Below are 54,878 nucleotides of genomic sequence, written 5' to 3'. Positions count from 1 at the left end.
ACGAGGAAGAAGGGGGTGCCGAGCAGCAGCGCCGTGATCGCGAGCGTGTTGGCGGTCAGCCCATCGACCTTGAGCATCTTTTCGAGGAAATAGAGCGCGTAGAGCTGGCCGGTATACCAGATCACCGCCTGGCCGGCGATCGCGCCGAAAAAGGCGATGAACACGATCTTGAGGTTCGCCCACTGGCCGAATGCATCGGTGATCGGCGCTTTCGATGCGGTGCCCTCTGCCTTCATCTTGTTGAACACGGGTGATTCGTGGAGCTTCAGCCGCAGCCACAGCCCGATGACGAGGAACAGACCGGAGAGCAGATAGGGGATGCGCCAGCCCCAGTCGCGAAACGCAGCCTCGCCGACGCCGGTGACGGGCGAGCGCACCGCGATGACGATCAGCAGCGCCATCGCCAGCCCGCCCGTCGCGGTGATCTGGATCCAGCTGGTGTAGAAACCGCGCTTGTTGTTCGGCGCATGCTCGGCGACATAGGTCGCCGCGCCGCCATATTCGCCGCCGAGCGCGAGCCCCTGGAACATGCGCAGCACCACCAGCATGATCGGCGCCGCGACGCCCACGCTCTCATAGGTCGGCAGACACCCGACGAGGAAGGTCGACAGGCCCATGACAATCAACGTGATGATAAAGGTGTATCGCCGCCCGAACAGATCCCCGATCCGGCCGAACACCAGCGCGCCGAACGGCCGCACGATGAAGCCGGCCGCGAAGACCAGCAGCGCCATGATGAACGAGGTGGTGGCATTGAGCCCGGTGAGGAATTTCGCCGCGATGATCGAGGTCAACAGGCCGTAGAGATAGAAATCATACCATTCGAACACGGTGCCCAGCGAACTGGCGGTGATGACCAGTTTCTCGCTGCGGCTCGGCTCGTGGTGCCTCGGCTCTGCCTGGGGCGCGGTTGCCGTCAAATTCTCTCTCCCTTTGCCGCGCACCGGTTTTGCGTGCGCCGTCTTCTTTGGGCGATAGTGGCAAGCCCGGACGCGCTTGCCTAGCCGCGTTCGGCACGAGCGAGGACGATCGTTCCCCCTCGTCCTCGCGCGCGGAAGCGATTAGAGGCGCGGGCATGTATAGTTTCGATATCAACGCCGAATCGAAGGCCGACGCCTATCGCGATCTGGCCGCCGCGCTCGATGCACTCACCGCCGGCGAGCCCGACGTGATCGCCAACATGGCGAACGCCGCCGCATTGCTCGGCCAGTATCTGCCCGATCTCAACTGGGCAGGCTTCTATCGCAATGTCGCGGGCGAACTGGTGCTCGGGCCGTTCCAGGGCAAGGCAGCGTGCATCCGCATCCCGTTCGGCAAGGGCGTGTGCGGCACGGCGGCGGAAACGCGCACCACGCAGCTGGTGGCCGACGTCCATGCCTTTCCCGGCCATATCGCCTGCGATGCCGACAGCCGATCGGAACTGGTCGTCCCGATCGTCCACCAGGGCGAATTGCTGGGCGTGCTCGATCTCGACAGCCCGCTGCCCGCCCGGTTCGATGCCGGCGACGCCGCCGGTTGCGAAGCGCTGATGCGCATTCTGGCGCCGCGCATCGCCGGATAAGGCCGCCCGGGGGACGGGGCAGTCGCCGTCAGTCGCTGCCCTCGGCCGGGTGCTCCGCGCGCCTTGCCTGCGCCTCGGCCTGCCTTTTCTTCTTGCCCTGATCGTAATGCCATTTGATGGCGAAGAACATGCCGGTGCCGAACACGACGACCTTGAACGTTCCAAAGATGATCGGCACCCAGATCATTGCTTTTCCCTGATATCGTTCGTCTCGCGAGGCGTGCGGCTCAATCGAGCTGCACCTTGCCGCGCCCGGCCTTGATGACAGATCGGCCCTTTTTGGCATCGACGCGGCGCGCCTTTGCCGCCTTGCCCGGCTTGGTCTTGATGCGTTTCGCCTGCCGGACATTTGCCTGCGCCACCAGTTCGGCCAGCCGTTCGCGCGCGTCGGTGCGGTTCGCCTCCTGCGTGCGAAAGCGGCGCGCGGTGATGAGCAGTTCGCCGCCGGCGGTGAGGCGGGTGCCGGCAAGTTCCTTCAGCCGCGCATAGGCATAGGGCGGCAGGCCGAGCGCGAAGACGTTGACCCGCAACTGGACTGCGGTCGCCACCTTGTTGACGTTCTGCCCGCCCGGCCCGGTCGCCGCGAGGAAGCGTTCCTCGACGATCGCCGCGTCGGGAATCTCAGTCACGCGGACGCCCGAAGCCGATATGATGGAAGCGCGGCGGCAGCGGCGCCTCCGCCTCGATGTGGGGCTTGCCCTCGCGTCCGATCGTCAGACCGAGCGCGTGGAGCATCATCGCCGGGCCGCCGGCGCCATAGACCGGATCGCCGACGATCGGGATACCCAGCCCCTCCGCGGCATGGATGCGAATCTGATGCGTGCGCCCGGTTTCGGGATAGAAGCCGATCAGCGCGCGCTGGCCGATAACCTCGATCCGTTCCCATCGCGTACGCGCAGCCTTGCCAGCGGGATCGCCGCGCATTCGCCAGCCATGTTCGCGCGACGAAATCTTGCCGAGCGGCAGATCGATCATGCCGCCTTCCGCCTCGGGCACGCCTTCGACCACGGCGAGATAGCGTTTGGTCACTTGGCCCGCCTCGAACGCCTGGCCGAACCGCTTCAATGCCTTGGGATTGCGCGCGAGCAGCAGGCAGCCGCTGGTATCGCGATCGAGCCGGTGCGCCGGCTTGGGCAGGCGCTGGAACCCGAAGGTCAGCGTGCCCAGCAGATCCTCCAGGCTCTCGGCGCTGTCGCGTGGTCGGTCTACCGGCAGGCCTGCCGGCTTGTCGATCACGATCGCTTCGCCGTCGATGAAGAGTACCCGATCCTTGAGCATGCCCGCCGCTATACAGCGTGGCGCGCCGCGCGCGAGTCCCGATGATGCAACGGCCAGTGCCGCGTGGCACCGGCCGTCGGGCGGGCGGCATCGTCGGGGGAAGCGAGCCGCGCGCCTGGGGGCAGGGGATCAGCCCTTCAGCTTGGCCGCGGTCTGGGCGACGCGGCGGCCCTGGTAGCGCGCGCCTTCGAGCTCGACCGCGCTCGGCTGGCGGCTGCCGTCGCCATCGGCGATGGTCGACGCGCCATAGGGGGTGCCGCCCTTGACTTCATCGACGCCCGCCTGGCCCTGGAAACCATAGTCGAGCCCGACGATCGTCATGCCGAAATGCAGCAGGTTGGTGAGGATCGAGAACAGCGTCGTTTCCTGGCCGCCATGCTGCGACGCGGTGGAGGTGAAGGCGGCGCCGACCTTGCCGTTAAGCTGGCCCTGGAACCACACGCCGCCGGCCTTGTCCCAGAACGCGGCCATCTGGCTGGCCATCCGGCCGAAGCGCGTGGGCGAGCCGACGATGATGCCGTCATACTGGGCGAGCTGGGTGACGTCGTCGAGCACCGGGTGGCTTTCGTCGACGACGAAGCCCGCCGCCTTGGCGACCTCGAACGGCGCCGTTTCGGCGACGCGGCGGACGTCGACGGTCGCGCCGGCCTCGCGCGCACCTTCGGCGACGGCATCGGCCATCTTCGCGAGATGGCCATAGGAGGAATAATAGAGAACGAGGATCTTGGTCATGGCGATGGTCCTTGTGGCGAGAAGGAGGGGCGGGCCTGCCGCCCCTCCCGGAGAATGAGTCAGTCGGCGTCGACGAGGACGATTTCGGCGTCTTCGATCGCGGCGATCGTCACGGTCTGGCCGCCCGACAAGGCTGCCCCGTCACGGGCGTCGATGCGATCACCATTGAGGGTGATCGAGCCAGACGCGGGTACAAGATAGGCGTGCCGCCCCTCACCGATGCTATGGGTCAGCTGTTCGCCGGCCTTGATCGTTGCGCCGAGCACGCGGGCATCGGCGCGTATCGGCAGCGCGTCGCTATCCTCCGCGAAACCCGAAGCGAGCGTGACGAAGCGGCCGGAACGATCGCCCTTGGGAAAGGGCTTGGCGCCCCAGCTGGGCTGGCCGCCGCGTTCCCGCGGGCTGATCCAGATCTGGAAGATCCGCGTCGTTTCCGGCTCCAGATTATATTCGGCGTGGCGCACGCCGCTGCCGGCGCTCATCACCTGGACGTCGCCGGCCTCGGTACGGCCGGTGTTGCCCATCGAATCCTGATGGGTGATCGCGCCCGAGCGGACATAGGTGATGATCTCCATGTCCTGGTGCGGATGCGGCGGGAACCCCGAGTTCGAGGCGATTTCGTCGTCATTCCACACGCGCAGCGCGCCCCAGCCCATCCGGGCCGGATCATAGTAATTGGCGAAGCTGAAATGGTGCCGCGCCTTCAGCCAGCCATGATCGGCATGGCCAAGGCTTTCGAAACTGCGTTTGTCGATCATTGCTGACCTCCTGTTTGTCTGCAGCACAGATAGGCGATCGGATCATCGCGTAAATGGAAACGTTGGAAACTGATCGTTTCGTGATAAGTTGTGGCGTCGCAGTAGGGAGGCGCGCGTGAAGCTACCGGATTTCGAGGCCTGGGCGGTGTTCGCCAGCGTCGTCGAGCATCGCTCGTTCAGCGCCGCCGCCGCTGCGCTCGGCGTGTCCAAGGCGACGGTGTCAAAGGCGATCACGCGGCTGGAGGAGCGGCTGGGCACCAGCCTGTTCCACCGCACGTCGCGGCGGCTGACGCTTACCGAAAGCGGCCGGACGCTCGCGGATCATGCCCAGCGCATCCTGGGTGAGGGGCAGGCCGCCGAAGAGGCGGCATTCGAATCGGCCACCGCCCCGGCCGGGCTGGTCCGACTCGCTGCGCCGCTCACGTTCGGGACGCACCACCTCGCGCCGCTTCTGGCCGATTTCATGGCGCTGCATCCAGGCATCTTGGTCGATTTGACACTTTCCGACGCGATGATCGACATCGTGGGCGAGGGGATCGACATCGCCCTGCGCATCGCCGAACTGCCCGATAGTTCGCTTCGCGCCCGGCGGCTCGGCCCGGTGGGCATCCATGTCGTCGGCGCGCCGGCCTATTTCGATCGCGCGGGCAGGCCAAAGCATCCGGCCGATCTCTCGCGCCATGCCTGCTTTATCTACACCAACATGGCGATGCCGGGCGTGTGGCGCTTTCGCAAGGCGGGTGGGGAGGAGGCGGCGGTTCGGATCGACGGACCGCTGCGCACCGACAATGGCGAGGCGATGCTCCCGGCGCTAAGGGCGGGCATCGGGATCGCGCGCCTGCCCGGGTTCATCGTCGAGGAGGATATTGCCGCCGGGCGTCTGGAAGTGGTGCTCGACGACTGGTTCGGCGGCGCGACGGCGCTGCACCTGCTGACGCCGCCCAGCACGCGGCGCCCGGCGCGCGTCGAAACCCTGATCGAGTTCCTGACGGAGCGGTTGCGCAGTCTCTGCGTTCGGGAGGGGTGAAGCGCCTCGATCCCGATCCCGCCGACGCCCGCTTCGTGCGGCGCGTGCTGATCCTGCTGGTGGTCGGCGCCGTCGTCGTGGCGCTGTACCGGGCATCGGACCTGTTGATCCTCGTTTTCGGATCGGTGCTCGGCGCGATCGCGATCCGATCGGTGGTCGATCGTTATCGCGAATGGGGGCTGGCGAACCGGTTGAGCATTCCGGCGGCGATGCTGTCGGTGCTCGCGGGAATCGCGTTCCTGATCTGGCTGTTCGCCGTCCAGTTCGGCCCGCAGATCGAAGCGCTGCTCGAATCGCTGCCGGGCCTGATCACGCGGCTGCAACGCTGGGCGGCGGGCAGCCCGGTGACCGCCAAGCTGTACGACGCGGCGGAGGCGGCCTTTGCCGGTTCGCGCGTGGCGCAGGATGCGAGCGGCCTCGCGCTCGGATCGGGCGAACTGCTGCTCAACGCGATCCTGCTGCTGGTCGGCGCGCTGTTCATCGCGGCCGATCCCGGCGTCTATCGACGGGGATTGTTGTCGCTTGTGCCGCCGCTCAAGCGCGACATGGCGGCGGATGCGCTCGACGATGTCGGCCATACGCTGCGGCTCTGGCTGCGCGCTCAGATCCTGCTGATGACCAGCATGGGCGTTCTGGTGGCGCTCGGCCTGTGGATCGCGGGCGTGCCGTCGCCCGCCGCGCTGGGGCTGCTCGCGGGGCTCAGCGAGTTCATCCCCTATGTCGGGCCGACGGCGGCGATGCTGCCGGCGCTGGGCCTGGCGGCGACGGCGGGGCCGGGCACGCTGGTCGGCTGCCTGGTCACCTTCGCCGCCGTCCGGCTGTTCCAGACCAACTTCATCACGCCGTTCGTGCAGAGTCGCGTGATCGCGATTCCGCCTGCCGTCACGCTGTTTGCGATCATCGGAATCGGATTCGTGTTCGGCTTGTTCGGACTTTTCTTCTCGGCGGCGCTGCTCGTCGTGATATTTACGCTGATCCGCAGCCTTTATCTGCGTGAGGTTCTGGGTGAGCCGATCCCGCGCAGTTCCGCCGATCCGGCCGAAGATCGCGACCGTTTCGGCCCCGACCCCTTGTAGATTCCCTACGACTCGTGGATTCCTGGGGCTTAGCGGGAAATTAACCTTTTGCCTTCAGACACGCTTAGGTTAATGAATCGTCCAGCGCGGCGGGCACCGGGGCCCCTTCGCGTGGTGCCGACAGGGGAAACCAGCGATGCGTGTGCTGCTGATCGAAGATGAACCTAGCACAGCGAAGGCGATAGAATTGATGCTCTCTACCGAGGGCTTCAACGTCTATACGACGGACCTGGGCGAAGAGGGCTTGGACCTCGCCAAGCTGTATGACTACGACATCATCCTGCTCGACCTGAACCTGCCGGACATGCACGGCTATGACGTGCTGAAGAAGGTGCGGACCGCGCGGGTGCAGACCCCGGTGCTGATCCTCTCCGGCATCAACGAGATGGATTCGAAGGTGCGCTCGTTCGGCTTCGGCGCCGACGATTACGTTACCAAGCCGTTCCACCGCGAGGAGCTGATCGCGCGCATCCACGCCGTGGTGCGCCGCTCCAAGGGCCATTCGCAGTCGGTGATCCGCACCGGCAAGCTGGCGGTGAACCTGGACGCCAAGACCGTCGAGGTCGACGGCGCCCGCGTGCATCTGACCGGCAAGGAATATGCGATGCTGGAGCTGCTCTCGCTCCGCAAGGGCACGACGCTGACCAAGGAGATGTTCCTCAACCATCTCTATGGCGGGATGGACGAGCCGGAACTCAAGATCATCGACGTGTTCATCTGCAAGCTGCGCAAGAAGCTGAGCATGGCCTGCGAGGGCGAAAACTACATCGAGACCGTCTGGGGCCGCGGCTATGTGCTGCGCGAACCGGACGAAGCCGGCCAGGTGGATACCCAGGTCGCCTGATTCTTTCCTGACATCACGCAGGGGCAAGGCCGCTGTCGCCACCGCGCGACCGCGGCCTTTTTGTTTGCCGGGCGGGTGCCGTCGAGCCGCCCAGCGTGTGTGTCAGCCGCCGAGCTTGCTGAGCACGAAGGCGATGAGGAAGCCGGTGACGGCGATCAGCCCGGAAAATTCGTGCGTCGTCTCGGTCGCCTCGGGGATCATGGTGTCGACTAGCATCGCAAGGATCGCGCCGGCCGCGACCGCCGTCGTTGCCGCGACCACGTCCGGCCCGGCATCGGCCAGGGCGATATAGCCCAGGGCGGCGGCGATGGCCGAGGCGATGGCGATGGCGCCCCAGACGCGGAAGATATAGGGGGCGCTGCGCCCCGCCTTCTTCATGCCGGCGACGCTCGACAGCCCCTCCGGAACGTTCGAGAGGAACACCGCCGCCACCGTCACCAGGCTGACGCCCGGGCCGTGCAGCAGGCTCACGCCGATGACCACCGATTCGGGAACCCCGTCGAGCAGGGCGCCCACGGCAATCGCCGATCCTGAATCCTCATCGGCCGATGACTGGCGCTCCTTCGGGTTCGATCCCGATCGCTTGCGATGACGCCCCCCCGGCGCGGGACACGGCGACATTGGCGATCGTGTAGATCACGGCCCCGCCCAAAAACCCCAGCGCGGTCGAATCGAAGCCGCCGCGCGCATAGGCTTCGTCCATCAGCTCGAACGCGACCGCCGAGATCAAGACGCCGGCGCCGATCGCCATCACCGCCGCCACCACGCGCTGCGGCAGATGGACGGTGTAGGCGATGATCGCGCCGACGAGCAGCGCCGACCCGCCCAGCAATCCCCATAGGCCGGCTTCAATGGCACGTGGCATTTCGAACCTCCCTGTCTGGTAACTGGACAGGGCGACGATCGATCCAGCCTAGCCGCGCCGGGCTGCCCCGTGCTGGGCCGCGCGGGCGAACAGAGCCACCAGGTCGTCGCGGCTGATGTCGAAGCTGTCGCCAGCCTCGGCCAGCGCAGCGTCGATGTCTTCGGGCATCAGGTACGGCGCCGGTGGTGCGGCCGTGATGCGGTGGGGATAGCTGTGCCCGTTCAGGCGATGCACGGCCCATCCGCACGCCGTCAGCAGCACGGCGTTGAGGCCGACGGGAAACAGCGCATAGCCATAGCCCTGGGCAAGAACCGCCGGCGCCAGCACCGGCAACAGCGCACTCCCGCCACCGGGCGGATGCAGGCTGCCCGTGAGCGACATCGCCGCGATCGCCAGCCCGACGGCGACACCCGCCGCCAGCGCATCATGCCCCAGCCACTGTGCCACCAGCGTGCCGACCAGGGCGGAAACGACATTGCCGCCGATCACCCGCCACGGCTGGGCGAGCGGACTGGATGGCACTGCGAACACCAGCACCGCCGACGCGCCGATCGGCGCGACGAGCAGGATGGTCGACGCGCCATCGGGCCCGATCTTCGCGGAAAGCCACCCGGTCAGGGCGATGCCGATCGCACCGCCCAGCGCGGCGACGATCCGGTCGCGCCATTGCGCGCCGGCCATTCGCAGTCGGAACATGCCCGCTACTTCTTCGCCATCCAGGCCCGTTGCCCGCCGACCCAGGTCTCGATCACCTTCGCGCCGCGCAATTCGGCGGGGGAAGCGGTCAGCGGGTCGCGGTCGAGGATCAGGAAATCGGCCCAGAGACCCGGTGCCAGCCGCCCGAACTTGTCCTCCGCAAAGCCCGCATAGGCGGCGCCGATGGTGAAGCCGGCCCATGCCTGTTCGCGCGTCAGCGTCTCTTCCGGTCGCCAGCCGCCGGGCGGGTTGCCCTGCGCGTCCTGACGCGTCACTGCGGCGGCCCAGCCCGCCCAGGGATCGGGGCTCTCGACCGGATAGTCGGAACCGAAGGCGATGTGGGCGCCGTCCTTCAGCATCGTGCGCCAGGCATAGGCGCCGGCCAGCCGATCCGACCCCAGCCGCGCCTGGGCCATCGTCCGGTCGCTCGTCTGGTGCACCGGCTGCATCGACGCGATCGTGCCGAACTTGCCGAAGCGCGGCAGATCCTTCGGATCGATGATCTGGGCATGCTCGATCCGCCAGCGGCGATCGCCCTTGTAGGTGTCCGACAGGATTTCGATCGCGTCGAGCACCTGCTGGTTGGCACGGTCGCCGATCGCGTGGACGGCGAGCTGGAAATCGTCCATCGCGCCGCGCGCCATCAGGTTGAGCAACTGGTCGTCGGAGAGGAAGCCGAGCCCCTTGTTGCCGGGCGCATCGGCATAATCCGCCTTCAGCCACGCCCCGCGCGATCCGAGTGCGCCATCGGCATAGAGCTTGATGCCGCCCATGCGCAGCCGATCATTGTAGAGCCACGGCGTGGGTCCGGCGCCGGCGACGCGCAGCGCGGTCTCGACCCCGTGGGCGTAGCTCATGATCCGCACGCGCAACTGGCCGATATCGGCCATGCCGCGCATCGTTTCCCAATCGTCGATCGTCGTGCCCATATCGGCGGTGGCGGTGATGCCGAACGACAGCAGCTTTTCCTGTGCCGCCAGGAACGCCGCGTTGCGCTCGCGCGGGGTGGGCTGCGGCACTACCTTTGCCACCAGTTCGGTGGCGGAATCGACGAGCACGCCGGTCGGGCGGCCGCTCGCATCGCGTTCGATCCGGCCGCCGGCGGGGTCCTTGGTCGCGGCGGTGATGCCGGCCAATTCGAGCGCGCGGCTGTTGGCCCAGCCGGCATGGCCGTCGACCCGTTCCAGCCACACCGGCCGGTCGTTCACCGCGCGATCGAGGTCTGCGGCGGTGGGGAATCGGCCGAGCTGCCAAGCCTCTTGGTTCCAGCCGCGGCCCAGGATCCACTTGGCGGGGCTGCCTGCGGCATAGTCGCGGATGCGGGCCAGCGCGCCGTCGAGGCTGGTGGTCGCCGAAAGGTCGAGCTGAAGCTGCTGGAAGCCCAGGCCCATGAAATGGCCGTGCGCGTCGATCATGCCGGGGACGAGGGTCGCGCCCTTCATGTCGATCCGCCACACCGGCCGTTTCGGCCGCTTCTTTCCCTTGCCGATCAGCGCGACGACCTTGCCGTACGGATCGATCTGCAACGCCTCGAAACGCACCACCACGCCGCTGGCGTCGAGCGTGATGCCATTGACATTATCAATGATTCCATCGGCCTGCGCGGCCGGAGCGAGCAGCAGGGCTGTGGCGGCGAAAAGCCGCTTGAGGCGCGTGAACATGGTGGCAGGGCATAGGGCCTGTTCCCCCCGCGCGCCAGATGGTCTAGGCCGGCGACATCATGGCTACCAAAGCAGCATCCGCACCCGCTTCGCTCCCCGTTTCCATCGCCGATGTCCGCGCGGCGGCGGAGCGAATTTCGGGCGCGGTGGTGCGCACGCCGACGCTGCACAGTCGCACGCTTTCGCAGCTGACCGGCGCGAACGTGTACCTGAAGTTCGAGAATCTCCAGTTCACGGCCGCTTATAAGGAACGCGGCGCGCTCAACACGCTGCTGCAACTCGATGCGGCGGCGCGCGCCAAGGGCGTCATCGCCGCCTCCGCCGGCAATCACGCGCAGGGCCTGGCCTATCATGCGACGCGGCTGGGCATCCCCAGCACGATCGTGATGCCGAAGAACACGCCCATCGTGAAGGTGACGCAGACCGAAGGGCATGGCGCCACCGTGGTGCTGCACGGCGAGACGTTCGACGCCGCCTATGCCCATTCGCGCGAGCTGGAGGCGGAGAAGGGCTATACCTTCATCCATCCGTTCGACGATCCGCGCGTGATCGCGGGACAGGGCACCGCGACGCTCGAAATGCTGGAGGACGTGCCGGCGATCGACACGCTGGTGGTGCCGATCGGCGGCGGTGGGTTGATCTCGGGCGCCGCGGTGGTGGCGCGTGCGCAGGCGCGGCCGGTGGACGTGATCGGCGTGCAGGCGGAGCTGTATCCGTCGATGTACAATCGCGTCCATCACACCGAGATGCCGTGCGCGGGCGATACGCTGGCCGAGGGAATCGCCGTCAAATATCCGGGCGAGGTGACCGGCCGGATCGTGGAATCGCTGGTCGACGATATCGTGCTGGTCGGCGAACGGCGGCTGGAGGAAGCGGTCAGCCTGTTGCTCCAGATCGAGAAGACCGTGGTCGAAGGCGCTGGTGCGGCGGGGCTTGCGGCGCTGCTGTCCGAGCCCGAACGGTTCAAGGGCAAGACCGTGGGCACGATCCTGTGCGGCGGCAATATCGACACGCGGCTGCTGGCCAACGTGCTGCTGCGCGACCTTGCCCGCTCGGGGCGGCTCGCGCGGCTGCGGATCCGGCTTCAGGATCGCCCCGGCGCGCTGTTCCATGTCGCGCGGATCTTCCACGAGCAGGGCGTCAACATCATAGAGGTGTATCACCAGCGCGTGTTCACCTCGCTGCCCGCCAAGGGCCTGATCACCGACATCGAGTGCGAGACGCGCGACCGCAACCATCTCGATCGGCTGATGACCGCGCTGCGCCGCGCCCAATATGAAGTGAGCATGGTCGAACTCGCCTGACCGGGCGAGTCGATCAAGCGAATCGCCCGTGCGACGAGCCGAGTCGCGCGGGGATTACCCTGCGGATTCGCGCCCGATAGAATAAGCGAACGATGGCGTCCGCCCCTGGAAGCGGGGCGGCGCCGCGCGGCACCACGCAACCGGCATAAAAGGTGTCCCGCGCGTTAACGCTCTTTCATGGTAAAGCGGCTTTTCATCATCCTTTTCCCGCTTCATACTTGTCCGCACAAGGCCGGTAAGGGATCGGCTTCGAGGGTGCAGAAGGACGGCTGAGCGGTGACCGCACTATCACGTTTTCCGCGTTTCTTCGTGACGAGTCCGTCCCCTTGCCCCTATCTGCCGGGCCGACAGGAACGGAAGATCTTTACCGAGCTTTCGGGGCCGCAGGCGGGCGAGCTGAACGATGCGCTGGGCCGCATCGGTTTCCGCCGCAGCCAGTCGGTCGCCTATCGCCCGAGCTGTGCCGGGTGCACCGCCTGCGTCTCGGTTCGCGTCGTCGCCGACGAATTCAAACCCAACGCCACCCAGCGCAAACTGCTCAAGCGGCACGCCGATCTGGAAGTCACCGCGTGCAAGCCCTGGGCGACCGAGGAGCAGTTCGCGCTGCTCAAGCGCTATCTCGGCAGCCGCCATCCCGGCGGCGGCATGGCGCAGATGGACGATAGCGACTATGCCGACATGGTCGAACAGTCGCCGGTCAGCTCCTATGTGATCGAATATCGCGAGCCGGCGGCCAATGGCGGTCGTGGGCGGCTGGTGGGCGCGTGCATCACCGATCGTCAGGCGGACGGCCTTTCGATGATCTACAGCTTCTTCGCCGCCGATGACGAAACCCGTCCGGGCCTCGGCACCTTCATCATCCTCGATCACATCCTGCGCAGCCGTGAGGCTGGCCTGCCCTATGTCTATCTCGGCTATTGGGTGAAGGGCAGCGAGCGCATGGCATATAAGACGCGCTATCGCCCGATCGAGGCGCTGGGACCGAATGGCTGGGCGCGGCTGGAGGAAGAAACGCCGATGTTCGCGGCGGCGGTCCCCGAACTCGCCTGAGCTGCGGCGTCGACCCGGCCGCTATTCCTCGCGGCCGAGTTGATCCACCTGCACATCGACCGCCAGATCCTCGTCGCCGGGGCCGGTACGCCGCCCGGCGATCGCGGCCGCGCCATCCGCATCGAGCCCGACCGCGACCCGGACATAGCGGTCGTCGGGGCACTCCCCGGCAACCGGATCGAAGCCGACCCAGCCCAGCCCGTCGACCCACGCCTCCGCCCAGCCGTGCGGTGCGCATTGCGATCCCTCGAACCGCCGATAGCCTGATACGTAACGGGCCGGCGCGCCGAGCGTGCGTGCCCCGGCCACGAACATCTGGGCGACATCGCGCGAGGTATGCGACTGGCCGGCAAAGGCCTCGCTGGCCGTCAGTCCCGTGTCGGGCCGATCGGGGACACAGGGGAAACGCCCATGCAGCGCCAGGTTCAGCCGATGCAGGCGCTCGATCGGATCGTCGCTGCTGGCGGTCGCGTCGTGCGCGAACCGTGCAAGGGCCTCGCCGGCGCGGGTCCGCGTCGTCTCGCGTAAGAACAGCGGCGCGGGGAGTGGCTCGGGCGCGCCGCGCAGCACCCCGCTATTGTCCCCTGTCAGCACCTCGCCCGTTACACTTATCTCGATCGCCTCGATCTTCCCTTCGGCGTAGAGCATCGTCACCGCATTGCCGTAGCCGTCGACCGCGTCGCGCATGCGAGCATCGCAGTCCACACCGATCATCCAGCTGACGACGGTCTGGTGCTGGGTGTCGCACGGCGTCAGCCGCAGCATCTGCACCAGCCGCGACTGCGGCTGGCTGAAGCGATAGACCGACCGGTGCTCGATCGCGATCCGCATTAGAGGAACCGGAACTGGCGGGCGATGGCGCCGGCAAGCATCGCATTCTCCCGGATGAAGGCCTCCAGATACTCGTGCAGGCCGCCGACGATGATCTCGGCGGTCCGCGTTTTCTGGAGCCTGGCCAGCCTTGCGCGCGCCAGCCGGTCGGCCTCGCCTTGCAGGCCGGTGCGCTTGGCCAGCTGGCTGAGCAGGCCGACCGTCTCCTCGACGCAGGCGGCCAGGCTGCGCGGCAGTTCCGCACGGCTCACCAGCAGATCGATGACATGATCGGGCCGCAGTCCGTCCGAATAGAGCCAGCGATAGGCGGTGACCGCCGATACCGTCTGCAGGATCGTCGTCCATTGATCGCGGTCGACTGCGCCGCCGACGCTCTCGCCCACCGGCAGCAGCAGGTGATATTTGACGTCGATCAGCCGGGCGGTGTTGTCCGCCCGCTCGATCGCGGCGCCGAGCTGGATGAGCAGGGTCGCCTCGGCGCGCATCATCCGGTGGACCGCCCCCTCAAACCCGCGCGTCTCACCCTTCACCTGTTCGACCAGGTTGAGCGTCGCGGTCGCGCCACCGGTCGATTCGCGGTGCTCGAACAGCCACCAGGCGCGGTTGATCGCGGTCCAGGCATCGCGGGTCAGCGCGGTGCGGACCGCGCGGGCATTGTTGCGCGCGCGCTCCAGGCAATAGGCGATCGAGCCGCCATGACTGGTGTCGAGCGTCAGGAAATGCGCGACGGTCGCCTGCGAGACCGGCTGGCCGGTGGCCGCGAAGGTCTCGTCGGTATAGCTGACCGCCAGCGCGCTCTGCCATGCGGCCTCGCCCGCCGGGCGCGCCGACAGTGCGTCTAGCCGGATCGTCGCCTCCACCAGCCGGGCGAGGAAATCGGCGCGCTCGACATAACGGCCCAGCCAGTAAAGCGCGGCGGCGGTGCGCGAGAGCATCAGCATGCAAGCCGCTCCCGGACCAAAGACTTCAGATCCTTCCCTTGCCGGGGAGGGGGACCATGCGAAGCATGGTGGAGGGGGATTGCAGCGAGGGATGCCTGTGTGGAGGCCCCCCTCCACCACCGCCTGCGGCGGCGGTCCCCCTCCCCGTGCCGGGGAGGATCGAAGACGAAGGCGCCCCTCATGCCGCGCCTCCCGTCAGCACGAAGCTGTCCTTGGTGCCGCCACCCTGGCTGGAATTGACGATCAGCGATCCCTCGCGCAGCGCGACACGCGTCAGCCCGCCGGGAACGACGCGCACTCCGTCGCTCCCCGTCAGGACGAACGGGCGAAAGTCGACATGGCGGGGGGCCAGGCCCTTGTCGCACATCGTCGGCACCGTCGACAGCGCGAGCGTCGGCTGCGCGATGTAGCGATGCGGCTCCGCAATCAGCGCCGCGCGGAACGCCTCGATCTGCGCCTTGGTCGCCGTCGGACCGACCAGCATGCCGTACCCGCCCGATCCGTCGACCAGCTTCACCACCAGCTCGGGCAGGTGATCGAGCACATATTTGAGCGCGTCCGGTTCGCGGCACCGCCAGGTCTGGACGTTCGGCAGCTTGGCCTCGCCGCCCGAATAGAAGCGGACGATCTCCGGCATGTAGCTGTAGATCGCCTTGTCGTCGGCGATGCCGTTGCCCGGCGCGTTGAGCAGCGCGACATTGCCCGCGCGATAGGCGGCAATCAGCCCCGGCACGCCCAGCATCGAATCGGGGCGGAACACCAGCGGATCGAGAAAATCATCGTCGATCCGCCGGTAGATCACGTCGACGCGAACCCGGCCGGCGATGGTTTCCATGTAGACAATGTCGTCGTCGACGACGAGGTCCGCCGCCTCGACCAGTTCGATGCCCATCGAATCGGCAAGGAAGCTGTGTTCGTAATAGGCCGAGTTGAAATGGCCGGGGGTCAGCACGACGCAAACCGGCTTGTTCCGCCCGAGCGGCGCCACCGAATGCATCGTCTCCAGCAGCATGTCCGGATAGCTGTCGACCGGCGCTACGCGGAGGTCGCGGAACAGCTCGGGGCACAGCCGGATCATCGCCTCGCGGTTCTCCAGCATGTACGACACGCCAGAGGGTGTTCGCGCATTGTCCTCGAGCACGTAGAATTCGTCCGGTCCGGTGCGGACCAGGTCGATGCCGCAGATATGCGCCCAGACGCCATGCGGCGGGCGGATGCCGGCGACTTCGGGGCGGAACTGATCGTTGCGCAGGATCAGCTCGGGCGGGATCAGGCCGGCATCGATGATGCGGCGCGCGCCATAAATGTCCTCGAGAAAGGCGTTGATCGCCTCGACCCGCTGGACCAGGCCTTCGCTGAGCCGGGCCCATTCGCTGGCCAGAAAGACCCGCGGCACGATGTCGAACGGGATGATGCGCTCGGCGGCGTCGCTGTCGCCATAGACCGCAAAGGTGATGCCGAGCTGGCGGAACGCGGCCTCGGCGGATTGCTGTCGTCTTTGCAGTTCGGCGGGCGGCGTATCGGCGATCCACTGCGAAAGCGACGCCAATTCTGCACGAGGCGTTTCAGGACCGCCATGCCCCCAGATTTCATCGAACGGCCGCTTTATTCCCATCAAAGCTCCCAAACGCCCAAGTGACGGCTTGGTCGCATGCTGCAACGCATCGATGCGTTGCACAAGAGCCGATCAGCGTCTTCCTGCAAGATCGATCAGCAGCGATTGTCGCAATAGTTGCGGCAGCACTTCGGGTTCGGCCGCGTTCGGCGCGTACCATAGATAAAGCGGCACGCCGGCGCGGTTATGCGCTTCGATGAAGCGGCCGAGCACGGGATCGCCGTTGGTCCAGTCCCCCACCAGCACCGTTACGCCGCCGTCTTTCAGCGCGCGCTCGACCGCGGCGGTTTCGATCACGCTCTTCTCGTTGACCTTGCACGTCAGGCACCAGTCGGCGGTGAAATAGGCGAAGACGGGCCGGCCCTGCTTGCGCAGTTCGGCCAGACGGGCCTCGCTGAACGGTTCGATCCCGTTGCGCGTGACAGCCGCCGGGCCGGCGGGTGCCGGGCCGACCAGCGCCACCGATGCCAGCGCCAGGGCGATCAGCGGCAGCGCCGGTAGCAAAGCCCGCGTCCGCCCGCGCGCCTGCCGGCGCCCCGCCCACCAGAACCCGAGCGTCGCGAGCAGCGCGGCGCCCAGGCCGATCGCCATCCCGTTCACCCCGGCTTCCTTGCCGAGCACCCAGCACAGCGCGAGCGCGGTGAGGAACATCGGTACCGAAAGGATGCTGCGCAGCGTCGCCATCCATGGCCCTGGGCGTGGTAGGCGGCGGCGCAGCGCCGGCACGAAGCCGAGCAGCAGGAAGGGCAGGGCGATGCCGAGGCCAAGTCCCGCGAAGATCGCGAGCCCGGTGTACCAGGGAAGGATAAGCGTCGCGCCCAGCGCGGTCGCCATGAACGGGCCGGTGCACGGCGTCGCGACGAACGCGGCAAGCGCGCCGGTCGCGAAGGCGCTGCCGTGACTGCGCCCCGCCGTGCGGTTGACGAATGCCGGTGCCGTGATCTCGAACAGGCCGGCCAGGTTGAAGGCGATCGCCGAAACCAACAGCAGCAGCACGAGGATCACGCGCGGATCCTGAAGCTGGAAGGCCCAGCCGGCGCTCGTCCCGGCCGCGCGCAGGCCGAGCAGGATGCCGCCCAGCGCAAGGCAGACCAGCACGACGCCGGCGGTATAGGCGAGCGCCTCCGCACGCGGGCTCGAGTCCTGGTCATTCGCCTTGGCGAGGCTGAGCGCCTTGAGGCTGAGGATCGGGAAGACGCACGGCATCACGTTGAGGATCAGCCCGCCGACCACAGCCGCCGCAAAGGCGCTGAGCGCGGCCAGCCACGTCGCACCGCCGCTGCCGCCACCCCGGGCCGGGGGCACGCTACCGGGCGTTGCGCGCAGTTCGAGTCCCTTCCCGTCGATCGCCAGCACGCCCTCGAGCGCGGCGGGGCTGCCCTTGGCGCGCGTTTCGATCACCAGCCGGTCGCCGTCGCGCGCCACCCGCTGCGGTGCGGCATAGTCGATCGCGTCGGCGGTCAGCGGATAGAAGTAGGGGTCGTTTGCCGGCGCCCCCGCCGGGTAGGGGACGGCCAGCCGCAGCGCCTCGCCCTGCACCTCGAACCGCGCGGTGGCGTCGAGCGGGCGGGGAAGCTGCCGCCGCCAGCCGTCGAACCTCGCCCGCGTCGCCTGATTGATCGTGCCGTCGCCGATGGTCAGGCTGGTCTGAAGCTCGGTCTTTTCCGGCACGCACAGCGTGTCGGTGCACACGAGATAGTCGAGCTTGAGCGTCACCGGCAGCACGCCGCGGGCATCGGCGGGGATATGCAGCGTGGTCAGCCGGGCGAAGGTGTCTTCGAAGACATAGTTCATCAGCCCGGAGATCAGCAGCCGCTGCGGCACCGGATAGCGAAAGGCGTCGGCGCGAACGCCTCCGGGCAGCGTCCAGTCCGCCTCGGCAGGCAGGCCGGCGTCGCCGGGGTTGCGCCAATAGGCGTGCCAGCCGGGATCGGGCGTGGAAACCAGCGCCAGCGTCACCTTGCTGCCGGGCGCCGGACGCGCCGTTTCCGCCACCAGCTGGTTGCGGACATGCGGCCCCTTGGCAAAGCCCTGCGCCGCCGCGGGCGAGACCGCGGCGGCGATCAGGAACAGGAGCGACATCAAAGCGAAACGAAGCTGGGCCATGTGCCCGTCCTTGCCCAGTTCGCTCGGATCGACAATAGCTGGGTTCGTTCCCTGTCATTCCGTGCCCGGAGCCGGTCCCGATGAAATTGATTGCCCCCGTTGCCGCCGCCCTTGCCTTGGCGAGCGCCGTTCCTGCCGCCGCCCAGCAAACGCCGCGGGCCCCCGCACCCGTTTCGATGGCGAAGGCGCCGAAGCTGGTGGTGGTGATCTCGGTCGATCAATTCTCCGCCGATCTGTTCGCCGAATATCGTGCTCAGTTCACCCAGGGGCTTGCCCGGCTGATGACCGGCGCGGTGTTCCCGGCCGGCTATCAGAGCCATGCCGCGACCGAAACCTGCCCCGGCCATTCGACGATCCTGACCGGCGATCACCCCTCCCGCACCGGCATCATCGCCAATGACTGGATCGATTTCGCGGCACCGCGGGCCGATAAGACGGTCTATTGCGCCGAGGACGAGACGGTGCCCGGCACCGATTCCGATCACTACACCGTGTCCGACAAGCATCTGAAGGTGCCGACGCTGGGCGAGTGGATGAAGGCCGCCGATCCGCAATCGCGGGTCGTCTCCGTCGCGGGCAAGGACCGCGCGGCGGTGATGATGGGCGGCCACAAGGTCGACGAGCTCTGGTGGTGGGACGGCAAGGCGTTCGTCTCCTACGCCGGCCGGCCGCAGCCGACGGCGGTGGGGCGGATCAACGCCGCCACCAAGGTTCGCATCGCCGAGGCGCAGCCGCCGCTCAACCTGCCCGGCTTCTGCCAGGCCCGCAGCCGTGCCATTTCGGTGGGCGGCGGCAAGACGGTGGGCGACGGCCGGTTCCAGCGGACGGCGGGCGACGCCAAGGCGTTCCGTGCCTCGCCCGATTTCGACGATGCCGTCCTCGCGCTGGGCGCCCGGCTGGCGACCGACATGAAGCTGGGGCAGGGACCGCACACCGACCTGCTGATCCTGGGCGCCTCGGCGACCGACTATGTCGGCCATACCTATGGCACCGAGGGCAGCGAGATGTGCCTCCAACTGCTGTCGCTCGACCAGACGCTCGGCCAGCTGTTCGCGGCGCTCGATCGCACCGGCGTCGACTATGCCGTTGCGCTGACGGCGGATCATGGCGGGCACGACCTGCCCGAACGGCACCGCGAACATGCCGCGCCGACCGAGCAGCGAATCGAGCCGGCCGTCACCAGCGGCGCGATGGGCGCCGCCATCGCCGCCAAGCTGGGCCTTGCCGGGCCGGTGCTGGCCGGCGGGCCGGGCGGCGACGTCTATATCACGCCGCAGGTGCCGGCCGACAAGCGGGCGGCGGTGCTGGCGGAAGCGGTGAAGCTCTATACCGCCAACCCGCAGGTGCAGGCGGTGTTCACCCGCGCCCAGATCGAAGCGACGCCGATCGTCCATACCCCGCCGGAGACGTGGAGCCTGATCGAGCGGGCCCGTGCCTCCTATGATCCGCAGCGTTCGGGCGACCTGATCGTCGCGCTGAAGCCGCGCGTCACGCCGATTCTCGATCCGGTTCACGGCTCGGTCGCGACGCATGGCAGCTTCTGGGACTATGACCGCCGCGTCCCGATCCTGTTCTGGCGCAAGGGCATGACCGGGTTCGAGCAGCCCTTGTCCGTCGAGACGGTGGACATCGCGCCGACGCTCGCCGCGCTGATCCATGTGCCGGTGCCGGTCGAAATCGACGGCCGCTGCCTCGATCTCGACGCCGGCGCCGGCGACACCTGCAAGTAACCGGTCAGGCGTCGCGCAGCATTCGGATGATCCCCGAGAAATCGAGTGCTGCGCCGTCGCCGGCGACGAACTGTTCGTAGAGTGCCCGCGCGCGCTCGCCCATCGGCACCTGCGCGCCGACGCTGCCCGCCGCTTCGACCGCGAGCTTGAGATCCTTGAGCATCAGCGGGGCGGCGAACCCGCCCTGATAGTCGCGGTCAGCCGGGGTTTCGGGGCCGACGCCGGGGACCGGGCAATAGCTCGTCATCGACCAGCTCTGGCCCGAGGAGACCGAGGCGATGTCGAAGAAGCGCTGCTGGTCGAGCCCCAGCTTCTCGGCGAGCGCGAACGCCTCGCAGGTGGCGATCATCGTCGCGCCGAGGATCATGTTGTTGCAGATCTTCGCCGCCTGGCCCGCGCCGCTGGCGCCGGCATGGATCACCGCCTTGCCCATCTCCTCGAGGAAGGGCTTGGCGCGCTCGAATGCGGCGACCGTGCCGCCGACCATGAAGGTGAGCGTGCCGGCATTGGCAGCGGCGATCCCGCCCGACACGGGCGCGTCGACCGCGAGCAGCCCGCGCTGGGTGGCGGCTTCGGCGACGCGGCGCGCGGTGGCGACATCGATCGTCGAACAGTCGATCAGCACCGCGCCCGCCTCGGCCTTGTCGAGCAATGTCTCGGTGTAGAGCGTCTCGACATGGCTGCCGGCGGGCAGCATCGTCAGGATCGCTTCCGCGCCCGCAACGGCGTCCGCCGCGTCCTTGGCGGGGAGGCAGCCGGCCTTTTTCGCGCGCTCCAGCGCTTCCGGGGACAGGTCGAAGGCGCGGACGTCGTGCCCGGCCTTGGCGAGGTTCGCCGCCATGCCGCCGCCCATATTGCCCAGGCCGATGAATGCGATGCGTGCCATGTGCTTCCTTTCTACGTTTCCGCCCCGCTTGCGGGAGGCGCGTCGTCGCTCGCTCTGCCCATCGTCATTCCCGCGAAGGCGGGAATCCATTGCCCTGTGCGCTTGGGGAAGGAACCGGGGCATCAGCGCCAATGGATCCCCGCCTTCGCGGGGATGACGGCTGGTGGGGTTCGAGCGCGGTCACCGTTCCTAGTCCAGCGGGAGCAATGGATTACTTGCCCGTCCAGTTCCCCGGACGCTTCTCGACGAATGCCGTCATGCCTTCCTTCTGGTCCTCGGTGCCGAACAGCGCGTGGAACAGGCGGCGTTCGAACTGGACGCCCTGGGCCAGCGTCGTCTCGAACGCGACGTTGACCATTTCCTTGTTCGCCTTGACCGCGAGCGGCGGCATCGACGCGATGGTCGCGGCGGTCTTCACCGTCTCTTCCACCAGTTCGGCGGCGGGGACGATGCGGCTGACGAGGCCGGCGCGCTCGGCCTCTTCGGCGTCCATCATACGGCCGGTGAGGCACATTTCCATCGCCTTGGCCTTGCCGACCGCGCGGGTCAGCCGCTGCGAGCCGCCCATGCCGGGGGAGACGCCCAGCTTGATCTCGGGCTGGCCGAACTTGGCGGTGTCCGCCGCGAGGATGAAGTCGCACATCATCGCCACTTCGCAGCCGCCGCCCAGCGCATAGCCGGCCACCGCCGCTATGATCGGCTTGCGGGTGCGGGTGAAGGCGTCCCAGCCGGCGAAGAAGTCATGGCCGTACATGTCGGCAAAGCCCTGTGCCTGCATCTCCTTGATGTCGGCGCCGGCGGCGAAGGCCTTCTCGCTGCCGGTGAGCACCGCGCAGCCCTGCGACGCGTCGGCATCGAAGGCACGCATCACGTCGAGCAGCTCGCTGAGCACCTGGCTGTTGAGCGCGTTCAGTGCCTTGGGCCGGTTGAGCGTGATCAGCGTCACCGCGCCGCGCTGCTCGACGAGGAGGGTTTCGTAGGAAGACATGCTGTTCTCCGTTCAGGGCGCCCAGGCCTGCGCGGGCGGCAGGGGGGCGAAGATGGCATCGATCGCGGCGCTGTCCACCGCTTCCGGGGTGGAGGGAGACCAACGCGGGCTATTGTCCTTGTCGACGATCACGGCGCGCACGCCCTCGGCGAAATCGGGCAGGCGGCAGACGCGGGTGGCGACGGCATATTCCTGGGCCATCTCGGCGGCGAAGTCGGGCATCGCGCGGCCCTCCCGCACGATCCGCAGCGAGACCTTGCAGGCCTGGGGCGACTTGGTGCGCAGCGTGGCGAGGGTGGCGGCGGCCCATTCGCTGTCCTCGGCGTCCAGCGCGGCGAAGATGTCTTCCACGCTGTCGCTGGCGAACAGCCGGTCGATATCGGCATAGTGCGCGAGGATCCTGGCGATCGGCGGTTCGATCGACAGATCGTCGAGGATCGCCAGCGCCTTGTCCGGCGCGGTGGTGATCTGCGCCTTGGCGGAGGCCAGCGCCTCAGCTGGCAGGTAATGGGTGGCGAGGCCGAGCGCGAGGCATTCGGCGCCGTCGAGCCGGTGGCCGGTCAGCGCCAGATACTCGCCCATCCGCCCGGGCAGGCGTGACAGATACCAGCCGCCGCCCACGTCCGGGAACAGGCCGATACCGGTCTCGGGCATGGCGAACTTGGTGTTCCCGGTGGCGATGCGCAAGCGCGCGGGCTGTGAGATGCCGACGCCGCCGCCCATCACGATGCCGTCGGCAAAGGCGACGATCGGCTTGGGATAGGTGAACAGCCGGTGGTTGAGGCGGTATTCGGTGCGGAAGAAATGCGCGGCCTCGGTGCCGTCACCGGCGCCGCTGGTCGCGATCAGGCGGATATCGCCGCCGGCGCAGAAGCCCCGACCCTCGGCATGGTCGAGCAGGACGATGTGGACGGCGTCGTCCTGTTCCCACGCGTCGAGTGCGTCGAGCATCGCCTGGCACATCGCGGTGTTGAGCGCATGGAGGGCCTTGGGGCGGTTGAGGCGGATGCGGGCGGCGGGGCCGTCGATCTGGGTGAGGATTTCCATTTAAAATCCTCCCCGGAACGGGGAGGGGGACCAAGCCGCGCAGCGGGTTGGTGGAGGGGGAGCACAGCAAGGGAATCCAGTGTGGCGGCCCCCCTCCACCACGCGGCTTTGCCGCGCGGTCCCCCTCCCCGTGCCGGGGAGGAATGCGGGGCGAACGTTCGGAAAGTTCCGGGAAAACGACATGAAGCCGGCTTCCTTCTTGGCAGACTCGGCACTCGCATCAGAACAAAGCATAAACATGCTGTCGTAGGAAAGCATTTTCCGCCTCAATCCTTCAGCAGATCGCGGCCGACGATCATCCGCATCACCTGATTGGTGCCTTCCAGGATCGAATGCACGCGCAGGTCGCGCCAGAAGCGCTCGATCGGATAGTCCATAAGGTACCCATAGCCGCCGTGCAGCTGCAGCGCCCGATCGACCACCGACGAGCCGGTATCGGTGGCAAGGCGCTTGGCCATGGCGGCGAAGCGGGTCTTGTCCGGCGTGCCGGCGGTCACCTTGGCGGCGGCGAGGTAGAGCAGCGCGCGGGCGGCCTCCAGCTCGGTCGCCATGTCGGCGAGCATGAACTGGGTATTCTGGAAATCGGCGATCGCCTTGCCGAACTGGCGGCGCTCCTGCGTGTAGCGCACCGCCTCGTCGAGGCAGCGCTGCGCCCCGCCGAGCGAGCAGGCGCCGATGTTGAGCCGGCCGCCGTCCAGCCCCATCATCGCGATGCGGAAGCCCTCGCCCTCGGCACCGATCAGGTTCTCCACCGGCACGCGGACGTTATCGAGGATCACCTGCGCGGTCGGCTGTGAGTGCCACCCGAGCTTGCGCTCCTGCGCGCCGAAGCTGACGCCGGGCATATCCTTCTCGATCGCGAGGCACGAAATGCCCTTGGCGCCGTCCTCGCCGGTGCGCACCATGGTGAGGTAGAGGTCGTTCGCGCCGCCGCCCGAGATGAACTGCTTGGTGCCGGTGACGACATAATGATCGCCGTCCCGCACCGCGCGCGTCTTGAGCGCCGCCGCGTCCGATCCCGAGCCGGGTTCGGTGAGGCAGTAGCTGGCCAGCCGGTCCATGGTGACGAGGCTCGGGAGATATTTGTCCTTCACCGCCTGCGCGCCGAAGCGGTCGATCATCCAGGCGGCCATGTTGTGGATCGAGATGAACGCGCTGGTGGAGGGGCAGCCATAGGCCATCGCTTCGAAGATCAGCGCCGATTCCAGCCGGCCGAGCCCGATGCCGCCCGATTCCTCCGAGACATAGATCGCCGCGAAGCCGAGTTCGGCGGCGGCCCGAATCGTCTCGCGCGGGAAGAGGTGCTTCTCGTCCCACTCGGCGGCTTGGCGGGTGATCGCATCGGCGGTGAACTTCTGCGCCATCTCCTGGATCTGGCGCTGGTCGTCGGTGAGGTCGAACTGGTGGGTCATGGGTTCAGCCGTGTTGGATCTGGGAAGATCCTCCCCGGAACGGGGAGGGGGACCATTCGCGCAGCGAATGGTGGAGGGGGCGCGCAGCGAGCGAGTCCGGTGGGGTGGGCCCCCTCCACCACGCGGCTGCGCCGCGCGGTCCCCCTCCCCGTGCCGGGGAGGATCGAGGCGGGACACGCCACCCCATCACCCCATGGTCGGAATGACGAAGGCATTGGCCGCGTCGCCCACGCCGCCGTCGGGCCAGCGCTGGGTGACGGTCTTCACCTTGGTCCAGAAGCGGACGCCTTCCATGCCATGCTGGTTGACGTCGCCAAAGGCCGAGCGCTTCCAGCCGCCAAAGCTGTGATAGGCCACCGGCACCGGGATCGGCACGTTGATGCCGACCATCCCCACATTCACCCGTGCCGCGAACTCGCGCGCGGCATGGCCGTTGCGGGTGAAGATCGCGACGCCGTTGCCGTACTGATGCTCGCTCGGCAGGCGCAGCGCCGTCTCGAAATCGGGGGCGCGGACGATCTGGAGGACGGGGCCGAAAATCTCTTCCTGGTAGCTCTTCATGGCGGGCGTGACGCGGTCGAACAGCGACGGGCCGATGAAGAAGCCTTCTTCATGCCCCTGCAGCGCAAAGCCGCGGCCGTCGACCACCAGTTCGGCGCCCTCGTCCACCCCGGTCTGGATCCAGTTCTCGACGCGCGCCTTGTGCGCGGCGTTGACCACCGGGCCATATTGCGCCTCGGCATCGGTGGAGACGCCCACCCGCAGCGCCGCGATCGCCGGGATCAGCTTTTCGCGGAGCGCATCGGCCGTTTTGTCGCCGACCGGCACCACCACCGGGAGCGCCATACAGCGCTCGCCCGCCGAGCCGAACGCCGCGCCCGACAGGTCGTTCACCACCTGGTCGAGATCGGCGTCGGGCATGACGATGCCGTGGTTCTTGGCGCCGCCCATCGCCTGGACGCGCTTCCCCGCCGCGACGCCGCGCTGGTACACATAATGGGCGATGTCCGACGAGCCGACAAAGCTCACCGCGCCGATCGCCGGATGATCGAGGATCGCGTCGACCATCGCCTTGTCGCCCTGCACCACCTGCAGGATGCCCGCCGGCGCGCCGGCCTCCAGCATCAGCTCGGCGAGGCGGACGGGGACCGAGGGATCGCGCTCGGACGGCTTCAGGATGAAGGCGTTGCCGCAGGCGATCGCCACGCCGAACATCCACATCGGGATCATCGCCGGGAAGTTGAACGGGGTGATGCCCGCCCCGATGCCGATGGGCATCCGCATCGAATAGACGTCGATGCCGGGGCCTGCCCCTTGCGTATATTCGCCCTTCAGCGCGTGGGGGATGCCGCAGGCGAATTCGATCACCTCGAGCCCGCGCTGGATATCGCCCTTCGAATCGGCGATCACCTTGCCGTGCTCGGAGGAGAGCAGGTGCGCCAGCGCGTCCATGTTCGCCTCGACCAGTTCCTTGAAGCGGAACATCACGCGGGCGCGGCGCTGCGGGTTGGTCGCGGCCCAGCCGGGCTGGGCGGCCTGGGCGGCGGCGACGGCGCGGTCGAGATCGGCGGCGGTGCCGAGCGTCACCTGTGCCTGAACACTGCCATTGTTGGGATCGAAAACGTCCGACCGACGGCCCGTGCCGCCGCCCGACGAACCGGCGATCACATGATCGATAACGCGCATCACACTCTCCTGCGGCCGGCCTCGACGCCGACTCATCCGTTGTAATTTAATTGCGCAATGGCACAGCAGCTGCGCGATGTCACCCCGGCCGATCGGGAGTGCAGCCCGCCTGCATGCGGGTTTGTGGGGAGGCATTCCCGCCGTACCCGCTTTTGTGTAGCATGTCGCTGTAACACACGCAGGAGAGACCCATGCCGCCATCGAGCCCCTGGTCGCATCACCGCCGCGAAGGCATTGCCGACGATATCGACTTCGAGATCAAGGGGCAGGAGCTCCAGTTCGTCGAGATCGAGCTCGATCCGGGCGAGAGCGCGGTCGCCGAAGCGGGGGCGATGGTGTGGAAGGATGCGCCCGTCGGCATGACCACCGTGTTCGGCGACGGCAGCGGCGGCGCGGGCGGCGGCTTCATGGACAAGCTGCTCGGCGCGGGCAAGCGGCTGGTGACGGGCGAGAGCCTGTTCACCACCGTGTTCACCCATAACGGCCACGGCAAGGCGCGCGTCGCCTTCGCCTCGCCAACGCCGGGCGCGATCCTGCCGCTCCGGCTCTCCGATTATGGCGGCACGCTGATCTGCCAGAAGGACGCCTTTCTGGCCGCGGCCAAGGGCGTGTCGATCGGCATCGCCTTCCAGCGCCGGGTGATGACCGGGCTGTTCGGCGGCGAAGGCTTCATCATGCAGCGGCTCGACGGCGATGGCTGGGTGTTCGTGCAGATGGGCGGCACGGTCGTCGAGCGCGAGCTGGCGGCGGGCGAGGAACTGCATGTCGATACCGGCTGCGTCGCCGCGCTGACGCCGTCGATCGACTTCGATCTCGTCTCGGTCGGCGGGGTGCGCAGCATGTTCTTCGGCGGCGAGGGCGTGTTCTTCGCGCGGCTGCGCGGGCCGGGCAAGGTGTGGATCCAGTCGCTGCCGTTCGCGCGGCTCGCCGGTCGCATGGCGGCGGCGGCGATGGGCGGCGGGCAGAATCGCGGCGAGGGTTCGGTGCTGGGCGGGCTGGGCGATCTGATCGGTGGCAATCGCTGAGCCGGTCGGCGCGGCGCGCGGCACCCCGGTCCTGACGAGCGCGCGGTTGCACCTGCGCCCGCGCACCGTCGATGATGCCGAGGCGTTGTTTCCCAGCCTGTCCGACGCCGCACTGATGCACTGGTGGAGCCACGCACCGCATGGCCATGTGGCGCAGACCCGCGCCAGTTTCGCCCGCACCGATCCGGACTGGCGCGTCTGGGCGATCACGCTTGCAGGGGACGATCGTGCCATCGGCTATGTCGCGGTGGGCGAGAAGCGGCAACGCAATGTGAGCGAAGTCGGCTATCTGCTCGCCCGCGCGCATTGGGGCCGGGGCATCGCCGAGGAAGCCTTGACGCGGATCATCGACCAGCTGTTCGCCGAGGGGCAACGCCGGGTTTTTGCAGACACCGACCCGGAGAATGTGCATTCGCGCAACTTGCTCGAACGGCTGGGTTTTGGGCTGGAGGGGATGCTGCGCGCCGAATGGGAAACCCATATCGGCATTCGCGACACCGCCCTGTATGGATTATTGAAGGAGGACTGGACATGCCGACCCCGCCGCGCCTGAGCGACCCCGCCGAGCGCGCCGCCTACAAGGCCGAACTGCGCACCGTGGCGCGGCCGCTGCGCATGGGGGCGGTGTGGCTGGCGGTGCTCGGCGCGCTGCTCGCGGCGGTGCGGGCCAGGCTGTGGCCGATGCCGATCGCGGTGCCGGTGGCGGTGCTGGGGCTGGCGTTCTTTCTGATGGTGCTGGGCATCACGGTGCGCGTGAAATATCATCAGCGGCGGATGCGCGGCGACCTATAGGTAGCGCAGCCACCAGTCGCCGTGCCGCTGCTTGAGCCGCCCGAAGGCGCGCGTCGCAAACCAGCAGGGCAGCGCCACCGCCGCCGCCAGCAGCCAGATCGAGGCGACGTTCGGCACGCTCACCGGCCCGGTCGTGCCCAGGGCGGCTGCGGTCAGCCGGTTGATGCCGTTCAGCAGATAGAGGTGGAGCAGGTAGAAAAGGAGCGGCGCGCCGCCCAGCACGGCGAGCAGCGTCGCGGCACGATCCGGCAGCCGCTCGAACATCGCGAGCAGGATCAGCCCGATCCCCAGCGTCAGCAGCACGAAATCGGCCGAGGGCGGATATTTGGTGACGTTGAAGAACTGGAGCGCGGTGGCGAGCGCGTCGCCGCCCGCGCGCCACGGGTGGAGATCGCCATAGACATTGCCCGTCCGCAGCATCACGAACAGCGCGAGCGCGGCGATGCCGAGCGCGATGAGCGTCCGGCGGCGGGCGGCACCATCGGCATCGCTCGCGAACCACGGGCCGATCGCATAGCCGAGCGCGATCACGCCGATCCACGGCAGCAGCGGATAGCTGACCCTCAGCCGTCCGCCCCAGGGCAGATCGAACAGCGTGCGTTCGTGCAGCACCGCCCAGACCGCATGGCCCGGCTCGCCCGCCACATGAACGCCGTCGAGCAGGTTGTGCCCCAGCACGATCGTCAGCCCCAGCGCGATCAGCGCCGGCCGGGGCAGGTGGACGAGCGCCGCCAGCGCAAGCATCGACAGGCCGATCACCCAGATCACCTGGAGATAGACGATCGGCGGCGTCGGATCGAAGCCCCAGGCGAAATTGACCAGCGTCAGCTCGAGCACGATCAGGAACAGCCCACGCTTCCACAGAAAGTCCGACGCGGCCGCCGCCCCGCCGCGCGACTGCGCGTAGAGCCACGCCGCGAGCCCGGTCAGGAACACGAAGACCGGCGCGCAGAGATGCGCGGTAAGTCGCGTGACGAACAGCGCCGGCGGCGTATCCGCCGCCATCGGATCGGCCACGGGCACCTGCGTATAGAAGAACTCGCGGCTGTGATCGACGAGCATCAGCAGCATCACCAGCCCGCGCAGGGCATCGATCGAACGGATGCGGCGGCGGGCGGCGGCGACGGGCGAAGGGGCGGGCGCGGGGGCGATTGACAAAGGCTGCAACATTGTGCAGCGCAATGATACATCATAACATAAAGGGCAACCCATTTTGCGCGTGACCATCGCCACCGCCGCCTTGCTGACGCTGGGCGCCATTGTTCCCGCCGCCGCCGAGGAGCGCGATCCCGAAGCCGATTCGGCCGGGCAGGAAATCATCGTGCTCGGCACGCGGGATCGGCAGACCGATCGCACGCTTTCCGCCGACCCCGCGACCGAGCGCATGTCGCAATCGAGCCGGGTGCTCGAGCGCGACCTGCTGACCGCCGCCGGCACCTATCGACTGTCCGACGCGCTGGAACTGATCAGCGGCGTCAGCAACCAGAATAATCGCGGCGGCGTGATGGACAATTTCGCGATCCGCGGCTTTCTGGGCACGCCCGATGGTGGCGGCGAATATTATGTCGACGGCTTTCTCGCCAATCGCGGCATGGCGCCGCCGCGCGATCCCGCCACCGCCGAACGGATCGAGCTGCTGAAGGGGCCGATGGGCGCGCTGTTCGGCGATGCCGATCCAGGCGGGCGGGTGAACATCGTCAGCAAGACGCCCGGCGCCGTCGCGACCGGCAGCGCGACGCTCAGCTATGGCTCGTTCGATACCCGGCGCGGCGAGCTCGACATCAACCAGCCGATCAACGGCACGCTCGCCATCCGCTTCGTCGCGGCGGCGGAGGACAGCGACGGCTGGCGCGATCATGTGACGCTCAAGCGCCGGACCTTCGCGCCGTCGCTCACCTGGCGCCCGTCCGATTCGGCGCAGATCACCTATGTCGGCGAGATCACCCGGTTCGACACACCGTTCGATCGCGGCCTGCCCGCGATCGACGGCGATGCCAACGCACTGCCGCGCAACCGCTATTTCGGCGAACCGGCGAACGGCGTCACCAAATTCCGCAACGAGCGCCACCAGCTGACCGGCGAGGTGTCGCTCGGCGGCGGCTGGGCACTCAACGGTGGTGTGGCGTGGCGCACCGGATCGCTCAACGGCTTTTCGGCGGACCAGTCGCGGCTGGTCGGCACCAGCCTGTGGCGCCAGCGGCGGCAGCGCGGCTACACGGTCGACGATGTCTCGGCGCGGATGGAGCTGACCGGGCGCGTATCGAACCACCAGCTGAGCGTCGGCGTGAAGGGCTATGTGCTCGATTATCACGAGCTGCTGCTGCGCCGGAATCCGACGGCGGCGGCCCCCTATTCGATCGACGTGTTCGACCCCGTCTATGGCGCCACCGCCCTGCCGCTCGCGCCGTTCACCGACAATCGCGAGAAGCGCTGGGCGACGACGTTGTACGTGCAGGATCTGTGGCAGGTGAGCGAGCGGCTGAGCCTGAGCGGCGGCGTGCGCTACGATCCCTATCGCCAGCGCATCACCAACAACCGCGCCGGCACGGTGGGCCGCGCGATCGACGATCCGGTGAATTTCCGCGTCGGCGCGCAATATCGGCTCGACAGCCGGTTCGCGCTCCATGCGAACTGGGGCCAGAATTTCGTGCTCAATTCGGGCACCGGCCGCGACGGCGCCGGCTTCGCGCCGGAGACTGGCAAGGGCTATGAACTCGGCGGATCGGCGCGGCTGCCGGGCATCGACGTGTCGGTCAGCTGGTTCGATATCGAGAAGCGCAACATCCTGACCAACGATCCCGTCGATCCCAATTTCAACGCGCCGGTCGGGCGGTTGCGGAGCCGGGGCATCGAATTCGACGGATCGGCGCGGCTCGGCCACCATTGGCAGCTGATCGGCAACTATGCCTGGACGCACGCGCGCACGCTCGACAGCAGCTTCGCCACCGATCGCGTGCTCGACGTGCCGACGCATGCCGGCACGCTGTTCGTGGTCGGGCGCTTCCTCGATGCCGATGGGCGCGGCCCGTCGATCAGCGGCGGCATTGCCTATGTCGGCGATCGTACCGGCGCGATTGACGGCAGCGGGCTGGTGCTGCCGTCCTACGTCAAGGCCAAGGCCGCGGCCGAATATGCCTTTTCGCGCCGGCTGTCAGTGCGGCTGGAGGCGGACAACCTGTTCGACGCCCATTATGCGATGAGCTCGTACAGCAGCCTGTGGGTCTATCCCGGCGCGCCGCGCACGGTGCGCGGGACGCTGCGGCTCGCCTATTGAGCGGGGGGCGGGGCGGCGGGCACGGACAGCGCCGCCGCCTTGCTCACCAGCCCGACGAAGCGCGCCGAATCGACCGGCTGATCCACGTCGTTCCAGCTGGCCGACAGCGCGTACCAGTCGCCGCCCTTGCTGCGCATCAGCAGTGTCATCGCGATCACGCCGGGCTCCGATCCGCCCTTATAGCCTACCCACGCCCATTCGGACGCGACATTGCCCGGCACACCCGGATTCTTCGACAGCACCGCGCGCGCCTCGGCCCCCTTCGGCCCTTCGGTGTTGCGGCGGATCCAGTCCATCACGCGCACCAGATCGTTCGGCGACAGGAACCATTCGAGCGTATCGATCGACAGTGGCTTGCCGGCGGCGAACATGGTGCTGTCCACACGGGCGATCGGCGTCGCGGCGACATCGCCCGCCAGCAGCGCGCGGCGCCCGGCGGTGGCGGCTGGGAGATAGCGGTCGCGCAGCGCCGGGATGGTCTTGAGCTTGAACACCTCGCCGGTCGAGAGGAACGGTCGGTTGCGCGCGGGATCGGCGATGCCGAGCACGGGCATCATCGCCTCGACCTTCTCGCGCCCCAGCGTCTTCAGCAGGATATCGGTTGCGCTGTTGTCGCTGATCGAGATCATCTGGGTGGCGAGTTCGCGCAAGCTCACCTTGGTGCCGGCGGGTTTCTGGGTATAGCCGCCGCCGGGCAAGTCCTTGCCGTCGAGCGTGACGAGATCGTCCCATTTGCGCTCGCCCGCGTTGGTGGCGCGGATCAGTTCGGCGAGGATCACCAGCTTGAATTCGGAGCCGATCGCAAAGGCCTGATCGGCATGATAGTGCCGCGCGATCTGCGGCGCGCCGTCGCCCAGCTTCGCGAGCACATAGCCGGCCTGTCCCTTCAGCTGACGCATCGCCGCGTCGATCGCGTCGAGCGTAGCCTCGCGCGCGGTGACGCCGCGTACGAGCAGCCCGGTAATCCGGTGATCGCCGGCGGGATCGACCGCGAGCGCGACTTCGAGCAGCGCATCGCGGAACTCGACAGCGACGATGGCCGACCAGGCGGTCGTCGCGGTGACGCGCTCGATCCGCTCGGGCGGGCCATAGCCGACGGTCAGTTGCCTGGTCACTTCGTCGAACTGCGCCTTGGGAATTTGCGCAATGAACGAATCGGCGAACACGCGCGGATAATCGACCTTGCCGGCCAGGATCTCGGGGAGGGCGTTGGCCCGGTCGAGAAGCGGTTGGGCGGCGGCCGGCGCTTCGGCTGTGCCCGGCGGCGGCGCACCGGTCTGTGCGGCAGCGGGCAGTGCGGCGATCATCGCGGCGAGGCAGAGCGCGGACAGACGGCGAGACGGCATCATCGATTCCCCCATTTGTGGTAGCAGCGTAATGCGTTGGCGGCAGCGGTGCCAGCCGGGTCAGTCCATGCTCCGGTCGAGCGCGTCGATCGCCGATTGCACGCGGCGCGCGGCACGACGGTTGAGCAAATGAATGCCGACGAAGACCGCGACGGCCGGAAGCCCCGCCGTGGCGAGCGCGAAGAGCACGTGGCGCAGCGGCAGCGTCCGGCCGATCACCTCGCCGGTGGCGAGAAGAAAGAGCAGCATGCCGGGCACGACCGGCGCCAGATACCAGCGCCAGACGCTCGCCAGCGCCTCGCGCTGCGCAACCAGCTGCATCCGATAGAAGGCAGCGCTGGTCAGGCCCGGATCGGGCGCCTTTGGTCGGCGCCGCCACAGGTTCCACAGCGTGAACGCCGTGCCGATCACGATCATGCCGCACGCCAGCCGCAGCAGCGGTTCCGGCGCCGACCACCCGATCCAGACGAATGTCGCGGCGCCGATTCCGCCGGCGACATATTCGATCGCATCGCGGCGGCGGACGCGGCGGCGCAGCCGGGCCTCGGCCGCTGCCATCGCCGCCGGATCGGGTGGCCGGGCATCGCAGGCGTCGTCGCGCCACAGCGAGGAAATCCGATCGTTCATGGCCGTTGCTCCGGCTGGAAACGGCGCGCAAGCAGCGCCTTGATGCGGTGAACCTTGACCGAGACGGTGCCGACCGCGAGGCCGGTAACCTCGCCGATCTCGGCGCTCGACAGGCCTTCGAGATAGAGCAGGATGACCTGGCGATCGGGCGGCTGGAGCTGGCGGATCAGCAGGCGCAGCCGCGCCATCAGCTGTGCGTCGCCCACCGCGCTTTCGGGGTCGTCGCGATCGAGCAGCGCCTCGGCCGCTTCGAGCGCGACCAGCCGCCCGCCGCGCGCACCGCTGCGGGCATGGGCGGCGGCGACATTGTGCGCGACGCGCCAGACCCAGGTGGCGATCGAGCAGCGCCCGTCGAACCTGTCGAAGCTGCGCCACAGGGCGAGGTGGATTTCCTGTTCCAGATCGCGCGCGAGATCGGCATCGGCCTCCACCGCGCGCGCCAGCCGGGCGATCGCCGGCGCATGTGCAGCGCCCGCCTCGCGATACAGCGCGTCCTGTCTCAGTGGCTGGTCCATCCGCGTCGCCGCTCCCTTCGTCCAGCCATTAGTCGGCGGCGCGCGCGAAACCTTACGCGCGAAGGGCAGGAAAATGACGGGCGGGCGTCAGGCGTCGATCACCTCGTCGTCGAGCCGCGCGGCATTTTCCTGGATGAAGGCGAAGCGGTGCGCCGGGTTGCTGCCCATCAGCCGGTCGACCAGGTCCTTCACCCCCGCACGCTCCTCATATTCCTGCGGCAGCGTCACCCGCAGCAGGCTGCGGGTGGCGGGGTCCATGGTGGTTTCCTTGAGCTGGTTCGGGTTCATCTCGCCGAGCCCCTTGAACCGGCTGACCTCGACCTTCTTGCCCTTGAACTCCTTGGACTCGATCTGCACCCGGTGCGCATCGTCGCGGGCATAGAGACTCTTCGAGCCCACCGTCAGGCGGTAGAGCGGCGGCTGGGCGAGATAGAGATGCCCCTTGCGCACCAAGTCCGGCATCTCCTGGAAGAAGAAGGTCATCAAGAGCGTCGCGATGTGCGCGCCGTCGACATCGGCGTCGGTCATGATGATGATGCGCTCGTAGCGCAACTGGGCGGCGTCGCAGTCCTTGCGGGTGCCGCAGCCGAGCGCCTGGATCAGGTCGGCGATTTCCTGGTTCGCCAGGATCTTGGCCGAGGTCGCGCTGGCGACGTTGAGGATCTTGCCGCGGATCGGCAGGATCGCCTGCGTCTTGCGGTCGCGCGCCTGCTTGGCCGAGCCACCGGCCGAATCGCCCTCGACGATGAACAGCTCGGTCCCCTCGGGGCTGTCGGCCGAACAGTCGGTCAGCTTGCCGGGCAGGCGCAGCTTGCGGCCGCTCGTCGCCGACTTGCGCTTGACCTCGCGCTCCTGCTTGCGGCGCAGGCGGTCGTCCATCCGCTCGAGTACATAGCCGAGCAGCGCCTTGCCGCGCTCCATATTGTCGGTGAGGAAATGGTCGAAATGGTCGCGCACCGCCTTTTCGACGAGCGCGGTCGCCTCGGGGCTGGTCAGGCGGTCCTTGGTCTGGCTCTGGAACTGCGGCTCGCGGATGAATACCGACAGCATCACTTCGGAGCCGGTGACGACGTCGTCGGGGTTGAGATCCTTGGCCTTCTTGTTGCCGACCAGGTCGGCGAAGCTGCGGAGGCTGCGCACCAGCGCCTGGCGCAGGCCCTGCTCGTGGGTGCCGCCATCGGGGGTCGGGATGGTGTTGCAGTACCAGCTATAGCTGCCGTCGCTCCACAGCGGCCAGGCGACCGCCCACTCGACACGACCCTGCGATTCGGGGAATTCCTGGGTACCCGCGAAGAAATCGGCGGTGGCGCATTCGCGCGTGCCGACCTGCTCCTTCAGATGGTCGGCGAGGCCGCCGGGGAACTGGAATACGGCCTCGGCGGGCGTATCGTCGGTGATCAGCGACGGATCGCACTTCCAGCGGATCTCGACGCCCGCGAACAGATAGGCCTTGGAGCGGGCGAGCTTGTACAGCCGCGCGGGCTTGAACAGCATCTCGCCGAAGATTTCGGGGTCGGGCGTGAAGGCGACGCTGGTGCCGCGCCGGTTGGGGGTGCCGCCGATCTTCTCCAGCGGGCCGAGCGTCTGGCCCTGGCTGAAGCGCTGGCGATAGAGCTGCTTGTCGCGCGCCACCTCGACCACCGTGTCCACCGACAGCGCGTTGACCACCGAGATGCCGACGCCGTGCAGGCCGCCCGAGGTGGCATAGGCCTTGCCCGAGAATTTGCCGCCTGAGTGGAGCATCGAGAGAATCACCTCGAGCGCCGACTTGTCGGGGAAGCGCGGGTGCGGGTCGACCGGCATGCCGCGGCCATTGTCGACGATGGTGATGCGGTTGGGCGCGGCGAGCGTCACCTCGATGCGGTTGGCGTGCCCCGCGACCGCTTCGTCCATCGCATTGTCGAGGATTTCGGCGGCGAGATGGTGGAGCGCGCGCTCGTCGGTGCCGCCGATATACATGCCCGGGCGGCGGCGCACCGGCTCCAGGCCCTCAAGAACCTCGATCGACGAGGCGTCATAGGTGCCTGAGGGCGTGCCGGGTGCGGCGAAAAGGTCTTCGGACATGCGGAACGTATAGGGGGCGTGGGGGCTGCCGCGCAAGGCGCGGGCGCCGGCAGTGAGCGGTCCGATCGATTTCTGTGAACGCGTCTTTGCGTTTCACCTTCGTATCATTGCGGTTTCATAGATGTAGAAGAGCGATGCGGCGCGGAGGCGCGCCGGCGCCGACAAAAAGGGAGTTTCCTCATGCTTCGTTCCACTCGGAGCGGCGCGGCGATGGCCGCGTTGCTCGGCGGCGCGCTCGTGCCCGCCGCCGCCGCCGCGCAGACCGATACCCAGGTGTCCAGCCGCATGACCACCGGCCCGGCGCCCGTGAGCGCCCAGGCCGATACCCCCATCCAGGCGGAATCCGGCGCCGCGCCGGTGCTGACCCGCGACAATGGCGCGCCGGTGGGCGACAACCGCAATTCCAAGGCGGCGGGCGATCTCGGCCCGGTGCTGCTCGAGGATTCCTATCTGATCGAAAAGCTTGCCCGTTTCGATCGCGAGCGCATGCCCGAGCGCGTCGTCCACGCCCGCGGCACCGGCGCGCACGGCGTGTTCCGCGCCACCGCCGACATCTCCGATCTCACCAAGGCGTCGTTGTTCCAGCCGGGCAAGGAAACCCCGGTATTCGTGCGCTTCTCCAGCGTGATCCACGGCAAGGACAGCCCCGAATGGCTCCGCGATCCGCGCGGCTTCGCCACCAAATTCTATACTGACCAGGGCAACTGGGATCTGGTGGGTAACAATCTGCCGATCTTCTTCATTCGCGATGCGATGCAGTTCCCGGATATGGTGCACTCGCTGAAGCCCGATCCCGTCACCAACCGGCAGGATCCGAATCGCTTCTTCGACTTCTTCTCGGCCACCCCCGAATCGACCAACATGCTGACCCAGCTCTATTCGAACCTGGGCACCCCGGCTTCGTACCGGACGATGGACGGCAACGGCGTCCACGCCTTCAAGCTGGTCAATGCCAAGGGCGAGACGGTGTTCGCCAAGTTCCGGTGGATCAGCCACCAGGGCGTGCACAACCTGACCGCGTCGCAGGCCGGCGCGCAGGCATTCGATTACCAAACCCATGATCTCTACACCGAGATCGCCAAGGGCAATTATCCCAGCTGGGACCTGATGGTGCAGGTGATGCGGCCGGAGGATTTCGCCAAGCTCGACTATAATCCGTTCGACGACACCAAGGAATGGCTGGGCGTGCCGTTCCGCAAGATCGGCGAGATGACGCTGAACAAGGTGCCGGACAACTTCTTCGAATGGACCGAACAGTCTGCCTTCGCGCCGTCGAACATGGTGCCGGGCATTGAGCCTTCGCCCGATCGGATGCTGCAGGGCCGGCTGTTCAGCTATGCCGATACCCAGCGCTACCGGATCGGGGCCAATGCGCTGGCGCTGCCGGTCAACCGCCCACGCGTGACGGTGGTGAACAACAGCCAGGATGGCCAGCTCAACGGCTCTGCCCGCAGCTCGCGCGTGAACTATTTCCCTGCGGCGCTGGCGCCCAAGACCACGCCGGCTGAAGCAGGTGCCTCGGCCTATGCGATCGACGCGGCCGTCGCGGCCAAGCCCATCGCCAAGACCAACAACTTCGCCCAGGCAGGCGTCTTCTATCGCGCGCTGCCGGCGGCGGAGAAAGCGGATCTGATCAAGAACCTGTCGGGCGATCTGGGCAAGGTTGTGTCGCCGCGCACGCGGACGATCATGGTCAGCTATTTCTACCAGGCCGACAAGGACTATGGCACGCGGCTGGCCAAGGCCGTGAACGTCCCGATGGCCGAGGTGGAAAAGGCGGTCGCCGAATATCGCGCGGCACATGCCGAACAGCTCGCCGCAAACTGAGATCCCCCCGAAAAACCCGGGCCGGCACGTCCCGGCCCGGGCATTCGCATTATCGGAGCACGCGATGCGTTCCCTGTTGTTTCTCTTCGCCGGCGCGGCGCTGCTCGCCGCGCCGCTCGCCGCCGCCCAGAACGCGGCCGAACTGCCGTCCCCCGAACGCCGCCAGGCGCTGCTGTTCGAAGCGGCGCGCGCCGGCCGGGCCGATCTGGTGCCGGGGCTGGTTCGGCTCGGGGCCGATCCCAATGCTCGTGACGGGCGCGGTTTCACCCCGGCGATCCTTGCGGCCTATAACGGCCAGGCGGCGGCGCTGGAGGCGCTGATCGCCGCCGGCGCCGATCCGTGCCTCGCCGATGGCGGGCAGGGCAATACCGCGCAGATGGGGGTCGCCTTCAAAGGCGATGACGCGATCGCGGCACGGCTGCTCAAGGCCGGTTGCGACGTCAATGTCCGCAACAAGGCGGGGCAGACCGCGCTGATGATGGCGGCGCTGTTCGGCCGGACCAGGCAGGTGGAACTGCTGCTGGCGGCCGGAGCCGATCCCGCGCTTGCCGACGCCGCAGGCCGCACTGCGGCAAGCGTGGCGGCGGCGCAGGGCAATACCGATCTCGCCGCCCGGCTCGCGCCGCGCTAAAGCGGTCCGAAAACCTCTTCCATGCCGTATGAAAAGGGGCCAGCACCAACGGTGCCGGCCCCTTGTCTGCTCGCGGCGCGGCTCAGCGCACGCGCGGACCGCCGAACGGCATCGGCGGCGGCGGGCGGCGATCGCGGCGCGGCAGCTGCGCCTGATAGGCATGGCCGCAATGTTCGACGCAGTAAGGGAAGCCGGGGTTCACCTTCTCGCCGCAGAAGTGGAAATCGGGCTCGCCGGGATGGCCGAGCGGCCATTTGCAGATCTTGTCGTTCAGATCGAGCAGCGAGGTCTTGCCGGCAATCGCCTCGCTGGGCTTGGCCGGAACCAGGCGACGGGGCGGGGCGGGGGTGGCGGGCGGCGCCTGATCGCCGGGATTCTGGCGAACGAAGCCGCCCGGGCCGACCGAACGGAGCACGGGTGCTGCCGGCCGCGCTTCGGCGCCGGACGAATCATCGTCGTCGGCGGCAGGCGCCGGTGCTGCCGGACGCGGCGCGGCCTGAACCGGCGGCGGCGCGGCGGGCGCGGGCGCTGCAGCGCGCGGCGCCGGCTGGGCGGGCGCGCGGGGTGCTGCCGGCGCGGCGGGTGCCGGGCGCGGCTCGGGCGCCGATGCCGCCGCGGACTTGGCCTCGTTCGCCTTGACCGGCGACGGACGCGACTGAAGCCCCAGGCGGTGCGCCTTGCCGATCACGGCGTTGCGCGAAACGCCGCCCAGTTCCTCGGCGATCTGGGTTGCGGTCAGGCCGCTGTCCCACATCTTCTTCAGCGTCTCGATACGCTCGTCGGTCCAGCTCACTTCGGTTCCTTCGTCTTGCGGGCGGCGGCGTCAGCGGGTACGCGATCGCGCCATGAGCAGCCACCCCGAAATCGGTACAGCACTTCCCGAGCCGGGCGTTCCGGTGATTCGCAACGTCAACTGGGGAGGTCTGCGCAGCCTCTATATCAAGGAGGTGCGGCGTTTCTTCAAGGTCCACCTCCAGACGATCTGGGCGCCGGCGATCCAGACGCTGCTCTATCTGGTGGTGTTCACCACGGCGCTGGGCGGACGCGCGCCGGTGCATATCGGTGGCCAGACGATCCCGTTCGCCGATTTCCTCGCGCCCGGCCTGATCGTTTCGACGGGCATGCTGACCAGTGCCTTCGCCAATGCCAGCTTTTCGCTGCTGGTCGGCAAGATCCAGGGCACGATCGTCGATTATCTGATGCCGCCGCTTTCCACCGGCGAGATGCTGACCGCGCTATGCGGCGGCGCGGTGACGCGCGCGATCTGCGTCGGCAGCATGGTGTGGGTGGCGATGGCGCTGTGGGGCGTGCCGGTGACGCCGCAGCATCTGTGGGCGGTGCTGTGGTTCGGCCTGCTCGGCGCGCTGATGCTGGCGATGATGGGCGTGCTGACGTCGATCTGGGCGGAGAAGTTCGATCATGCGGCGGCGGTGACCAATTTCGTCGTCGCGCCGCTGACGCTGCTGTCCGGCACCTTCTATTCGGTCGACCGGCTGGCGCCGACGTTCCAGGTCATCAGCCATTTCAACCCGTTCTTCTACATCATCTCGGGCTTTCGCTACGGCTTTCTGGGGGTCGCCGATTCGCCGATCCTGATGGGGTCGTTCGTGATCCTGGCGATCGACGTGGTGCTCGGCCTGTTCTGCTATGGGCTGCTTCGCCGTGGCTGGAAGATCAAAAGCTGAGCGGCTGATCGCAACCAAGCCTTAAGCGCGCGCGATTAGAGTGCGGCGCTTCCAACCGGGAAGCGCACGCTCATGCTCCATCACGATGCCGGCCAGTTCGATACCGTCGACGACGGCACCACCTCGCTCGCGGAGATCCTCGGCGCCTTCTCCTATGCGCTGGATCTGACCGAGGGGCAGCCCGAGGGACATTCGCTGCGCGCCTGCTGGATCGCGAGCCGGATGGCGGTGGCGCTCGGCCTGCCGGCGGAGGAACGCCGCACCGTCTATTACGCGACGCTGCTCAAGGATCTGGGCTGCAGCAGCAACGCCGCGCGCATCGCCGAGCTGTATCTGGCCGATGATCGCCAGGTGAAGCACGAGCACAAGCTGCTCGGCACCGGCATCGGGCCGACGCTGCGCTTCGTGTTCACCCGCACCGGCCGGGGGCAGCCGCTGGGCGCGCGGGCGCGGGCGATCCTGGGCATCCTGCGCGACGGCAGCAACATCGTCACCGATCTGATCCAGACGCGCTGCACGCGCGGCGCCGACATCGCCCGCCAGCTCCGCTTTCCCGAGCCGGTGGCGCAGGCGATCGCCGCGCTCGACGAGCATTGGGACGGCGGCGGCAAGCCGCTGGGCCTGCGCGGCGATGCCATCCCGCTCGCGGCACGGCTCGCGCTGCTCGCCCAGATCGCCGACGTGTTCCACGCCGCCGCCGGGCCGGACGCGGCGATCGAGGAAGTCGCGGCGCGATCGGGCAGCTGGTTCGAACCGGCGCTGGCGCAGCTGTTCGGCACGCTCGCCCGCGATCGTGCCTTCTGGGACGAGGTGACGCACCCCGCGCTCGAATCGCGGGTGCGAGCCTTCGAGCCGGCCGAGCGGCGCGTAACGCTCGACGAGGATTATCTCGACGATATCGCCGCCGCCTTCGGCGCGGTGATCGACGCCAAGAGCCCCTATACCGGCGGCCATTCGGGGCGCGTCGGCCGATATGCGCAGTCGCTGGGCGCGGCGCTAGGCGTCGGCGGTGCGGACCTGCGGACGCTCCGGCGCAGCGCGATGCTCCACGATGTCGGCAAGCTGGCGGTGAGCAGCCGTGTGCTGGAGAAACCGGGCAAGCTCGACGATCTGGAGTGGGAGGAGATGCGCAGCCACGCCGCGCACACCACGGCGATCCTCTCCCGCATCCGCCCGCTGCGCGACATGGCGGCGATCGCCGGCGCGCATCACGAACGGCTCGACGGTCGCGGCTATCCGCTCGGCCTCGATGCGATGCTGATCGCGCGCGAGGCGCGGATCATCACCGTGTGCGATTTCTACGACGCGCTCACCGCCGACCGTCCCTATCGCGCGGCGATGCCGGTCGAACAGGCGCTGGCGGTGATGGCGGGCGAGGTCGACAAGGCGATCGACGGCGACTGTTTCGCGGCGCTCTGCCAGATCGTTACCAAATAGAGATCGTTTTAGGGCAAAATGGCATGGTGAATCCGGCAGGAGCCGGGAACGTCATCATGGGGGCACAATATGAAATGGTTGCGATCGATCGTCGCTGTGGCGGCGGCAGGACTGGCGCTCGCCGGCTGTAGCCAGCCGCGCCCGAAGCCGATCCTCGGCTGCAACTATCAGGTCGTGCCGCTGACGGTCGGCCCACGCTTCGGCCATTCGCCGGTTCGCCTCGGCGCTACCGCGACACCCGATTCGGCGAGCCAGCGGCTGGGCGCGCTGTTGCAGGCGCGCCGGCAGCACCGCGCGCTGCTCGGCGGCGAGAATGGCGGCAGCGGCACTGCGTCGTCCGACCAGTTCCTCGCGCTGAGCGGCGGCGGCCAGCATGGCGCGTTCGGCGCGGGCTTCTTCTATGGCATGGGCAGCTTGCCCAGCTGGGACATCGTCACCGGCGTCAGCACCGGCTCGCTCCAGAGCACGCTGCTGTTCCTCGCCAACCAGCCGGTCCCCGCCGATCGCACCGATTACAGCTGGGTGGACGGGCCGATGTCCGGCCAGGACGGCCAGACCGGGCTGGTGGCGAAGCCGGGCGTTTCGAACATCGGCGATCTGCTGCTCGCCTATTCGATCGACAAGGAAGGCGATCTGATGCGGGTGCGCGCCGGCGGCGCCGCGATGGGCGCGCTGCTCAAGGGATCGTCGGCCAGCTTCGGCCCGCTGCGCGCGCGGCTGCTCAAGATCATGACGGTCGGCACGCTTCAGGCGGTGGGCCGCGAATGGCGCGACCAGAAGCGCCAGCTGTTCGTCGGCGTGAGCAACCTCGACGACGGCGAAGGCTATGGCATCGACATGACCGAGCTGGCGGCGCGGACGCTTTCCACCGATTCGCCCGCCGAACAGAAACGGATCCAGGGCTGTTATGTCGATGCGCTGCTGGCATCGGCATCGGTGCCGCCGGGCGTCCCGCCGGTCACGCTCCAGACCGATAAGGCCACCCAGATGTACATGGATGGCGGCGCGCGATTCGGCATGTTCCTGGAGCCGGTGATGGCAGCGCTGAAGGGTGCGGGCAGCAACGGCAATGCGCGCGTCTGGCTGATGGTCAACACCACGATGGACGTGGGCAGCTGGAGCGCCGATGGCCAGCCGATGCAGCGCTGGTCTGCGGTCAGCGCGGGTCTGCGCGCGGTGAACCTGATGGAAACGCAGGTCTATCGCTTCTCGGCCGCGAGCGTCGAGGATCTGGGACTCATCAAGGGCGGGCTCGACATGGCGTTCCTCAGCAATGCCGATATCCCCGGCGGCGAGGCGCCCGACGCGCATATGTTCAACGGCAAGACCTGTGCGCAGTGGCAGGCGATCGACGCCAAGGCCAAGCCGATGCAATTCTATCCGTGGTACATGGCCTGCACCGCCGATTACGGCCGCTCGCGCGGGGCGATCGGGCAGTGGAACCACAGCGTTACCCGCACCGGGCCGGGCATGCACTAACGGCATGGTTGACCTGCGGCCCCAAGCGGCCGTAGAGACGCGATCGGGCGGCCGGGCAAGGGTCGCCCTTTTGCGTTTCTGGAGTTTCATCCCCTTTTCGTTTGTTCAGGAGGTACCGTTCCCATGACCATCACCCCGCTCATGCCCGTCTATCCACGGTGCGGTGTGCGGCCGGTGCGAGGGGAGGGCTGCTACCTGATCGGCGAACGAGGCGAACGCTATCTCGATTTCGCCGCGGGCATCGCCGTCAACGCGCTGGGCCACGGCCATCCGCACCTGACCAAGGTGATCCAGGATCAGGCCGCCACGCTGATGCACGTGTCGAACCTGTACGGCTCGCCCCAGGGCGAGGCGCTGGCGAAGCGCATCGTCGAGCACAGCTTTGCCGACACGGTGTTCTTCACCAATTCGGGCGTCGAGGCGATCGAGTGCGCGATCAAGACCGCGCGCCGCTATCACTTTGCCAATGGCAACCCTGGGCGGCACAAGCTCATCACCTTCAAGAACGCCTTTCACGGCCGTTCGCTCGGCGCCATCTCGGCGACCGATCAGGGCAAGATGCGCGACGGGTTCGAGCCGCTGCTGCCGGGCTTCGCCTATGCGAAGTTCAACGATCTCGACGCGGCCCTCGCGCTGATCGACGACGAGACCGCCGGCTTCCTGGTCGAAACCGTGCAGGGCGAAGGCGGCATGACCGCCGGCACGCCGGAATTCATCCAGGGCCTGCGCAAGGCGGCGGACGAGCACGGCCTGCTGCTGATCCTCGACGAGATTCAGTGCGGCTATGGCCGGACCGGCAAGATGTGGGCCTATGAGCATTATGGCATCACGCCCGACATCATGACCTCGGCCAAGGGCATCGGCGGCGGCTTCCCGCTTGGCGCCTGCCTCGCCACCGAGGAAGCGGCCAAGGGCATGGTCGCCGGCACGCACGGCTCCACCTATGGCGGCAACCCGCTGGCGATGGCGGCGGGCATGGCGGTGCTCGACGTGATGGAGGAACCCGGCTTCCTGGAGCACGTCACCAAGATGGGCGAGCGGCTGCGTGCAAGCTTCGAGCAGATGATCCCGAACCACGACCATCTGTTCGAGGAAATCCGCGGCAAGGGCCTGATGCTCGGCATCAAGATGAAGGAGCCGGCGGTCAGCCGCGACTTCGTCGCCCATCTGCGCGACAACCACGGGCTGTTGACGGTCGCGGCGGGCGAGAATGTGTTCCGCGTGCTGCCGCCGCTGGTGATCGAGGAAAGCCACATCGCCGAATGCATCGAAAAGCTGAGCGCCGGCGCGCGCAGCTTTTCGGTTGGTGCGTGATTGATTCAATCCTCCCCGGTACGGGGAGGGGGACCGTTCGCGAAGCGAATGGTGGAGGGGGCGCGCCGCAAGCGACTCGTTGGTGGAGGACCCCCTCCACCATGCTGCGCATGGTCCCCCTCCCCGTTCCGGGGAGGATTTCAGGATGACCCGTCACTTTATCGATCTCACCGATGCCGGACCCGATGCCATCGCGGCGATGCTGAACGACGCGATGGCCCGCAAAGCCGCCCGTGCCGGCTGGCCCAAGGGTAAGCCGGACGCCGACGCCCCGCTCGCCGGCCGCACGCTGGCGATGATCTTCGAGAAGAACTCGACGCGCACCCGCGTCTCGTTCGACATGGCGATCCGCCAGTTGGGCGGCACCAGCATCGTGATGGATGCCGGCTCGATGCAACTCGGCCGCGGCGAGAGCATCGCCGACACCGCGCGCGTGCTCTCCGGCTATGTCGACGCGATCATGATCCGCACCGACGATCACCAGAAGGTGCTCGACATGGCGGCGCACGCGTCCGTGCCGGTCATCAACGGCCTCACCGACGCCTCGCATCCCTGCCAGATCATGGCCGATCTGCTGACCATACTCGAAAGCGGCAAGGCGCTGCCGGGGCTGAAGGTCGCCTGGCTGGGCGACGGCAACAATGTCCTCGCCTCGATCATGGAGGCCGCCGGGCTGATGCAGTTCGACGTCGTCGCCGCCTGCCCGCAGGGCTATCAGCCGAGCGATGCGGACGTGGCGCGGGGCAAGGGCCGCGCACGCGTCGTCGGCACCGCGCGCGAAGCGGTGGAGGGCGCCGACATCATCGTCACCGATACCTGGATCTCGATGGGCCAGGCCCATGCCGACACCAAGCTCAAGGCGATGATGCCCTTCCAGGTCGACGAGGCGCTGATGGCGTCGGCCAAGCCCGACGCGAAGTTCCTCCACTGCCTCCCCGCGCATCGCGGCGAGGAAGTGACCGACGCGGTGATCGACGGCCCGCAGTCGCTGATCTGGCCCGAGGCGGAAAACCGCCTCCACGCGCAGAAATCCGTCCTGCGCTGGTGCTTCGGGCAGCTCTAACCAGAACCGTTCGCCGGTCGCGTCGCTTCAGCGATCGACCGGCGGCTTCGCGCGGGTGAGGCGGAACGGCAGTTCCTGTGTCGCGCCATTCTCGGTCATCCGCACCCAGATGGTGATCTTGTCAGGCCCGGTGCGCTCCAGCGTCATCCCGTCGAAGAACCAGCGATCCCTTTCTACGGCGACCAGCGGGAACACCACCGGCTTGCCGGTCGCGTCCTCCCAGCCTGTCATGTCAGGATTGAAGTGCCGCACGCGATAGGCGAGCGAGCGACCCTGCGGCACATAATCGACGATCTCGGTAAAGGCGACGCCGCCCTTGTCGTCGGCCATCGCGAAATGGCCGGTGATCCGCCCGCCGAGCGGCGCCGAATAGGTTTCGGTCACCGCACTGCCCATGCCCGTGCCGACCCAACTGCCCGCCAACCAGGCAAGATCGTCGATCGTCGCCGGCGGCGGTGACTCGCCTGCCGCCGAGCGGGTGTGCTGCGCCGATGCCGGCAGCGCCAGCAGGCATAAGGCTGACGCGACAATGGCTCTGATCATTCGCATTCCCCCTTGTTGGCCAGCAACGTGCCGTGCGCCGGAAACGCCGTCAACGTTGCGGTCTGTCACGGAAGGTTTCGGGCGGCGCCGCTGCCGGCGGCAGGTCGTCAGATGCCAGCCAGCGCACCTGCCACGGGGTCGGCGATCGGCAGCGCCCCCAGCGTCTTGTCGACGGCGGCCAGCGCCTGTTCGGCGGCGTCGCGGTCGCGGTCGTCCTGCGGCTGACCGCCTTTGCGCCGCAGCGCCGCCTTCAGTTCGCGGGCGAGCGCGCGGGCATCGTTCCTGAACTCGTCATCGGCCTTTGCCCGTGCCGCATCGGCCGCGCGCTTCTCTTCCTGCGGGGTTGCGGCGCCGGGCGTCTGCCCCTCGGCCCGCTCATCGCCGTCCGCGTCGGCATCGTCATCGCCGCTGGCTTCGGTGGCGTCCTGCGGGCTGCCCTCGACGGCTGCGTCCTCGGGCGAGGCCGCCGCCGCGCCGCCGCCCGTGTCGCCGGTGCCCAGGCCACCCAATTCCATCGCACTGCCGCCGGCGCTCACATAGCTTTTCACCGCCCCGGCAAGCTCGCGCGCGATCTGCGCGGCGGCTCTGGCAAGCGCCTTGGGATCGCCCGCATAGAGCATCTTCAGCGCCTGAAGCCGCGCCCGCAACTCGCGCACCTTTTGCGCGGCCCGGGCCTTTTCGGCGTCGCTGCTCTCGGTCTTGACCGCAGCGAGCGTCGCCACCGCCTGCTTCGCCTCCGCCAGCTTGCGCGCGGCCATCACCGCCTGCTTCGATGACGGTGCGGTGGTGGCGGCGGTGGTCGTCGCGCCGGCGCTGCGCGGCTGCGCGGCAGCGGTGAAGGCCGCGAAGGAGGTGAGCGAGAGCTTCATCTTCATTCCTATAGGATGATGCGCACGCCGATCGTTGCGATCCGTGCCGCCGGGCGGACCAGGACTTGAAAAATCGGCGAATGTTCGCTATATGTTCTCATGTCCTTTACGGGCCTCGCTCTTTGCCTTTGTCGATAACCTCGCTACGTCTGCTCGCGTGGGGCGGGGGGACGCCGGCAGGATTCTGACTGTTTCCGTTCCAGTTGCGGTCATCTGTGAACAAGGCGATACCACCTCATGCGCTGCATTAATAATCTCGTAAGCAGGCGGCTTCTAGGCATCGTGCTGCCTATCTTGGCGCTCGCAGTTTGTGGCTGCGCGACAACCAAGACTATTAGCTCTTCAGAAGAATTGTTGGTGCGCGGTCATCTGGAAAATATAGATTTCGAGCCCAATAACGATCCTGACGATCTTCTAGGTCATGGTTGGTTTAACGCCAGGCTACACGTTTCTCGTGTGCTTCGAGGCCACGTGGATGCGCGCGTCATTCCGGTGCGGTATTTCCGACACACCGAACTGGCCGAGCATCAATCGCGACCGTTGAAATTATTTCGCGACACGGATGGGCAATATCTAATCTGCTCGAAGCCGGGCGCCTCCGGCTTTAGATGTCCCTCGGATCGGAACGGCAGATAACCACCATTCTCCGCCATGGCGACGCCCACCCTAGAAGCTGCTGGTCCTCCGCTGGTCGGGCTGCTGCCGTCGGTCCTGCGCGCGAAGTCAGTGACGAGTCTGTTGATCGACTAGCCGACGGACGAGGACGAACGAGCCGAAGGATAAGCCGAGCGCAATCAGCCCAGCCAAAAGAAAGGGCCAGTCGTTTGAGCGGCATGGCTCCTCGGCACCTTCACATCCGCCAGTAACGAACCCAACGAAACCGACCGCCGGCAGCATCAGAAATAGGCAGATCGCTGCTGCAATCGCGCCGGCTATGCCACCCGTCGTTACGCCGCTTCTGAAGCCATTCTTCATCCTGGTATCGTGACGCAAGTTTCGTCGGCTTTCCACCCTTTGACGCCGCTCAACATGGGACAAAGCTCGGTCGCTGCCAGCGCCCCCCAGCGGGCAGTGTGAACTTAGCCGCGCGAAAACCGCCACGAGTGTGAACTTTGGCAACTTTGCGCCGCGCGGTGCGTCGCCGCGGCCGACATTGTTTCCCGCTGCCGAGCCCCTATTTACGCATCCGAACCCAGACAATGCGTTCGTCCGAACGCGCGGAGTCAGCCCGACTTCTCGCGGCCGCAAACGAATGCCGGAGACTTGCCGTGACCCATCCCGTTCCCGCCGCCGATCTCGATCGCGTGACCGGCTTCGCCATTCCCGAGCGCCATGTCCGCGGCCGCGTCGCGCGGCTGGGGCCGGTGCTGAACGAGATCCTCTCGGCCCATGCCTATCCCGCGCCGATCGAGAAGCTGCTGGCCGAGGCGCTGACCCTCACCGCGCTGCTCGGCAGCACGCTCAAGGATGCCGAGGGGCAGATGACGCTGCAGGCGCAGACCCAGCGTGGCATCGTCAGCCTGATGGTGTGCGACTACAAGAATGGCGAGCTGCGCGGCTATGTGCAGTTCGATGCCAAGCGGCTGAGCCAGCTTGGCAAGAACCCGTCGCTCAGCGCGCTGTTCAACGGCGGCTATCTGGCGGTGACGTTCGATCAGGCGCTCACCAACGAACGCTATCAGGGCATCGTGCCGCTGGAAGGCGCCTCGATCGCCGAGGCGGCGCAAAGCTATTTCTTCCAGTCGGAACAGATCCCGACGCTGGTGCGCCTCGGCGTGCAGAAGGACAAGGTGACGGGCAAGGTGATCGCCGGCGGCCTGTTCCTTCAGCATCTGCCGGAGGGCGAAGTGGGGCGCGAGCGGCTGCACGTGCGGCTCGACCATCCCGAATGGCAGCATGTCGAGGCGCTGGGCGGCACCATGGGCGCGGACGAACTCGCCGATCCGGCGATCCCGCTGGAAGGGCTGGTGTGGCGGCTGTTCAACGAGGAGAGCGAGGTGCGGATGCTCGCCGGGCATGATCTGTCGCGCGGCTGCCGCTGCGGGGCGGACTATATCCAGCAGGTGCTCGCCAAGTTCCCCGAGGAAGAGCGCGCGGCGATGGCCGATGAGGGCGGTGTGATCAAGGTCGACTGCGCCTTCTGTTCGAAGCAGTTCCCGGTGGCGCTGGCGGATTTTGTTCCGCCTGCGTTGTAACCGCGGCTGCGCTCTACAATATGGAATGGAAACGATGGTGCCGCCGCGGCGACGCGCGGCCGGGTTGACGGGTAGGTCGATGAGGGTGGTTGGAGCGATGCGGGTCGCGGCGGGCGCGGCGCTGTTGGTGATGGCGGGCAATGCGGTCGCGCAGAAGCGCGGGCCGGCGCTGCCGCTGCTGGCGAGCGTCGAAAAGGGCAAGTGGCAGTTCCGCGATGCCGAGGGCAACACGCGCGAGATGTGCATCAGCGATCCGCAGTTGCTGGTGCAGATCTATCACGGCCCCGATCAGTGCCAGCAGTTCCTGGTCGACAGCACCGAACGCGGCGCCACGGTCCGCTATGTCTGCCCCGGCCACGGCCATGGCCGCACGACGATCTCGCTGGAAACGCCGCGGCTGGTGTCGCTCGACACGCAAGGCGTGGCCGATGGCGCGCCGTTTTCGGAGCAGCTCGAGGGGCGGCGCATCGGCAATTGCCCGTGATCGCGTCGACCGTTCGTTAACCATTCCGAGCTATCATGGCCCTGCTCGGGCGACATGGCGTTCCCTCACATGTCGAGCCTGCCCGATAAACTGGGCCGTTCCGCCGGGACGGCCCATTTTGCTTTGGGCCAAATCGGTCTAGGTCGACGCGATGACTCAAAGCCTAGCTGTCGCCCTGATTTCGGGCGGTCTCGATTCGATGGTCTCCGCCGCCCGTGCCCGTGAGGACGGGCACCGCCTGCTGGCGCTGTCGATCGACTATAACCAGCGCCACCAGATCGAACTCGCCGCCGCCGCCCGCATCGCCGCCGCGCTCGGCGCCGAGCGGCATGTGGTGCTGCCGCTCGATCTGCGTGCCTTTGGCGGATCGGCGCTGACCGACGACATCGCCGTGCCCAAGTCCGGCGTCGGCGACGACATTCCGGTCACCTATGTGCCGGCGCGCAACACGATCTTCCTCAGCCTGGCGCTCGGCTGGGCCGAGGCGGCGGGCGCGCGGGATATCTATATCGGCGTCAATGCGCTCGATTATTCGGGCTATCCCGATTGCCGGCCGGAATTCATCGCCGGGTTCGAGCATCTGGCGGAGATCGCCACCAAGGTCGGGGTGGAGGGGGCGCCGTTCCGCATCCGCGCGCCTCTCCAGCACATGACCAAGGCCGATATCGTCCGCGAGGCAGCCCGACTGGGGCTCGATGCCGGGATGAGCTGGTCCTGCTATGATCCCACGCCCGACGGCCAGCATTGCGGGCTGTGCGACAGCTGCCGGCTGCGTGCCCGCGGCTTCGAGGAGGCCCGGCTGCCCGATCCGACCGGCTACGCCGCGGCACCATGAGCTACGCCGTCAAGGAACTGTTCCTCACGCTCCAGGGCGAGGGGGTCAATGCCGGTGCAAGGGCGGTGTTCGTGCGCTTTGCCGGGTGCAATCTATGGTCGGGCCGCGAGCAGGACCGGGCGAGCGCGGTCTGCCGGTTCTGCGACACCGATTTCGTCGGGACCGACGGCGCCGGCGGCGGCCGCTTCGCCGATGCGGCCGCGCTGGCGGCGGCGGTGGCGGCCGAATGGGGGCCGGGGCAGGCGGCGCGCTTCGTCGTGCTGACCGGCGGCGAACCGATGCTTCAGGTGGACGACGCGCTGGTCGATGCGCTGCACGGCGTGGGCTTCCGCATCGCGATCGAGAGCAACGGCACGCTGCCGGTGCATCCGGGGATCGACTGGGTGTGCATCAGCCCCAAGGCGGGCAGCGAGGTGGTCCAGCGGCGCGGCGACGAGCTCAAGCTCGTCTGGCCGCAGCCGGCCACCGATATCGAGGCGATCGAGGATTGGGCGTTCGACCATTTCCTGATCCAGCCGATGGACGACGCGGCGGCCGAGCAGAATGTGCGGGCTGCGATCGCCCTGGCGATGGCGCGGCCGCGCTGGCGGCTGACCTTGCAGACCCACAAGATGCTGGGGCTGCGCTGAACGCCGGACCTCGCCGGGGCGTCAGCCCTTCAGCGGGCCGCATTTCCGGGCGTAATATTCGCCCTTCCGCCAGCATTTGTCGTTGCCGAACGGCGGCAGCGGCCGGGCGGCGGGCAGGCGGATCGTGATCGCACGGACCCGGAACTGCTGCTCGCCCCAGGCGGCCAGGCTGGCACGAAGCTCCCGAAGCCGGGCGGCGGCGATGTCGCCGAGCCGGCCCGGCGGCGCGAACACCGCGTCGCGGCCGATTGAGGCGGCGGTCTGGCAGAAAGAAAGCTGCCCCGAGACGGTGGAGAAGCTGGAATAGACGCGGGTGCCGAACCGATCGAGTTCGGTCTGGCCGGCCTTTTTGCTCTTCGCCAGTCTTATGAAATATTTCTCGAGCGTATCGTACGAATTTCGCAGATCGACTGCGTGATCGTCGAGCAGCGCATTATAGTTTTCGAGCGTCAGCAGCGTCGGTTCGAACTGGCATTGCAGCGCCGCGACGTTGAGCGCCGCCCGCAGATTCCAGATCATCGCCGCGCGAAGTTCCTGCGCTGTCGCGCCGGGCAATGCCGGGCCGATGATGCCGGGTTCGCTGCCGGTCACCGGCGCGCCGGACAGATCGACCGGCTTGAGGAAGAACTGCGCCGAAGCAGGCGCCGAAACACAAAGGGCCGCCCCTGCGGCGGCAATGCCAAACCCAATACGCCGTACGAGCATCCCGCCCTCATTTTTTCCTGATGGGTGCTGGTTAGGGCGTTTCGATTCGCGGCCCAAGCCTTTTTTTACCAAGTCCCGGAATCTGCGGCAGATCGTGGTCGCGGCGCTGCATCGCATCGTCGCCCGCGCATGGCAGGCCCGCAACGAAAGAAGCCGCCCGGTCACCCGGACGGCTTCTTGAAACACACCAAAGTGCGATGATTACATCGCGTTGGTGGTGTTCTCCATCATCGCACCGTTGTCCATCATGCCGTTCTCAGCGCCGGCATCGACATTGGTGACCATCGCGTCGGTGGTGTTCTCCGGAGCGACGATTTCGGTGGTGTTGTTGACGCTCGTGCTCTCGTTGCTGGTGCACGCCGAGGCCAGGAGGGCCGCACCGGCGATCATCGAACCTGCAACGATCTTCGAAAGGACTGCACGCATTTAATAGCTCCCTAGATAGTGGATTTGGACGACGGTTACGCCGTTAATACCCAAACCGTGATGGACATTAGACGGTTCGGGGGGCGCCCTCAAGACTCGAATTTACCCCCGCCCAGCCAGAGCGTCCAAAAATGGCAAAAATGTGGCGTCGAGTGCGTTATCGAAACGATCTGCCGAGATGTCATGGCCCAGTCTGGCGGCGCTGGTGACCGGAAAGTCGGCGATTCCGCAGGGAACGATCCCGGAAAAGTGCGTCAGGTCGGGATTCAGATTCACTGCGAAGCCGTGCAGCGTCACCCATTGCCGGATTCGCACGCCGATCGCGCCGATCTTCGCCTCGACGCCGCCGTCAAGCGTCCAGATGCCGATCCGCCCCGGCGCGCGGAACGCCTCGATCCCGCATTCGGCGAGCGCGGCGATCACCCAGCCTTCGACGGCATGGACATAGTTGCGCACGTCGCGGCGGCGCTCGCGAAGATCGAGCACAAGGTAGCCGATGCGCTGGCCGGGGCCGTGATAGGTGTAGCGTCCGCCGCGCCCGGTGCGGTGGACGGGGAAGCGCGGGTCCAGCATCTCGAGCGGGTCGGCGCTTGTGCCGGCGGTGTAGACCGGCGGGTGTTCGAGCAGCCAGACCAGTTCGCCCGCCTCGTGCCGCGTCAGCGCGGCGGCGCGCGCCTCCATGCTGGCCAGCGCCTCGCCATAATCGACCGGCCGCGGCTCGACCCGCCATTCGATTTCGTTTTGCATCGCCGCCGATTGCGCGCTTCGGCGGCGATGCGCAAGCATTGGCAAGTGCCCGCGCCGCCGCTAACAGGCGCGAACATGACGGGGGCTGATGGCGCATGGTGAAGATGGGAACCGTCTGGGACAGGACGGCCGAGTTTCTGGGCGACAATGCCGGGCTGCTGCTTCCCGTGGCGCTGCTCGCCTTTTTCGCGCCGGCGTCGATCGGCACCAATCTGGAAACGGTGATGGCCGGTGCGTCGGGCGGCGTCCGCCTCGCGCTCGGCATCGCGCAGATCCTGCTTGCGCTGGTCACGCTATGGGGTTCGCTGGCGGTGATCGCGCTGTCGACGGGCGCGTCGCGTGCAGAGACGGCCGGGCATCTCGCCCGCCTTCGCCTCTTGCCCGCAACGCTGGTGACGCTCGTGCTCGGCGTCGCAATGGCCGTGCTCGCCATCCCGGTGCCGATCTTCCTTGCGTATTCAGGCGTCGATCTCGCGCAGATGTCGAACGGCATGCCGGTGTCGCTCGATCGCAGCGTCGGCATCACCGTCGCTATCTACTCGCTCGGCGTGCTGGCGGTTCTTCTCTGGGCCGCGGCGCGGCTCGCGGTGGTGAACGCCGTGGTCCTGCGCGAGGGCGCGATGCTGGGCGCGATCCCGCGTGCCTGGCGCCTGACCCGCGGCTATGCGCTGCGAATCCTGGGCGTGCTTATCCTGTTCGTCGTCGTCGCCGCGGTGTCGAGGCTTGCGGCCTCCACCGTGTTCGGAAGCGTGTTTGCGCTTGTCGTCGGCAATGATGGCGACGGTCTTTCGCTCGCGGGCGTGTTGACCTCGATTGTGACGGCGGCGGTGCAGGCGGCGTTCATGGTGCTGATGGCGGCGTTCCAGGGCAAGCTCTACCTCGCGCTCGCGGCGAAGGTGCCGCCGCCGGACGCGGTGCTCGCCGCATGAGGATCGGTTTTGCCGCGCTGTTCGGCGAGGCTGGCGCGCTTTGGCGTGCCGAGCGCCAGCTGGTCACGCGCGTCGCCAGCGTGTTCCTGTTCCTGCCGCTGCTCGGCATCATCCTGTTGATCGCGACGAGCGCGCCGCCGCTCGATGTGCCGCCGGACCAACTGAGCCAGACGCTCAACGATTTCTATCGCCAGTTCAGCCAGCGCAATCTGGTGCCGCTGGCGATTGCCAATTTCGCGATGGACTATGGCCTGTTCGCGCTGCTCAACCTGTATTTCCAGGGTTCGGGGCGGACGCTGGGCGGCGTGCTGTCGCACAGCCTGCGTTGGCTGTTCCCGTTCTTGCTGATCGAACTGGCGGTGGGGCTGCTGTTTTCGGTGGGCTTTTCGCTGTTCGTGCTGCCGGGCTTGTTCCTCTTCGCGCGGACGTGGCTGGTGGCGCCGGCATTCGCGGTGAATCCGCAGGCCGGGCTGATCGCGGCGGCGAAGCAGGGCTGGGCCCGCAGCGGCGGCACCGTCTGGCTGGTGCTGCTCGGCGCCTGCGCGCTGGTGTTCGTCGCGGGCTTCGCGGCGATGGCGGTGGCGAGCCTCCTGCTCGGCCTGGTCTCGGCGGCCGTCGGCGGCGGCGCGGCGATCGAGGCGATCACCTTTGTCGTGCTGGCCGCGGTGGCGATGCTGGTCTGGACGGCGCTGGCGCTGCTGCGCGTCGCTGCCTATCGCGCCACCGAATCGGACGAGGGGCGCAGGCAGGGGATGTGAGGCGCGGCGTCCGCCGGCAGCACGCTGGCGAGCCGCGGATCGGCAAACGTCTCGATCGTCCGCCGATAGGGCACGAAACCGTGTCGCCGGTAAAAGCCCAGCGCGCCCGGATGGTCGAGCGTGCAGGTATGCACCCACATGCGCGTGATGCCGGGGCGCCAGCCCAGCGCGAGTGCCTGGCCCATCAGCCAGTTGCCATGCCCCTGACCGGTGAGTTCGGGCACCAGCGCGAGAAACGATAGCTCGCAGGTGGCCTCGACGCGGTAATCGAGTTCGAGCAACCCGATTTCGACACCCGCGCGATCGAGCACGGCGTGGACGGCAACCCGATCATCGTCGAGAATCGCGCGAAGCCGTTCGTCGGGCATCACCAGTCGCGAAAACCACAGCCAGGGGCTGCCGACGCGGCGGAACAGCGTTCGATAGTTGTCGCTCGACGGCGCGGGCCAGCGGACCAGACGCAGCGGCGACGCGGGCAGGGGGCGCGGCCGCGGGCGTTCGCGCATCTCAAGTGAGGTGACGACCGTCGCGATCTGATCGTCGGCAACCGGCAACAGGCCCAAGGCTCAGCTCCAGCTGGCCATG

Annotated in this window: 56 protein-coding genes (1 of these 56 running past the window's edge); 24 read left to right on the top strand and 32 right to left on the bottom strand. The window is 67.7% G+C overall.

What is annotated here, in order from left to right; translation table 11 throughout:
- Positions 1-920 carry the 5' portion of an MFS transporter gene (locus tag ACX40Y_RS11050; RefSeq protein WP_459119616.1) on the bottom strand. 796 nt of this gene lie to the left of the window's left edge, so only the first 920 of its 1,716 coding nucleotides appear in the window; it begins with the start codon at positions 918-920; its stop codon lies beyond the left edge, outside the window.
- Between the two features lie 155 nt (positions 921-1,075).
- On the opposite strand from ACX40Y_RS11050, the gene ACX40Y_RS11045 reads away from it, so the two are divergent.
- Positions 1,076-1,561, top strand: coding sequence for a GAF domain-containing protein (locus tag ACX40Y_RS11045; RefSeq protein ID WP_459119615.1), 486 nt, complete (start codon positions 1,076-1,078; stop codon positions 1,559-1,561).
- Positions 1,562-1,589: 28 nt separating this feature from the next.
- On the opposite strand, the gene ACX40Y_RS11040 is transcribed toward ACX40Y_RS11045, so the two are convergent.
- From ACX40Y_RS11040 to ACX40Y_RS11020, 5 genes are all read right to left on the bottom strand, one after another.
- The gene (locus ACX40Y_RS11040; RefSeq protein ID WP_459119614.1) at positions 1,590-1,748 is read right to left on the bottom strand and encodes a hypothetical protein; all 159 of its coding nucleotides are present in this window, start codon (positions 1,746-1,748) and stop codon (positions 1,590-1,592) included.
- Positions 1,749-1,788: 40 nt separating this feature from the next.
- A complete protein-coding gene (arfB, locus tag ACX40Y_RS11035; protein WP_459119613.1) occupies positions 1,789-2,190 on the bottom strand; it encodes an alternative ribosome rescue aminoacyl-tRNA hydrolase ArfB in 402 nt (133 codons plus the stop codon).
- Positions 2,183-2,839: an RluA family pseudouridine synthase gene (locus tag ACX40Y_RS11030; RefSeq protein ID WP_459119612.1), complete on the bottom strand. Its 657-nt coding sequence runs from the start codon at positions 2,837-2,839 to the stop codon at positions 2,183-2,185. Before ACX40Y_RS11030 ends, arfB begins: the two co-directional genes overlap by 8 nt.
- 129 nt (positions 2,840-2,968) lie before the next feature.
- Entirely contained in the window at positions 2,969-3,571 is a 603-nt protein-coding gene (wrbA, locus tag ACX40Y_RS11025; protein ID WP_459119611.1) for an NAD(P)H:quinone oxidoreductase, read from the bottom strand.
- Between the two features lie 59 nt (positions 3,572-3,630).
- Positions 3,631-4,329, bottom strand: coding sequence for a pirin family protein (locus ACX40Y_RS11020; RefSeq protein ID WP_459119610.1), 699 nt, complete (start codon positions 4,327-4,329; stop codon positions 3,631-3,633).
- 115 nt (positions 4,330-4,444) lie between these two features.
- Here ACX40Y_RS11020 and ACX40Y_RS11015 point away from each other — a divergent pair, with 115 nt between their 5' ends.
- The 3 genes from ACX40Y_RS11015 (at position 4,445) to ctrA (ending at position 7,276) form a co-directional block, all read left to right on the top strand.
- Positions 4,445-5,356, top strand: coding sequence for a LysR family transcriptional regulator (locus ACX40Y_RS11015; RefSeq protein WP_459119609.1), 912 nt, complete (start codon positions 4,445-4,447; stop codon positions 5,354-5,356).
- Positions 5,353-6,432 carry an AI-2E family transporter gene (locus ACX40Y_RS11010; protein ID WP_459119608.1) on the top strand — a complete coding sequence of 360 codons (1,080 nt, stop codon included), beginning with the start codon at positions 5,353-5,355 and terminating at the stop codon, positions 6,430-6,432. The genes ACX40Y_RS11015 and ACX40Y_RS11010 overlap by 4 nt, the downstream gene beginning before the upstream one ends.
- 136 nt (positions 6,433-6,568) lie before the next feature.
- A complete protein-coding gene (ctrA, locus tag ACX40Y_RS11005) occupies positions 6,569-7,276 on the top strand; it encodes a response regulator transcription factor CtrA (protein ID WP_459119607.1) in 708 nt (235 codons plus the stop codon).
- A 102-nt stretch (positions 7,277-7,378) separates the two neighbouring features.
- On the opposite strand, the gene ACX40Y_RS11000 is transcribed toward ctrA, so the two are convergent.
- From ACX40Y_RS11000 to ACX40Y_RS10985, 4 genes are read right to left on the bottom strand one after another with little or no spacing between them, the layout of a single operon-like run.
- The gene (locus ACX40Y_RS11000) at positions 7,379-7,792 is read right to left on the bottom strand and encodes a ZIP family metal transporter (protein WP_459119606.1); all 414 of its coding nucleotides are present in this window, start codon (positions 7,790-7,792) and stop codon (positions 7,379-7,381) included.
- Between the two features lie 22 nt (positions 7,793-7,814).
- A complete protein-coding gene (locus ACX40Y_RS10995; protein ID WP_459119605.1) occupies positions 7,815-8,141 on the bottom strand; it encodes a ZIP family metal transporter in 327 nt (108 codons plus the stop codon).
- Positions 8,142-8,189: 48 nt separating this feature from the next.
- Positions 8,190-8,837 carry an HPP family protein gene (locus ACX40Y_RS10990; protein WP_459119604.1) on the bottom strand — a complete coding sequence of 216 codons (648 nt, stop codon included), beginning with the start codon at positions 8,835-8,837 and terminating at the stop codon, positions 8,190-8,192.
- A 5-nt stretch (positions 8,838-8,842) separates the two neighbouring features.
- Entirely contained in the window at positions 8,843-10,498 is a 1,656-nt protein-coding gene (locus ACX40Y_RS10985) for an amidohydrolase (protein WP_459119603.1), read from the bottom strand.
- 59 nt (positions 10,499-10,557) lie between these two features.
- Here ACX40Y_RS10985 and ACX40Y_RS10980 point away from each other — a divergent pair, with 59 nt between their 5' ends.
- Both ACX40Y_RS10980 and ACX40Y_RS10975 read left to right on the top strand, forming a co-directional pair.
- Positions 10,558-11,802 carry a threonine ammonia-lyase gene (locus ACX40Y_RS10980; RefSeq protein WP_459119602.1) on the top strand — a complete coding sequence of 415 codons (1,245 nt, stop codon included), beginning with the start codon at positions 10,558-10,560 and terminating at the stop codon, positions 11,800-11,802.
- A 276-nt stretch (positions 11,803-12,078) separates the two neighbouring features.
- Positions 12,079-12,852 carry an arginyltransferase gene (locus ACX40Y_RS10975; RefSeq protein ID WP_459119601.1) on the top strand — a complete coding sequence of 258 codons (774 nt, stop codon included), beginning with the start codon at positions 12,079-12,081 and terminating at the stop codon, positions 12,850-12,852.
- A gap of 21 nt (positions 12,853-12,873) precedes the next feature.
- Here the strand turns inward: ACX40Y_RS10975 and ACX40Y_RS10970 are convergent, their stop codons facing one another.
- The 4 genes from ACX40Y_RS10970 to ACX40Y_RS10955 form a co-directional block, all read right to left on the bottom strand.
- Entirely contained in the window at positions 12,874-13,683 is an 810-nt protein-coding gene (locus ACX40Y_RS10970) for a transglutaminase family protein (RefSeq protein ID WP_459119600.1), read from the bottom strand.
- The gene (locus tag ACX40Y_RS10965; protein ID WP_459119823.1) at positions 13,683-14,618 is read right to left on the bottom strand and encodes an alpha-E domain-containing protein; all 936 of its coding nucleotides are present in this window, start codon (positions 14,616-14,618) and stop codon (positions 13,683-13,685) included. The genes ACX40Y_RS10970 and ACX40Y_RS10965 overlap by 1 nt, the downstream gene beginning before the upstream one ends.
- Before the next feature lie 184 nt (positions 14,619-14,802).
- The gene (locus ACX40Y_RS10960) at positions 14,803-16,239 is read right to left on the bottom strand and encodes a circularly permuted type 2 ATP-grasp protein (RefSeq protein ID WP_459119599.1); all 1,437 of its coding nucleotides are present in this window, start codon (positions 16,237-16,239) and stop codon (positions 14,803-14,805) included.
- 72 nt (positions 16,240-16,311) lie between these two features.
- Positions 16,312-18,345, bottom strand: a complete 2,034-nt coding sequence (locus tag ACX40Y_RS10955) for a protein-disulfide reductase DsbD family protein (protein WP_459119598.1) — start codon at positions 18,343-18,345, stop codon at positions 16,312-16,314.
- Positions 18,346-18,425: 80 nt separating this feature from the next.
- Here ACX40Y_RS10955 and ACX40Y_RS10950 point away from each other — a divergent pair, with 80 nt between their 5' ends.
- On the top strand, positions 18,426-20,075 hold the full coding sequence (locus ACX40Y_RS10950) for an alkaline phosphatase family protein (RefSeq protein WP_459119597.1): 1,650 nt from the start codon (positions 18,426-18,428) through the stop codon (positions 20,073-20,075).
- A 4-nt stretch (positions 20,076-20,079) separates the two neighbouring features.
- On the opposite strand, the gene mmsB is transcribed toward ACX40Y_RS10950, so the two are convergent.
- From mmsB to ACX40Y_RS10925, 5 genes are all read right to left on the bottom strand, one after another.
- Positions 20,080-21,051 (bottom strand): 3-hydroxyisobutyrate dehydrogenase, encoded by a 972-nt coding sequence (mmsB, locus tag ACX40Y_RS10945; protein WP_459119596.1) that lies wholly within the window; start codon positions 21,049-21,051, stop codon positions 20,080-20,082.
- 121 nt (positions 21,052-21,172) lie between these two features.
- Positions 21,173-21,949 (bottom strand): enoyl-CoA hydratase, encoded by a 777-nt coding sequence (locus ACX40Y_RS10940; RefSeq protein ID WP_459119595.1) that lies wholly within the window; start codon positions 21,947-21,949, stop codon positions 21,173-21,175.
- Between the two features lie 12 nt (positions 21,950-21,961).
- The gene (locus ACX40Y_RS10935; RefSeq protein WP_459119594.1) at positions 21,962-22,996 is read right to left on the bottom strand and encodes an enoyl-CoA hydratase/isomerase family protein; all 1,035 of its coding nucleotides are present in this window, start codon (positions 22,994-22,996) and stop codon (positions 21,962-21,964) included.
- A gap of 266 nt (positions 22,997-23,262) precedes the next feature.
- Positions 23,263-24,408: an acyl-CoA dehydrogenase family protein gene (locus ACX40Y_RS10930; protein WP_459119593.1), complete on the bottom strand. Its 1,146-nt coding sequence runs from the start codon at positions 24,406-24,408 to the stop codon at positions 23,263-23,265.
- Positions 24,409-24,594: 186 nt separating this feature from the next.
- Positions 24,595-26,094, bottom strand: coding sequence for a CoA-acylating methylmalonate-semialdehyde dehydrogenase (locus tag ACX40Y_RS10925; RefSeq protein WP_459119592.1), 1,500 nt, complete (start codon positions 26,092-26,094; stop codon positions 24,595-24,597).
- Positions 26,095-26,285: 191 nt separating this feature from the next.
- On the opposite strand from ACX40Y_RS10925, the gene ACX40Y_RS10920 reads away from it, so the two are divergent.
- The 3 genes from ACX40Y_RS10920 to ACX40Y_RS10910 are packed head-to-tail and all read left to right on the top strand — an operon-like array spanning position 26,286 to position 27,911.
- Positions 26,286-27,119 (top strand): TIGR00266 family protein, encoded by an 834-nt coding sequence (locus ACX40Y_RS10920; protein ID WP_459119591.1) that lies wholly within the window; start codon positions 26,286-26,288, stop codon positions 27,117-27,119.
- The gene (locus tag ACX40Y_RS10915; protein ID WP_459119590.1) at positions 27,106-27,672 is read left to right on the top strand and encodes a GNAT family N-acetyltransferase; all 567 of its coding nucleotides are present in this window, start codon (positions 27,106-27,108) and stop codon (positions 27,670-27,672) included. Before ACX40Y_RS10920 ends, ACX40Y_RS10915 begins: the two co-directional genes overlap by 14 nt.
- Complete coding sequence (locus ACX40Y_RS10910; protein WP_459119589.1) at positions 27,651-27,911, top strand: hypothetical protein; 261 nt, start codon at positions 27,651-27,653, stop codon at positions 27,909-27,911. The genes ACX40Y_RS10915 and ACX40Y_RS10910 overlap by 22 nt, the downstream gene beginning before the upstream one ends.
- Here ACX40Y_RS10910 and ACX40Y_RS10905 read toward each other — a convergent pair.
- Positions 27,906-29,081, bottom strand: coding sequence for a DUF1624 domain-containing protein (locus tag ACX40Y_RS10905; protein WP_459119588.1), 1,176 nt, complete (start codon positions 29,079-29,081; stop codon positions 27,906-27,908). The two genes, ACX40Y_RS10910 and ACX40Y_RS10905, sit on opposite strands and share 6 nt — an antisense overlap.
- A 49-nt stretch (positions 29,082-29,130) precedes the next feature.
- Between ACX40Y_RS10905 and ACX40Y_RS10900 the strand changes: the two genes are divergently transcribed.
- The gene (locus ACX40Y_RS10900; RefSeq protein ID WP_459119587.1) at positions 29,131-31,185 is read left to right on the top strand and encodes a TonB-dependent siderophore receptor; all 2,055 of its coding nucleotides are present in this window, start codon (positions 29,131-29,133) and stop codon (positions 31,183-31,185) included.
- On the opposite strand, the gene ACX40Y_RS10895 is transcribed toward ACX40Y_RS10900, so the two are convergent.
- The 4 genes from ACX40Y_RS10895 to parE form a co-directional block, all read right to left on the bottom strand.
- A complete protein-coding gene (locus tag ACX40Y_RS10895) occupies positions 31,179-32,531 on the bottom strand; it encodes a serine hydrolase (RefSeq protein ID WP_459119586.1) in 1,353 nt (450 codons plus the stop codon). The genes ACX40Y_RS10900 and ACX40Y_RS10895 overlap by 7 nt on opposite strands.
- A 60-nt stretch (positions 32,532-32,591) precedes the next feature.
- Entirely contained in the window at positions 32,592-33,158 is a 567-nt protein-coding gene (locus ACX40Y_RS10890; RefSeq protein WP_459119585.1) for a hypothetical protein, read from the bottom strand.
- Positions 33,155-33,673 (bottom strand): RNA polymerase sigma factor, encoded by a 519-nt coding sequence (locus tag ACX40Y_RS10885; protein ID WP_459119584.1) that lies wholly within the window; start codon positions 33,671-33,673, stop codon positions 33,155-33,157. The genes ACX40Y_RS10890 and ACX40Y_RS10885 overlap by 4 nt, the downstream gene beginning before the upstream one ends.
- Before the next feature lie 87 nt (positions 33,674-33,760).
- Positions 33,761-35,737 (bottom strand): DNA topoisomerase IV subunit B, encoded by a 1,977-nt coding sequence (gene parE / locus ACX40Y_RS10880; RefSeq protein WP_459119583.1) that lies wholly within the window; start codon positions 35,735-35,737, stop codon positions 33,761-33,763.
- A gap of 180 nt (positions 35,738-35,917) precedes the next feature.
- On the opposite strand from parE, the gene ACX40Y_RS10875 reads away from it, so the two are divergent.
- Entirely contained in the window at positions 35,918-37,564 is a 1,647-nt protein-coding gene (locus tag ACX40Y_RS10875; protein WP_459119582.1) for a catalase, read from the top strand.
- 64 nt (positions 37,565-37,628) lie between these two features.
- Positions 37,629-38,195, top strand: coding sequence for an ankyrin repeat domain-containing protein (locus ACX40Y_RS10870; RefSeq protein WP_459119581.1), 567 nt, complete (start codon positions 37,629-37,631; stop codon positions 38,193-38,195).
- Positions 38,196-38,277: 82 nt separating this feature from the next.
- Here ACX40Y_RS10870 and ACX40Y_RS10865 read toward each other — a convergent pair whose 3' ends face one another.
- A complete protein-coding gene (locus ACX40Y_RS10865) occupies positions 38,278-38,988 on the bottom strand; it encodes a GcrA family cell cycle regulator (protein ID WP_459119580.1) in 711 nt (236 codons plus the stop codon).
- Positions 38,989-39,040: 52 nt separating this feature from the next.
- Here ACX40Y_RS10865 and ACX40Y_RS10860 point away from each other — a divergent pair, with 52 nt between their 5' ends.
- From ACX40Y_RS10860 to argF, 5 genes are all read left to right on the top strand, one after another.
- Positions 39,041-39,880, top strand: coding sequence for an ABC transporter permease (locus ACX40Y_RS10860; RefSeq protein WP_459119579.1), 840 nt, complete (start codon positions 39,041-39,043; stop codon positions 39,878-39,880).
- Positions 39,881-39,952: 72 nt separating this feature from the next.
- Positions 39,953-41,317 carry an HD-GYP domain-containing protein gene (locus tag ACX40Y_RS10855; protein WP_459119578.1) on the top strand — a complete coding sequence of 455 codons (1,365 nt, stop codon included), beginning with the start codon at positions 39,953-39,955 and terminating at the stop codon, positions 41,315-41,317.
- A 69-nt stretch (positions 41,318-41,386) separates the two neighbouring features.
- Positions 41,387-42,796, top strand: coding sequence for a patatin-like phospholipase family protein (locus ACX40Y_RS10850; RefSeq protein WP_459119577.1), 1,410 nt, complete (start codon positions 41,387-41,389; stop codon positions 42,794-42,796).
- Positions 42,797-42,919: 123 nt separating this feature from the next.
- Positions 42,920-44,110 (top strand): acetylornithine transaminase, encoded by a 1,191-nt coding sequence (locus ACX40Y_RS10845; protein ID WP_459119576.1) that lies wholly within the window; start codon positions 42,920-42,922, stop codon positions 44,108-44,110.
- A gap of 145 nt (positions 44,111-44,255) precedes the next feature.
- The gene (gene argF / locus ACX40Y_RS10840; protein ID WP_459119575.1) at positions 44,256-45,173 is read left to right on the top strand and encodes an ornithine carbamoyltransferase; all 918 of its coding nucleotides are present in this window, start codon (positions 44,256-44,258) and stop codon (positions 45,171-45,173) included.
- Between the two features lie 27 nt (positions 45,174-45,200).
- On the opposite strand, the gene ACX40Y_RS10835 is transcribed toward argF, so the two are convergent.
- From ACX40Y_RS10835 to ACX40Y_RS10825, 3 genes are all read right to left on the bottom strand, one after another.
- Positions 45,201-45,716, bottom strand: a complete 516-nt coding sequence (locus ACX40Y_RS10835) for a DUF6265 family protein (RefSeq protein ID WP_459119574.1) — start codon at positions 45,714-45,716, stop codon at positions 45,201-45,203.
- Positions 45,717-45,823: 107 nt separating this feature from the next.
- Positions 45,824-46,591, bottom strand: a complete 768-nt coding sequence (locus ACX40Y_RS10830) for a hypothetical protein (RefSeq protein ID WP_459119573.1) — start codon at positions 46,589-46,591, stop codon at positions 45,824-45,826.
- A gap of 717 nt (positions 46,592-47,308) precedes the next feature.
- Positions 47,309-47,560, bottom strand: coding sequence for a hypothetical protein (locus tag ACX40Y_RS10825; protein ID WP_459119572.1), 252 nt, complete (start codon positions 47,558-47,560; stop codon positions 47,309-47,311).
- 293 nt (positions 47,561-47,853) lie between these two features.
- On the opposite strand from ACX40Y_RS10825, the gene hslO reads away from it, so the two are divergent.
- The 4 genes from hslO to queE all read left to right on the top strand — a co-directional run bounded on the left by hslO (position 47,854) and on the right by queE (position 50,728).
- Entirely contained in the window at positions 47,854-48,780 is a 927-nt protein-coding gene (hslO, locus tag ACX40Y_RS10820; RefSeq protein WP_459119571.1) for an Hsp33 family molecular chaperone HslO, read from the top strand.
- Positions 48,781-48,859: 79 nt separating this feature from the next.
- Complete coding sequence (locus ACX40Y_RS10815) at positions 48,860-49,264, top strand: DUF3617 domain-containing protein (protein ID WP_459119570.1); 405 nt, start codon at positions 48,860-48,862, stop codon at positions 49,262-49,264.
- 151 nt (positions 49,265-49,415) lie between these two features.
- Positions 49,416-50,099 (top strand): 7-cyano-7-deazaguanine synthase QueC, encoded by a 684-nt coding sequence (queC, locus tag ACX40Y_RS10810; RefSeq protein ID WP_459119569.1) that lies wholly within the window; start codon positions 49,416-49,418, stop codon positions 50,097-50,099.
- Positions 50,096-50,728 carry a 7-carboxy-7-deazaguanine synthase gene (queE, locus tag ACX40Y_RS10805; RefSeq protein ID WP_459119568.1) on the top strand — a complete coding sequence of 211 codons (633 nt, stop codon included), beginning with the start codon at positions 50,096-50,098 and terminating at the stop codon, positions 50,726-50,728. The genes queC and queE overlap by 4 nt, the downstream gene beginning before the upstream one ends.
- Positions 50,729-50,749: 21 nt before the next feature.
- On the opposite strand, the gene ACX40Y_RS10800 is transcribed toward queE, so the two are convergent.
- The 3 genes from ACX40Y_RS10800 to lipB form a co-directional block, all read right to left on the bottom strand.
- A complete protein-coding gene (locus ACX40Y_RS10800) occupies positions 50,750-51,433 on the bottom strand; it encodes a hypothetical protein (protein WP_459119567.1) in 684 nt (227 codons plus the stop codon).
- A 201-nt stretch (positions 51,434-51,634) separates the two neighbouring features.
- Positions 51,635-51,859 carry a hypothetical protein gene (locus tag ACX40Y_RS10795; protein ID WP_459119566.1) on the bottom strand — a complete coding sequence of 75 codons (225 nt, stop codon included), beginning with the start codon at positions 51,857-51,859 and terminating at the stop codon, positions 51,635-51,637.
- 102 nt (positions 51,860-51,961) lie between these two features.
- On the bottom strand, positions 51,962-52,645 hold the full coding sequence (gene lipB / locus ACX40Y_RS10790) for a lipoyl(octanoyl) transferase LipB (protein WP_459119565.1): 684 nt from the start codon (positions 52,643-52,645) through the stop codon (positions 51,962-51,964).
- Between the two features lie 59 nt (positions 52,646-52,704).
- On the opposite strand from lipB, the gene ACX40Y_RS10785 reads away from it, so the two are divergent.
- Positions 52,705-53,535 carry a hypothetical protein gene (locus tag ACX40Y_RS10785; RefSeq protein ID WP_459119564.1) on the top strand — a complete coding sequence of 277 codons (831 nt, stop codon included), beginning with the start codon at positions 52,705-52,707 and terminating at the stop codon, positions 53,533-53,535.
- A complete protein-coding gene (locus ACX40Y_RS10780; protein ID WP_459119563.1) occupies positions 53,532-54,293 on the top strand; it encodes a hypothetical protein in 762 nt (253 codons plus the stop codon). Before ACX40Y_RS10785 ends, ACX40Y_RS10780 begins: the two co-directional genes overlap by 4 nt.
- Here the strand turns inward: ACX40Y_RS10780 and ACX40Y_RS10775 are convergent.
- Positions 54,248-54,856 (bottom strand): GNAT family N-acetyltransferase, encoded by a 609-nt coding sequence (locus ACX40Y_RS10775; RefSeq protein WP_459119562.1) that lies wholly within the window; start codon positions 54,854-54,856, stop codon positions 54,248-54,250. The genes ACX40Y_RS10780 and ACX40Y_RS10775 overlap by 46 nt on opposite strands.
- Positions 54,857-54,878: the final 22 nt, after the last annotated feature.

Source organism: Sphingomonas sp. RS6 (assembly GCF_054489705.1).
The sequence above is the reverse complement of the archived record's forward strand: the minus strand, read 5'-3'. Positions and strand labels throughout refer to the sequence as shown.

Bases quoted from the DNA above. Each gene is read 5' to 3' on its own strand.
- ACX40Y_RS11045 (WP_459119615.1), top strand. From the start codon at position 1,076: ATGTATAGTTTCGATATCAACGCCGAATCGAAGGCCGACGCCTATCGC.
- ACX40Y_RS11040 (WP_459119614.1), bottom strand. From the start codon at position 1,748: ATGATCTGGGTGCCGATCATCTTTGGAACGTTCAAGGTCGTCGTGTTC.
- ACX40Y_RS11030 (WP_459119612.1), bottom strand. From the start codon at position 2,839: ATGCTCAAGGATCGGGTACTCTTCATCGACGGCGAAGCGATCGTGATC.
- wrbA (WP_459119611.1), bottom strand. From the start codon at position 3,571: ATGACCAAGATCCTCGTTCTCTATTATTCCTCCTATGGCCATCTCGCG.
- ACX40Y_RS11020 (WP_459119610.1), bottom strand. From the start codon at position 4,329: ATGATCGACAAACGCAGTTTCGAAAGCCTTGGCCATGCCGATCATGGC.
- ctrA (WP_459119607.1), top strand. From the start codon at position 6,569: ATGCGTGTGCTGCTGATCGAAGATGAACCTAGCACAGCGAAGGCGATA.
- ACX40Y_RS10995 (WP_459119605.1), bottom strand. From the start codon at position 8,141: ATGCCACGTGCCATTGAAGCCGGCCTATGGGGATTGCTGGGCGGGTCG.
- ACX40Y_RS10990 (WP_459119604.1), bottom strand. From the start codon at position 8,837: ATGTTCCGACTGCGAATGGCCGGCGCGCAATGGCGCGACCGGATCGTC.
- ACX40Y_RS10985 (WP_459119603.1), bottom strand. From the start codon at position 10,498: ATGTTCACGCGCCTCAAGCGGCTTTTCGCCGCCACAGCCCTGCTGCTC.
- ACX40Y_RS10980 (WP_459119602.1), top strand. From the start codon at position 10,558: ATGGCTACCAAAGCAGCATCCGCACCCGCTTCGCTCCCCGTTTCCATC.
- ACX40Y_RS10970 (WP_459119600.1), bottom strand. From the start codon at position 13,683: ATGCGGATCGCGATCGAGCACCGGTCGGTCTATCGCTTCAGCCAGCCG.
- ACX40Y_RS10965 (WP_459119823.1), bottom strand. From the start codon at position 14,618: ATGCTCTCGCGCACCGCCGCCGCGCTTTACTGGCTGGGCCGTTATGTC.
- ACX40Y_RS10960 (WP_459119599.1), bottom strand. From the start codon at position 16,239: ATGGGAATAAAGCGGCCGTTCGATGAAATCTGGGGGCATGGCGGTCCT.
- ACX40Y_RS10955 (WP_459119598.1), bottom strand. From the start codon at position 18,345: ATGGCCCAGCTTCGTTTCGCTTTGATGTCGCTCCTGTTCCTGATCGCC.
- ACX40Y_RS10950 (WP_459119597.1), top strand. From the start codon at position 18,426: ATGAAATTGATTGCCCCCGTTGCCGCCGCCCTTGCCTTGGCGAGCGCC.
- mmsB (WP_459119596.1), bottom strand. From the start codon at position 21,051: ATGGATTCCCGCCTTCGCGGGAATGACGATGGGCAGAGCGAGCGACGA.
- ACX40Y_RS10940 (WP_459119595.1), bottom strand. From the start codon at position 21,949: ATGTCTTCCTACGAAACCCTCCTCGTCGAGCAGCGCGGCGCGGTGACG.
- ACX40Y_RS10935 (WP_459119594.1), bottom strand. From the start codon at position 22,996: ATGGAAATCCTCACCCAGATCGACGGCCCCGCCGCCCGCATCCGCCTC.
- ACX40Y_RS10930 (WP_459119593.1), bottom strand. From the start codon at position 24,408: ATGACCCACCAGTTCGACCTCACCGACGACCAGCGCCAGATCCAGGAG.
- ACX40Y_RS10925 (WP_459119592.1), bottom strand. From the start codon at position 26,094: ATGCGCGTTATCGATCATGTGATCGCCGGTTCGTCGGGCGGCGGCACG.
- ACX40Y_RS10920 (WP_459119591.1), top strand. From the start codon at position 26,286: ATGCCGCCATCGAGCCCCTGGTCGCATCACCGCCGCGAAGGCATTGCC.
- ACX40Y_RS10910 (WP_459119589.1), top strand. From the start codon at position 27,651: ATGCCGACCCCGCCGCGCCTGAGCGACCCCGCCGAGCGCGCCGCCTAC.
- ACX40Y_RS10905 (WP_459119588.1), bottom strand. From the start codon at position 29,081: ATGTTGCAGCCTTTGTCAATCGCCCCCGCGCCCGCCCCTTCGCCCGTC.
- ACX40Y_RS10895 (WP_459119586.1), bottom strand. From the start codon at position 32,531: ATGCCGTCTCGCCGTCTGTCCGCGCTCTGCCTCGCCGCGATGATCGCC.
- ACX40Y_RS10890 (WP_459119585.1), bottom strand. From the start codon at position 33,158: ATGAACGATCGGATTTCCTCGCTGTGGCGCGACGACGCCTGCGATGCC.
- ACX40Y_RS10885 (WP_459119584.1), bottom strand. From the start codon at position 33,673: ATGGACCAGCCACTGAGACAGGACGCGCTGTATCGCGAGGCGGGCGCT.
- parE (WP_459119583.1), bottom strand. From the start codon at position 35,737: ATGTCCGAAGACCTTTTCGCCGCACCCGGCACGCCCTCAGGCACCTAT.
- ACX40Y_RS10875 (WP_459119582.1), top strand. From the start codon at position 35,918: ATGCTTCGTTCCACTCGGAGCGGCGCGGCGATGGCCGCGTTGCTCGGC.
- ACX40Y_RS10870 (WP_459119581.1), top strand. From the start codon at position 37,629: ATGCGTTCCCTGTTGTTTCTCTTCGCCGGCGCGGCGCTGCTCGCCGCG.
- ACX40Y_RS10860 (WP_459119579.1), top strand. From the start codon at position 39,041: ATGAGCAGCCACCCCGAAATCGGTACAGCACTTCCCGAGCCGGGCGTT.
- ACX40Y_RS10855 (WP_459119578.1), top strand. From the start codon at position 39,953: ATGCTCCATCACGATGCCGGCCAGTTCGATACCGTCGACGACGGCACC.
- ACX40Y_RS10850 (WP_459119577.1), top strand. From the start codon at position 41,387: ATGAAATGGTTGCGATCGATCGTCGCTGTGGCGGCGGCAGGACTGGCG.
- ACX40Y_RS10845 (WP_459119576.1), top strand. From the start codon at position 42,920: ATGACCATCACCCCGCTCATGCCCGTCTATCCACGGTGCGGTGTGCGG.
- argF (WP_459119575.1), top strand. From the start codon at position 44,256: ATGACCCGTCACTTTATCGATCTCACCGATGCCGGACCCGATGCCATC.
- ACX40Y_RS10835 (WP_459119574.1), bottom strand. From the start codon at position 45,716: ATGATCAGAGCCATTGTCGCGTCAGCCTTATGCCTGCTGGCGCTGCCG.
- ACX40Y_RS10830 (WP_459119573.1), bottom strand. From the start codon at position 46,591: ATGAAGATGAAGCTCTCGCTCACCTCCTTCGCGGCCTTCACCGCTGCC.
- ACX40Y_RS10825 (WP_459119572.1), bottom strand. From the start codon at position 47,560: ATGAAGAATGGCTTCAGAAGCGGCGTAACGACGGGTGGCATAGCCGGC.
- ACX40Y_RS10815 (WP_459119570.1), top strand. From the start codon at position 48,860: ATGAGGGTGGTTGGAGCGATGCGGGTCGCGGCGGGCGCGGCGCTGTTG.
- queC (WP_459119569.1), top strand. From the start codon at position 49,416: ATGACTCAAAGCCTAGCTGTCGCCCTGATTTCGGGCGGTCTCGATTCG.
- queE (WP_459119568.1), top strand. From the start codon at position 50,096: ATGAGCTACGCCGTCAAGGAACTGTTCCTCACGCTCCAGGGCGAGGGG.
- ACX40Y_RS10800 (WP_459119567.1), bottom strand. From the start codon at position 51,433: ATGCTCGTACGGCGTATTGGGTTTGGCATTGCCGCCGCAGGGGCGGCC.
- ACX40Y_RS10795 (WP_459119566.1), bottom strand. From the start codon at position 51,859: ATGCGTGCAGTCCTTTCGAAGATCGTTGCAGGTTCGATGATCGCCGGT.
- lipB (WP_459119565.1), bottom strand. From the start codon at position 52,645: ATGCTTGCGCATCGCCGCCGAAGCGCGCAATCGGCGGCGATGCAAAAC.
- ACX40Y_RS10780 (WP_459119563.1), top strand. From the start codon at position 53,532: ATGAGGATCGGTTTTGCCGCGCTGTTCGGCGAGGCTGGCGCGCTTTGG.